This window comes from Nostoc sp. 106C (assembly GCF_002154725.1).
Taxonomy (GTDB): Bacteria; Cyanobacteriota; Cyanobacteriia; order Cyanobacteriales; family Nostocaceae; genus Aulosira.
The window spans coordinates 1-57,671 of sequence record NZ_MTAW01000240.1; the positions used below are offsets into that span (position 1 = coordinate 1).

The window sequence follows — 57,671 nt, forward strand, 5'->3', positions numbered from 1 at the left end:
TCTCCGTATTTACTTATCTTCACATAGTTTGGTTTTTTCGTGCCTACTTACTTACAGATATAGCAAATTCTTAATGAAAATTACAGAAAGAGATTTTTGCTGAAAATCTGTTATAAGCCTCTCCTGGAGCAAGCTACCCATGCTACTTATTACTACCCAGGGGAATCAGCGTATAAGCTATTGCCTTAAGTAGCTAAATTACTGACTTGCTCTCGTAGAATTGAGGCGAGTAAAATGTAACTGGCGTCAACAAACCATAGTCCTGCCTCATCCTTTCGTTCACCCTCAGCGATCTAAAGAAAATTCTAAATTTACAAAGATTACAGCGTCAGGACAGCAGTAAATTATTGCTAATTTATTAGCCTTATTTGATAGTAGGAAAAATTAAAAATTATTGGCAGTATACTAAAAAAATTTATTATGGAACATATTTCACAACTGACAGCAAATGTTAGAGACAAAACTGCCTTACCAGATATTCTAGTTATAACTCGTAGCTTCCTGCCAAAAGATGCTGTAATTAGTGAATATATATATAATCGTTGTCTCCAAGATCCAGAACGGGTAATTGTTCTAGCTGCTGGTTGCTCAGGTGATAAAGTATTTGATCAAGCTCAAAAATTTCCTATTTACCGCTGGCCAATTACTAGAAATTTGAGTTTTCTCAATCCTTTCCTCAATCTTATCTATTCATTTGCACTAGCAATCAAACTATATTTTCGCTATCACTATCGCTATATTGAATGGGGTCACGGCTACGACTTTCCATCACTTTTGCTCCTAAGTTTTTTCTTACCTATTCGCTTTTTTATCTATCTTCACGGTAATGATATTCTTTGTGGTTTACGCAATCCTTTATGGCGATCGCTATTTAAATTGACACTTAAACGTGCTGAAGGGATTGTTTGTAACAGTTCCTTTACACAAGATTACCTCAGAGCTAGGTTTCGATTGGATACCCCTACCCACGTTATTAACCCGATGGTCAGGCCAGAGAAATTTAGCCAAGTAACAAGTCAAGGTAATCTGGGCGATTTACGTACAAGTGTGCGCCAGATGTATAACATTCCAGAGACAGCAGTAGTTATTCTCTCGGTGGGACAGCTTGTCAAGCATAAAAGCTTTAACCGTGTAATTGATAACCTACCGCTACTATTAACTGTTGGAGTCGATGTTCACTACATAATCTGTGGACAAGGCCCTTGTGAATCGGAACTTAAATCTCTGGCACACCGCTTGCGAGTCGATCAAAGGGTACACTTTGCTGGATATATCCCCGATCGCGAATTAGCTGACTATTATGCAGCCTGCGATATATTTGCTATGCTCAATCTATTGGATACAAAAGCTAGCAGTATAGAGGGTTTTGGCATCGTTTACCTAGAGGCGAGTTACTTTGGTAAACCTGTAATTGCTTCTCGTTTAGGTAGTGTCATAGATGCAATTCAGCACGAAGAGAACGGCATACTGGTTAACCCTAATTCTGGCTATGAAGTTTTTCAAGCTTTTAATCGCTTGTGTAAAGACCAGCCGCTACGCGAACAACTTGGTCGTAAAGGTAAAGAATTAGCCAAACGCAAAACCTTTCACCGTTCTTTGTACAAGTCGGAATGAGGGAGTGTGGGGAGTGTGGGAGAGGGTGGGGAGAAATGGGACAAGGGAAAGGAGAAATAACTAATAAAACTTGCCCATTGCCTTTTGACAAATGACAAATGACCACTTTTCCCAGTCACGATAAACTGATTCACCCGCCACCAACAATTGTCACAACTTCTAAGCGATCGCCTTGTTGCACTTTTGTTTGAGTCCAAAATTGGCGGTGTAAAATTTCGCCATTATACTCCACTGCTACCAAGCGAGGATTAAAACCAAGTTGTTGGAGTAAGTCGGGTAAAGGAGTTTGGGATGAACAGTTATGGCTCTCCCCATTTACCTGAAGTGTAATCTGATTAGACATAAGCTGTCACAAATTCATTAAAAGCAATAGACAAGGTTGAGAAAATTCTGAGCAGCAAAACCTACTACTCAGAACTTTAGCGATTTTAAATTTTGAATTATTCAAGACTCTGGTTTGATGCGATTCATTTGCGAGAGCAAATATTGTGTCACTAGGGTGGGTTGTTCCGCTTGCATGAGCGATCGCACCACTGCTATACGGTCTGCACCAGCATCAATCACGTCATTAATATTATTTGCATCTATTCCTCCAATCGCAAACCAGGGAATAGGGCAATTTTTGGCAGCATAGCTAACATATTCTAAGCCTGCTGCTGGCTTACCTGCCTTTGTTGGCGTTTCATAAACTGGTCCCACACCAATATAATCAGCACCTTCCGTTATTGCTCCTTGCATTTCTTCAAAATTTGTGGTGGAACGTCCTATGAGGCGATGAGAACCAAGTAATTGTCTGGCGATATCAATGGGCATATCTTGCTGTCCTAGATGTACGCCATCCGCATCTACTGCCAAAGCTAAATCTACACGGTCATTGATAATGAAAAGAGCACCGTAGAGATGACATAGCTGTCGCAGTTTTTTCGCTTGTTCGAGACGGATAGCATCATCAGCGGTTTTGTCACGATATTGTAACAGAGTCAATCCACCTTTGAGTGCAGCTTCAACCGTTGTCAATAAATTTTCTGACGGTGAGGTAACTAAATATAGGCGCGATCGCCACAGCAGTTGATGGCGCTGATAACCCAATAAATTGCTTTCTAGATTATACACTTGATACCGCATTTGCTTAAATGCTTTACCCATCTCAGAATGATGAAGCTTGCCATATTCTTCCAGCACCCGCATTGCTTCTTGCACCCGACAAAAGTTAGCTTGCAATAAGGCTTTAATGCTAGTACGTTGCTCCTCTTGTGGATGCGTTAGCTCTGTCCCTGCATCCCCTGGTGTATCTCGCGCTGCTCTCAGTTCAGCTGTATGCCAGTGAGCTATCTCTTGTCGCAGACGCTTGCATTCCCCAGTCAACTGAGCATTATTTAACCCAAAGCGACACCATTCCTCGATAATTCGCAAACCCTCACGAGCGCGGTCTAAATTAGCATCTAAAATGCGGTAAACCACTTGCTGCATCTGCTCTGTTTGGCTGTATGGCTCGACCATTACAACAACCCCATTCCTGCTTTCATCAAAAGACGGAAAATCAATTATTCTAGTAATTGTCATTTATTAAATTGCTATATTTACTAGAAATTTACTATGCACTCAAAACGTAAGAGTAGCAAGGATTCTATCAAATTAGCAGATATACGTGTCGGTTCTGATAAAGGTAGTTTAAGGCTACAGTTCAGCACTCGCATTAGCCAGCAGTTCTATAGCAAGCGACAAGCTTATAGAGGGTTGGGGAGAAGTGACACCCCAGAAAATTACCAATGGGCAAATCAAATAGCAGCACGGATACAAGCTGACATTGATCATCCTGATGGCGGTTTCTTTGATCCAACACTAGCTAAGTATCTGGAAATCAAGCAATTAACCACAATTACCCAGTTACACAATCTTAAACAACCACCTAAGCTTGGGGAATTATGGCATGAGTTTGTTGGCTGGAAATTGCAAACAAAGCAGATCCAAAAAACTACCTACAAAAAAAATTTTATTGTTTATACCAACTTGATTAAGGACTTTTTAGACTATAGCCTAAATCTTGATACTGCCAACAACTTGATTAAATATTTATTAGAAAAAAAAAGTAACTGTCAACAAATTAAAAAGCTGTTTGGTTTGCTGAGTCATATGTGTCAACGTGCTATAAGTAATCAGCAATTAACGGTAGATTATTTCTTAGAAATTAAAAAGACTTATACTATACCGAAAAAGTCTCAACAGCTATTAGAATCAAAAGATTATAGGGCTTATACTGTCCAAGAAAGAGATTTAATCATTGCATCATTCAAAAATTCTGAGCAAGCCTCTATCAGACATGGTGCTGATTTAATCGAGTTTCTGTTTCTCACTGGTTGTAGACATGGTGAAGTGTTCGATTTGAAGTGGAAAAATCTTCAATTAGAGCAAGGTTGGATAATCTTTAAAGCATCCTTTGATAGCAGTGCTGGCATTACTAAAAATGCAAAAAATAATATTGAGAGGCTATTTAAAATGCAAGGCGTTAGTAGGCTTATTAATCTATTGAAAAGATTATATGGAAGTGGCAAGAGAGAAAATGAATTAGTTTTTAGAACTATCTCTGGCAAGCAATATTCAACTAATACACTTACGGATATATGGACAGGTAATACCGTCGAGGTTAGAGGTAAAGTCTACCACTATCCTGGTGTGGTAAAGAAATTAGCACAAGAGAAAAAATTAGAATATTTAAAACCATGTTCTACACGTCACACTTTTATCAGCATCCAAGCTAATAATGGAGTTGACTTGAAACTCCTCGCTAATAGCTGTGGTAATAGCGTAGAGCATATTATTAAACATTACCTACATTTTGATCGGAATGCCAGGTTGAAAGATATCTAAATAGATTTATTTATGGTGTATGATAACACTACAATAAGATTCCCAACTTCTCTAAAAACTTGGGAATCTTATTTTTTAAAAATCAATTAATTGGTTAGTAATGAAAATGGCTAAATTAACGTTGCCCACTTTGGATTTGGTCAAAAATTGCGCCATCATCGAAAAACTTCTTCTGGACACTATTCCAACCTCCTAGATCCCCAACCGTATACAGCCGTGAAATTTTGGGAAATTTGTTCTGTACTTCTTTGGACACAGTAGAGTTCACTGGACGAAACCCAACTTTGGCAAATTCACGTTGCGCTTCTGGAGTGAACAGAAATTTGACAAAAGCTTCAGCAACCGCTCGGTTACCGTGCTTATCCACATTCTTATCTACAACTGCTACTGGCGCATCTATAGAAATGTTAGTTGAGGGAACTTCGTAGGAAGTGTCTGTCTTACCTTGTTGTGCTGCTAAAATTACTTCGTTTTCGTAGTTGAGTAAAACATCCCCCTGACCTTTCTTATAAAAAGCATCGCTGGATTCCCGTGCATCTTTAGGTAAAACAACGACATTTTTAAAGACCTGGGTAACAAAATTCCGAGCTTGGGTTTCATTACCACTATTCTTAGCGATCGCTCCCCACAAAGCAAGGAAATTCCACCTAGCACCACCTGAAGTTTTGGGGTTAGCCGTCACAATCTTGACCCCTGGTTTGGCTAAATCAGACCAATTCTTGATCTTTTTCGGATTACCTGCACGGGTTTCTAGAGCAACTACAGAGTGAGTCACAATCGAGTTATTTGGATTCTCACGCTCCCAGCCAGGTTGAATTAAGCCTGCTTGCTCGATTTTTTTGGTATCCAGAGCCAATGCTAAAGCTACAACATCTGCTGGTAAACCATCAATTACAGCCCGAGTTTGTGAGCCAGAACCACCATAGCTTTCGCGAACAACTATATCCTGACCTTTTTCCCGCTTCCATTTAGCTACAAATTGGGGAATTATCTTGTCATAAGCAGCCTTGGTAACTGCATAGGAAACCAGAGTAATTTCAACTTTCTTACCATTTTGGCTGATTAGTTGTGTTTTCTGATTAATAGATGAAGTTTGAGAAGCAGTATTTGCTGCATAAACAGGAATAAGAGTACTAAAACCCAACCCTGCTGCTAGCACTAGCACAGAGGTTTTAACTGAAGGCCGCTTTAGGGATGGAAATAGTTGCTGGACTGTATCTAAAACTTGCAACTTTTGAGATGGCTTATGGGTCATGGGGTCGTTAACAGCTGGTATATCAAATTAAACATCTAAAAATCTATCGAGATATAGTAGATGCTTTTAAAAAAGAGAGTATCAGAATGAAACAAGAAATATCAAGGGGTTTTTCCTTAAAAAATACAGTTTCTTTACCAAGAAAGGTGTGTATTTTTTATTTGCTCAAAATTTATAAATTAGGGATGAAGAGTAATAGGTAACGAAGATGAATCTCAGCCTTACTAAGTAGGCAATACAAATCAATACCAATTCTTTGCATAGCAACAATCTTAGAGAAAAAACTCTCTTCCAAATCAGCTATTAACCTGATAGTTTCCTGTTGAAATCCATAAACCTAATTATGATGATGTGATAAAAATTTGGAAATTATTTTACTCAGAGTAGTTTGAATTACCCATCAAACTGTTAAAATCACCATATTCTCTATCGAGAATATGCAGTTTTCCTCTTGCCTTTGATCAGGAATACCTGCAATTATCTTATATACCATGTATGTATACGGTATTTCTATAGAATAACCGTAGATTTTGTAGAGGAGAATCTGGAATGAGTCTGTGGCCACGTCCCCTGAAGCGATCGCAACTGAGTATTGAGCGCATAATCACTCGATTCAGGCTAAATTCGCTTAAAGGCTTTGTATCGCTATTTTTGGCAGGGACATTATTGAGTGTAGCTCTTGCCGCCTGCTCTGGTGGAAATGCTAATAATTCTGCCAGTGAAACCCCTGCGGCTAGTCCTGTTGCCGCCAACAAACAAAATGTTGAGATAACGCTTGTTTCCTTTGCTGTTACTAAAGCTGCACACGAAGCGATTATTCCTAAATTTGTAGAGAAATGGAAGCAAGAACATAACCAAACTATCACTTTCAAGCAAAGCTATGGTGGGTCTGGTTCTCAGACTCGCGCTGTAATTGATGGTTTGGAAGCAGACGTTGTTCACTTAGCGCTGGCTGGAGATACCCAAAAGATTGAGAAAGCCGGACTAATTCAACCAGGATGGGAGAAAGAAGTTCCCAATGATGGCATTGTCTCCAAATCTGTAGCAGCATTAGTAACTCGTCCAGGCAATCCCAAAGGTATTAAGACTTGGGCTGATTTAGCAAAAGACGGTATAAAACTAATTACCGCCGATCCCAAAACCTCAGGAGTTGCGCGTTGGAATTTCCTTGCCTTGTGGAATTCTGTTATTAAAACTGGTGGAGACGATGCTAAAGCGCTTGACTTTGTAACTAAAGTCTATAAAAATGTACCAATTTTGACTAAAGATGCACGTGAAGCTACAGATGCTTTCTTTAAACAAGGTCAAGGTGATGCCTTAATCAATTACGAAAACGAAATTGTTCTAGCAGAACAAAAGGGTGAGAAAGTAACTGCTGTTGTCCCTGATGTGAACATCTCCATCGATAATCCGATCGCCGTTGTAGATAAAAACGTTGACAAACACGGTACTCGTGAGGTCGCTGAAGGTTTTGTGAAATACCTCTATACTCCAGAAGCACAACAAGAATTTGCAAAATTAGGATTTAGACCTGTAGATGAGACAGTAGCAAATACTAAAGAAGTTGCAGATAAATTTCCAAAAGTGAAAACTCTGGGTACAGTTAAAGACTTCGGTGGATGGGATGCCATTAATAAGAAGTTCTTTGCAGACGGCGCAGTTTTCGATCAAATTCAAGCTAAAAACAAACGTTAATAGTTATTTCGTCATTAGTTAGTAGCAAAGAATTCGTCTCTAACTAATGACTAACCATCAATACTCAGCAGTGCAATCACAGGAAACCTACCAAACTTGGGTTTTACAATTTTGAAATTTAACTTTTGCATTTTTGACTATGGCCATATCTCCTTCTTTTGAAGTTGACCGTAAAACTCCTGTCTGGAAGGCGTTCCTGCATCAGTTACGTCAAATTCCCTGGACCTGGCGCATTACTCTGGTATACCTAACAGTAATGTTGTTTGTCCCTATAGCAGCAATGTTTCTGAAAGCGAGTACAGAACCGCCAGCCAGATTCTGGGAAATAGCTACCAGTCCCTTAGCTCTAGCTACCTATAATGTCACCTTTGTCACCTCTTTATTAGCAGCTTTGCTCAATGGGGTATTTGGGACTCTAATTGCTTGGGTTTTGGTGCGCTACGACTTTCCCTTGAAACGCATCATTGATGCCACAGTAGATTTACCTTTTGCGTTGCCAACCTCGGTAGCAGGGTTAACTTTGGCGACAGTTTACAGCGATAATGGCTGGATTGGTTCGCTATTAGCACCGCTAGGGATTAAGGTATCTTTTACCCGTGCGGGGGTAGCAGTAGCAATGATCTTCATCTCGCTACCGTTTGTAGTCCGGACGGTGCAACCTGTGCTTCAAGAAATGGAACATGAAATTGAAGAAGCCGCTTGGTCTTTAGGTGCTTCTCAATGGCAAACTTTTTGGAAAGTCATTTTGCCACCATTATTTCCCACAATTTTGACTGGTATTGCTTTGGGTTTCTCTCGTGCAGTGGGAGAGTATGGCTCGACTGTAATTATCTCTTCCAATACACCCTACCAAGATTTGATTGCACCTGTATTGATTTTCCAGCGGCTAGAGCAGTATGACTATTCTGGTGCAACTGTGATCGGCGTAGTTTTACTGGGAATTTCCTTGGTGCTGCTTTTGGCAATTAATTTCTTACAAGCGTGGTCAAGAAGATATGACAGTAAATGAGCCAAGGTTTCACTCATCTACAGCTGAGAAAGATACAGCTAAGCTCAAAAAGCCTAACAGTTGGGTGCCAACACTTTTGATTGGGATTGCGATCGCCTATTTAGTCCTCGTTCAATATATCCCGGCAATCAACGTTTTTATCCAAGCCTTCAGCAAAGGAGTTGGTCCGTTCCTATCTAACTTGAGCCGTCCAGCCTTCCTCCATGCAGCTTGGCTAACCCTGTTGCTAGCGCTGATCGCTGTCCCCATTAATGCAATCTTTGGACTCTGTGCAGCTTGGGCGATCGCTCGTCATAATTTCCCTGGTAAGGCTATAGTCTTAAGTATTATTGACCTACCCTTTTCGATCTCGCCCGTAGTCGCTGGATTAATGATTGTGTTGCTATATGGGCGAAATGGGTGGTTTGGCCCTTGGCTACAAGGACATGATATCCAAATTATCTTTGCCTTTCCCGGCATGGTACTAGCTACCGCGTTCGTGAGTATGCCCTTTGTCGCCAGAGAAGTGATTCCTGTCTTAGAAGAGTTTGGCAAGGATCAAGAAGAAGCAGCAAGAACACTCGGCGCGAACGATTGGCAAACATTTTGGCGCGTTACCCTACCTAGTATTCGCTGGGGCTTACTCTACGGCTTAATTTTAACCAATGCTAGAGCAATGGGTGAATTTGGCGCGGTTTCAGTAGTATCTGGCAATATTGCTGATAAAACCCAGAGCTTACCACTATTTGTGGAAGATGCTTACAAACAGTATGAAACTGAAGCTGCATTTTCTGCCGCTGTACTGTTAGCGCTACTTGCAGTAGTCACTTTGGTGTTGAAGGAGATTTTAGAAAGGAAAACTCGAATTAAAGATGTTGAATAAGCAGGTAAGGGAGACAAACAATTCAAGATTCAAAATCATGACTGTTGACTCTTGAGCATTGACAAAGGACAAATGACCAATGACAAATAACAGTAAACGGATTAGGGTCAGAATTCCCAAGGAATATCACCAAGAACCTGTGATTTCTCGCCTAGTTTCTGACTACGGTGTAACTGTTAATATTACTGCGGCAATTTTGGGAGCTAATGCTGTTGGTGACGGTTGGTTTGACCTGGAACTACAAGGAACAAATGCACAAATTGAAAGTGCTGTGACCCATCTTAATGATTTAGCCTTGCAAGTATGGGATGACACAAACACAGCTAATTGGTAAGGTTTTTTGATGCTACTTTCTATCACCTCATCCTCCTCAATCATCAGGGGGATAATTTTTTAGTTTATATTCCTTACAAGATATTAGACATTTTGTATGAGTCGAAATTTTGGATATTAAACTACAGATGAACACCGATATTAATCTATGGTTCATTCTTATCTTATTTAATATTTTTGTAACAGGTCTAATGTTTTAGTCATTTTAGTAACTGGAACAATTATGCCTTTTCTTAAATGATGAGGTGCTCTTTTGATAATGGTAAAACCCAGCCGTGAATAAAATCCTTCAGCATACAGGCTAGCAGTTGTAATTACCTTATCTATACCTTGCTCACTTGCTTGATTGCAAAAATGTCTCACTAAAACTCGCCCTATGCCTTTTCTTTGGTATTTGGGATGCACATATAAAGCTATCAGTTCATCCACAATATAACTAGCAAACCCTGTAACTACATCATCTTCGACAGCAACCCAGAAATGTTCTGCTTTCATACTCTTCAAGATATTGGAACCATCAGGCTGATCGCGGTAGTTACGCCAAGCTAACAGTTCTTTATGGGTATAGAAGGTTGCTGGCAGCGCTTTGATAGCAGCAATATGAATTGCACTAATATCCCATGCATCTGTTTCTTGTGCAGGTCGCAGAACAATTTCGTTAGCACTCATATTTTTGTTTCAAGATATCAGTTTTTTATAAGAAATTTAACTGGCGATCGCAATATGTAAAAAATCTCAATTCTTAACTGTCTACAGCCCAGATCCCCGACTTCTTAAAGAAGTCGGGGATCTAACAAGTTATTGGTTGACTCTTGCCTTAAGATTGCTATACTACCTCTCCCAATCTCCTTATTTGGTATCAAGGAAATCAAATGTCAAATTTTGAGCTAGTACTAAAGCTGTTGCTGCAACTAACGGTAATTTTGGTAACTTGTCGGCTTGTGACTATTGTTGGGAAACGATATCTGGGACAAACTGATGTTGTTTGTGAAATGATTGCTGGTGTGATGTTAGGTCCATCTTTGCTTGGTTTAATCAACCCAGAAATACAGCAATGGCTATTTCCAAAAGCACCAATCTTGCTAGCGACGGGAGCAAAAATCCCCAATCCTTCAATGTCAATTCTCTTCGCTATCAGCCAGATTGGGCTAGTAATTTATATGTTTTTGATCGGTTTAGAGTTTAATACCGATTTAATTAAGCAGCGTCTCAAGAGTGCAGGTTTGGTGTCTGGTGCGGGTATAATTGCGCCTTTTTGTTTAGGTGCAGTTGCAGCCTTTTTTTTGTATGACAGAGGCGATCTCTTCAAAGCAGGAGTTACTCCTTGGGCTGCGGCTTTATATCTGGGTGCTTCTATGTCGATTACGGCATTTCCCATGTTAGCCCGGATGCTCTATGAACGTGGTATCGCCAAAACTACCTTTGGGACTTTAGCACTAGCAGCTGGTTCCATAGATGATGCAACTGCATGGTGTTTACTGGCTATTGTCCTAGCGAGTCTCAATGCCAATACAAGTATTGCGGCCTTTGCGATTGGTGGTGGGATTGGCTACGTACTATTAACAATTTTTGTTGGCAAACCGGCATTAACTATCTTTGCTCGAATTGCAGACAAAGATGGTGGTGTGACAATTTCGACTTTAACATTAGTGTTGATGGTGTTGATGACTTGTGCCTGGTTTACTGATGCCATCGGTATCTATGCAGTATTTGGTGCTTTTATTTTAGGTACAGCAATGCCACGCGGTGAATTTGCCGAACAAGTACGCGATCGCACAGAATTCTTGACAACAGCATTTTTACTGCCAATATTTTTTGTCTTTTCTGGACTCAACACTCAAATCGGATTAGTAAATACACCTACGTTGTGGGGAATTACGCTGTTAATTGTGGCGATCGCTATTTTGGGTAAAGGTATTGCTTGTATGCTAGCAGCAAAATTCGCTGGCGAAACTTGGCGAGAATCGGCAACTATTGGTGCTCTGATGAATGCTCGTGGTTTGATGGAGTTAATTATCCTCAATATTGGGCTAGAGCAAGGAGTAATTACCCCAACTTTATTTACTATTATGGTTATTATGGCCATTGTCACAACATTGATGGCATCACCACTAGTTGCCTATTTATTGCAAGGTACAATTTACGAAAAATACCCAGCTTAAGAATAATTAAGCCAAAATTTGAGTGTTAATTATCTATTCTGAAAATAGGGTAGGAGGCAGAAGGTTAAAGCTGTTCATGCTCTCGTTTTGGGAATTATCCATGATTGACTAGCTTGAAATTAGAAACTCAGGGTTAGGCAAGAAGGACTTAAGCAAAATATTTGAGGTAATAATTCCTGTAAATATTAACTCTTGACTTTTGACTGTTGACTGTTGACTGTAGATGTTGGATTCACCACACTTAATTACTAATTACCAGCCCAGTGTCGTAACAACAATTAACATCATAACCTGGCAAGATTCTACCTGTGGTGTGTATAAAAAGGTTGACATTTTCTATTGATTTAAAGAATTATCTAAGGGAAACCTGATAGCCACTTTCGAGGAAACTATGCACACAGTAATACTCGTTCTCTTTGAGGTGCTGATTGTTATCGGACTGTCACGGCTAGTAGGACTAGCATTTAAGTCCATTAAGCAACCGCTGGTAATTGGTGAGATTGTGGCCGGGATTATGCTCGGACCTTCTTTATTTGGTCTGATTGCACCAACAGCAGCAGCTACTTTGTTCCCACCTGAAGCAATTCCGTTTTTGAATGTGTTGTCACAGGTGGGGCTGATATTTTTTATGTTTCTCATTGGTTTGGAACTCAATCCAAAATACCTCAGCGGTCAGTTAGAAACAGCAATTTTGACTTCTCATGTCAGCATTTTGGTGCCATTTTCTTTAGGCACACTATTAGCAGTGTTGCTTTATCCTATGGTTTCCAATGCTAGTGTTTCCTTTACCGCCTTTGCCCTATTTTTGGGAGCGGCGATGTCAATTACCGCCTTTCCGGTACTGGCGCGAATTATTACAGAGAACAACTTGCAAGGAACGCGCTTAGGAACATTGGCGTTAACTTGCGCTGCTGTGGATGATGTGACGGCTTGGTGTTTGTTAGCAGTGGCGATCGCAGTAGCAAGAGGCGGTAGCATTGCTAGCGCATCCCCCACAATTATCGCCAGCATACTCTACATCGGTTTCATGGTTACAGTAGGACGTTGGTTCCTGCAACGCCTTGCTACCTACTACCAGCGCACCAGACGCTTGAGTCAATTGGTAGTAGCGTTGATTTATATGGGAGTCGTAGCTTCTGCTCTAATCACCGAACTAATTGGCATTCACCTCATTTTTGGGGCCTTTTTACTGGGTGCAGCTATGCCCAAGAATGCAGATTTAGTCAGGGAACTGGCAGAAAAAACCGAAGATTTTGTATTAGTATTTCTGCTACCAGTTTTCTTTGCCTTTAGTGGTTTGCGGACGCAAGTTGGCTTGCTCAACCGTCCGGAGTTGTGGTTGCTGTGTGCATTGGTGTTAGCAGTAGCGATCGCAGGTAAGTATGTTGGGACTTATGTCGCAGCTCGTGTCAGTGGTATTAATAAGCGGGAAGCATCAGCCCTTGGTTGGTTAATGAATACTCGCGGCTTGACTGAGTTAATCGTGCTCAATATTGGTCTAGATTTAGGCGTGATTTCCCCTATACTTTTTACTATGTTGGTGATTATGGCATTGGTCACGACATTTATGACCTCACCACTACTGGAATGGACATATCCAAAAAAACTGATCAAGTTAGATCGCTTAGAGCCAGAATTGGCAGCAGCCGAGAAGGAAACTACTGTTGGTAGCGAGTACCGAATTTTAGTACCAGTAGCTAATCCTAGTACCCAAAAAGGCTTATTGCAGTTAGCAGTAGCCATCGCCCTTAACTATCGCCAACCTGCTGTTGTTTATCCCCTCAGCTTGATTGAATTTGAAGAAGACTATGCTTTCGAGAGCACACCAGTTGAGGCTAATCGATTAATTGAGCAACGCCACAAACAGCTAGAAGAATTGATTAATACTCTAGAACCACCAACGACACGTTCTTATGTACAGCCTATCATCCGCTTATCGAGCAACGTTGCTAGAGAAACAGCAGAGATTGCCAAAATTGAGCAACCTAATTTGATTTTAGTAGGTTGGCACCGTCCTGCTTTTAGTAACAATCGCTTAGGAGGCAGAGTTGGTCAAATTTTGACTACTGCACCAGTGGATGTAGCAGTTTTTATTGACAGAGGAGGCGAGCGATTAGAAAGCTTGTTAGTTCCTTACTCTGCAAATATCCATGATGACTTGGCGCTAATACTGGCCTTGAGATTGCTCATCAACCGTGATACTTGTACATTGCAGATTTTACAAGTAGTTTCAGAAAATCAAGCCAACAACGAATTGAGTTACGAGCTACACACGATGATGGGACAAATGCCAGATAGTGTACGCGATCGCATTGAAATCAAGACGATTGAAGCCCCAGAACCAATACAAGCAGTAGTTGCAGCTTCCGAAACAGTTGACCTGACCATTGCTGGGACTAGCCGCGCTTGGGGTATCGAACGCCAAACTCTCGGAAGATATACAGATCAACTAGCGATCCAATGTCGTTCCTCGTTGCTGATAACCCGCCGCTATAGTCAAGTTACCTCTCATTTATCCTCAGTGTTATCTGAGGCTAGTAGTCAAGAATCGGTCGCTAGGAGCTGAAACAATGAATCATTTGAACTTAAAATCCTTAGCCTTTTATGGCATAGCCATCGGTGCAGTTCTCCTGCTGTTTAAAACTGTCAGTGCTTACGGGGAAACTAATCTTAAAGCGCCCCCTGCAATTAACAATCGCTATCGTCTGACTTTGGCGGAAGATATACCTAACTGTGAGAAACCAGATGCTTTGATACTCAACATTCAACAATCAGGTATTTACTTCAATGCCTCTTTCTTACCAGCAAATACTAATGCTGAAATTGCCACTAGCAATCCAAAAAATGATTCTCTCTCTGGCATATTGAGAAATAAAGAATTGAGTTTATCTGGCAAAATTGACAGATCTCTTTTGTGTAATATTGCTTCTACTCAAAATGCACCTGTTCACTTAGCTACAATGCAAATGCAATTGGTAGAGCAAGGAAATTTTACTGGTCAATTAACTTTAAGTGGTAGCACCAGAAATTTTAGATTTACAGCTGTACCACAAAAAGCTCAAGAAAAATCTCAACAGCTTAAAAAGCATTAAAAGAACAGCAGCGATGGAAAATAGAAAATTATTAGATAAAAATTATGGATCAACGTTTAAGGACGCAGCAATTTTTAAAATTTTGCAAGCAGCTATTTGGTATTAGCTTGTTTAGCGGCTACATAACAATTACTCTGGAAGCTGGTAGCAGTATTGCTAAACCAGTAGCTAAGCCGCCACAAGCTTCCAATTATCCAAATGTACCACTTGTATCCAATCCATTAGCCAGGCTGGATAATTGGCGCTTTTCTGTGGAGACTCTGCAACTAGAATTTGCTCTCTCAGCAGGTACAACACCTCACCACTTCTATCTTGCCCAACCTCCACGTATTGTTGTAGATTTACCCAATACCAAATTGGGGTATGTTGCTACACAACAAACTTATTCTGGAGCCATCCAAAGAGTTCGTGTTTCCCAATTGAACGCAGGCGTAACTCGGATTGTTTTAGATTTAGCACCAGGGAATTTTTTAGATCCTAATCAGGTAAAATTGCAACCTGTGTCTAAGAAAAACCCTACTCGCTGGGTTTTACGTCCTTTCAGTTCTGGTTATAGAAACTCCGCAAAACCAGGAAACTATCCGCAATTGCCTAGTAATGTACCGTTAAATCCTTATAACTACCCACAACAACCTAGTAGCTTACCCCAATTTCCATATAACTATCCGCAACAACCTATTAGCCAACCACTAACGACTAACCAACAATTACCCTTTTTTACTTTACCGCCACCATCTAACAACTTGCCTGCAATACCTACTAACCAACAACAACCCTTTGTCGTTGTACCACCCCTTACGCCTAACAGCCAATCTCAACTACCCAGTTCTACACTTCCTCCGGCTATTTTCCCAAATCAACCTGGTAACTTGAACAACCCTGCTGCTATTGCCAAACCTGATTTTCCCATCCCTACAGTTCCTCAATATCCATCTAATGTTCCTGAAACATCGGTGATTGAGTTTGGTCAACCTATTCCCAAAACAAAAAACTAATGACGATCAAAAGAAGCGAGGAGCTAGAGAGATGAGCATAAATTATAAATTAATTTTTCGCTAGCTTCCCCTATTTTTTATCTTTTTTAAATCTCAATTTTCATTGACAGACTATTAAAATCTATCCGTTTCTTGCGTTGGCGCAACTGCTCCTGGTTGAGACATGAAAAAGTTTTGAGCCGACTCATTCTGGTAAATACATCTAATATCAGGTTTATCAGTGTCCAAGTTACCTGTGAAACCAAAAGTGTTCAGGCGATTCTTACATTCTCTTACTTGTTCAGATGTTACTAGCTTTCGCTGCTCTAAAAGTGCCCAGTTATTTTGGCGGAGAACGCATCCAGGGCGCATACTAGGTTGAGCAACGTAGACATTGAAAGGATTGAGAGTTACAAAAAGTCTGGCGTCCATTACCATAGCGCTGGCTCCGTATTGCACACAAATCTCAGGGTTTGGTGCTTTAGTATCAATAAATTCACGGGAAGCCACATTTGATGGGGATAAAGTAGTTGTAGAGCTAAAGGCAATGCCAATTCCAATCCCTAACACAAGGACGCCCCCCAAAATCGCTATGGTAGTGAAGTTAAATATAGGAGATTGGAATGCAGAAGATTTAGAACTATTAGCCGATCTACTAGTGGTTGTACGTCTCATTGTCGCTGGTTTACCTTCGAGCCTCAGATAGCAGGGAGTTGTCTAAAATGCTCTCCCTCTTTAAGTATGCCGAGAATTAAGGAGAATTGCCCGCAAGTTTCTGGATTTTTGTTTAAGAACAAAATTAGCAAATTTTCTCGCTGTTTGAGAAGCATAGTAATCAGCTCCATTTTACGATGCACATCGTAGTTTAACTTGCTGCTAATGATTTTTCCCATACGACTGAGTATCGCCAGAACAAATGCTTTGTGATCTTTGCTCCAGTTAACGACTTCAGATATATTTGTTTTGCTTGCGATCGCGTGAGATATTTGTCTGTACTACCATGCTCTTGCCATACTGCAATCGCTTCTGGTGTCGGTCTGAGGCGTTTGTTTTTTAACAGTTGCAATGTCAAATGTAAGGGAACAGCGACCGCATCGCTCAGTATATCTTGTATCCCTTCTGATTTAACCAAGTCTAGAATTAAAAACTTACCACCAGGTTTAAGAGCAGTCTGAATTTTGGGCAATAATACTTCCAAGGGTAAATGATGAACTGTGGCAATCGATGCTATGGCATCAAAATACTCAACAGGAAATTGCCATTGCAATATATCAGCTACTTGGAAATCTATATTTGGATAACTTTGAGATTGTTGCTGCGCGACTTCGATCATTTTTGGAGATAAATCTACCGCAGTAACTTGATCGGCCCGTTGAGCTAACAGACGAGAAAAAACACCAGTGCCACAGCCGATATCTAAAATCTTCTCACAATGAGGTGGTAATTGCTTGAGTAAAAAACTATGGTAATGATTGTTATGGTTCCATTGTACAGGTTGAAGTAAGGCAATTCTGTCAAAATCCTGTTGAATTTTTTGTGTCAGTTGGTCACTCATATTGCCTGATCTTTGAGCGTCAATATTAAACCAAAGCGATCGCTGTTACTTCGGGAGGACAATACCAGCGTCCAGGCGGAAAAGTTCCCAAACCACGATTAACATAAAGCTTGTTTGTACCTACCCAATGTAAACCTTGGCTCCATTGCCAATTTTTCACGACTTTCGGCCATTTCCCTTTTAAAAAGGGTATCCAAGGCCAAAGGAATTCGGGAATTTTATGACGAGATGAATAAATCCAGTGAGGTACAGAACCAACTCCTGGAATCACTATTTGGCCCCCGTGAGTATGTCCTGAAAGTTGTAAATCCACGCGCCATTTTTGTAATGCTTCGGCGCTATCTGGATTGTGAGATAACACAATTCGAGGCGTGTTGACATCTATTTGCCGCATTACTGATGCAGGGTTAAACTCAGGTGACCAATAATCAGGAAGTCCTACTAATGCTAACTCAGGGCCTAGAGGATAGGCTACTTGATTCCAAAGAACTTGAATTCCCACAGCAGTTAAAGCACCAGTTATTTCTGCTTTAGAGGTAGGCAAATATAGGTCATGATTTCCTAAAACTGCATAAATACCAGCGCGACTTTCTAAGCTTTTCAACCGTTTTACTAGTTGATGTATTGGTTTGGGGCTATGAGTAACAAAGTCACCTGTAAGTACTACTAAATCAGGCTGAAGTTGATTGCTTGTATTTATTGCTTGTGCTAAAAGTTCTTCAGATAACAGCAGCCCATCATAATGTAAATCTGACATCTGTACTATCTTAGAATTCCGTAATGACTTAGATAGTCCCGAAATTTCTATATTTAAATATTCGGTACTTAAAGGCTCTGAAAGTAATTTCATTTTTTAAGTATTGAACTAAAGGTAGTTATAGCTGCCAACGAAAGAAAAGAGTTAGCCAACCTAACACTCGCTGCCAGATAGGCCTAGCTTTCCATTCTGTTATAGTTACGCGATCGCTTCTGCTAATTCCATAAGCAAAGAATTGCTCGACTAATTGCGCTAATTCTGGTTCAGATAAGGAAAGCTGAAGCTCATCATTGTGGAAAAGGCTGCGAGGGTCTAAGTTGGTACTGCCGGTACTGACAAAATTGTCATCGATCAGCAATACTTTGGCGTGCATCATACTAGGCTGGTGCTCATAAATTTCGATTCCTGCTGCTAGTAATTTGGCGTACCCTTCACGTACTGCATAGTAGATTAATTTTTTGTCGTTGTGGAATCCCATAGTTAAAATACGTACATCTATGCCTCTTTTCTTTGCTGCCAACAGCGCTTGACGAGCATTGTGATCTGGGAGAAAGTAAGGACTAGCCAGCCAAATCCGCTGTGTTGCTGCTAAAAAACTAGTGTAAAAAAGGGCACAAACAGTAGAACTAGCAGCCGGTGAGCTACTCGGTGTGACTAGGACAGTTGCACCACCCATAAAAGGTGATTTGAATAGTTTTGGCTTAAGACTAGCCACTCCTCCCTCGTAAAGCCAGTGTTGCATGAAGATCCCTTCTAGGGTAACGACGATTTGTCCAGTGAAGCAAACCTCCAAATCGAGCCAGGGATCTGTAACTTCTTTTTTTTGGACACCATCCCAGTGATCGGAAACTCCCATACCTCCGACAAATGCAACTTCCCCATCTATTAGTAGCAATTTGCGGTGGGTGCGGATGTTGTAAGTGAGAGGAGCTTTCCAAGTAAACTCATGAAAGAATCGCACAGCAACACCCGCAGCTTTGAGTTGTTGCCAGTAATCTTGAGATATTGTTGTTACCCCTAAGCTATCAGCGATAAATAGTACCTCAACTCCAGCCTGCGATCGCTCCGCCAACGCTGCTGCAAATTCGTCAGCGCGACGACCAGGAGTCATAAAAAATGTTTCAAAGTGAATTGTACTTTGGGCACGCTGAATTGCTTTTAACCTAGCTGTATAAATATCGTCAATCTCAAACCAAAAGTTTGTAAACTCCCCTTGCGTAATCAATGAGTTAGATACACTCATCATCGCCACAGGAAAGTCAGGTTCAGTTAATCCTGGAACATCTGTTATTCGATAGTTGATTTTTTTATGGAAAGCTCCTGTCAAGTAAAGGATAAATAAAACAATAAAAATTAATACTAGTAGTAACTCACTACTTAGCCAGGTTAAGCCACGCAAAAATTCTATATTCAAGATTTAAATTCAAAATTCTACTCATATCAATTCTACGTAAAGTTGTATACCTTAATCCTAGTTTTTTCGCTAATAGCTTTAGTGAAAAGCTGCTGTCTAAAAAATATTTGAGAAATAAATAAAATCATTCCTTAGATAGATACATATATGTGAGTATTTTCGCCCATTAGGTAGAACGCAGGAAGTTACTAGATTTTGGGAAACTAATTAGACAGAAAAAGTAATAGCAACCTCAGTACTCAAAACTAAAAGAACTTATCGCTTATGCTTGGTAATAGCACCATCGAAACAAAAATTGTGAGGTTAATAAGCATATATTTACAGTATAATTAATATTATTATATGTGTATTTAAAGCTACATAAAATGTTTATAAATTCAATTTGTTTCTAATAATACAAATTTATTTAATAATTTTCCTGTTCTTTAGATAGAGGCCTGCATATCTTTAGATAGAAGACATCAAAAATCAATTACGATAAATTTTGGAAATCTTTTCTCTTAAATTTAAAAATCACATTTTGGAGATTTGAAAATCGTCATATCAAGTCATGTTTAGATGTTTATAAATTAAGTTTCCAAAACCAAGATATAAAATTTATGAGGAGTGTCAAAGTAGCTACTGTTATTGTTACTTGGAACAAGCTACATCATATCTGCTTGCTGATTGAAGATATTAATAAACTGAATTCACAACATTTCCAACTAGATATCTATGTTGTAGATAACGGTTCAACGGATAGTACTCAAAATTACTTAGAGCAGCACTATTCTTCTTCGATCAAAGTTTTGCAAACAGGTAGCAATTTAGGCGGTTCTGGTGGATTTTCTTATGGTTTACAATTTGTTAGTCAGCTTGAATATGATTACATCTGGCTACTTGATAATGATGTTCGTCTAGATCCGTTAGCTCTAGAGACACTAGTTCAAACTTTACAAAACCATCCTGAAGTAGGATTAGTTGGTTCTCAAATTCGTAAGCTACAAGAACCAAATACAATTCAAGAAGTAGGCAGTTTTATTAACACAACAAAAGCACACCTGAAAACCAACTTCGGTAACTATAGTAACATTTCAAATGAGGAAATCCTCAAGGGTAGAGCTTACATTAATGTAGATGTTTGCGCAGCAGCATCGTTATTAGTGCGTAAAGAAATTGTCCAGCAAATAGGATTGTTTGAAGATTACTTTTTGCATTTTGATGATGTAGAGTGGTGCTTGCGAGCCAAGCAGGCTGGTTGGATTGTGGCAGTGAATCCAGATTCAATTGTTTGGCACCATTCACCTGATTTTAAATGCAGACCCTGGGTTAATTATTACGATGAGCGCAATCTTTGTTACTGTTGGCAAAAACATCGGCCTAGCTTGGTATTAAAAAGAGTCGTTGTGAGTTTGCCACGTCTAGTTTATTACGCTGCAACAGGGAGGTACTTTCTAGCTGAAGTTTCCCTTACAGGTTTTCAAGACTTTCTTGCAGGTATTCGAGGGAAGATGCCAAGATCACTAAACTATACTGAGTATTCTTTAGATGAAATTCTTAATCAGCCAGCTAAAGTTTTTGTACAATCTAACATTTATCAAGATGATTTACAAAGCCAAGTTTTAAACAAGATGCAGGTAGAGCACGAACTTACTTTGTGGCATCCACCTCAACAATTAGTTAAATATCTTTGGCTATGGTTACTCGCATTTTTTAAAAAGCCAATAGATATAGCTCTCATTAGCTATCAACAACCCAAACTTTACGTTCTTAATTTGGCAAAGCAAGTTTACTATTTTACAGGTAATGGTTACGTACCTGTGGCAATTAATCTTTTAGGTTTAATCCAGGCAGTTACTCAAACTATCAGCCAAATTTGGCAGATATACTGGCAAGTTCGCAAACTAACTTAAGTTATCACAAATGCCGAATATAGCACCTAATTTAGCATTTCCCTTAGTTTCAATTATAATTTGTACGAGCGATCGCCATCATTTTTTAGAGAAAGCACTTAAATCACTCGAACTCCTAAGCTACCCAGATTTTGAAGTCATTGTGATTGACTCTTCATCAACAACGCACACAAGTGAAATAGTCCATAGCATAACTAACAAAAATAGCTTAAGAGTAAAGTTATTAAAAGTTAAGCCTCTCAATCTTAGTTACTCCCGTAATAGAGGAATCAAATTAGCATCAGGCGCCATAATTGCTTTTTTTGATGATGATGCCATTCCGCCGTCGGAATGGTTAGAAAAATTGCTATTTAGCTATTCCCTACATGGAGACAATTGCGCTGCGGTTGGCGGTGCAGTTAGAGATTTAACTCGTCCCGGTCATCCTCTACAGTTTTGTCGTGGTATTACCAATCTTTTCAGCAAAACAATTACAATTCGTTCAGCTGATGCTGTGGATCATAACGAAGCAAACGGCTTTTGGTTTAACAGTTTAATGGGTACTAATTCATCTTTTAGGAAAGATTTACTGGAGGAAATCAACGGCTATGATGAATTTTTTGATTACTTTCTCGATGAAACTGATGTTTGTTTACGTCTAATTCAAGCTGGGTATGAGGTTCATTATGCTGATGTTACTGTAAATCACTATCCTCAACCTAGCCATAATCGCATCGACCAAAAGCATCTTACTTGTTGGTATTCCCTAGCTAAAAATACAACTTACTTTGCTTTTAAGCATGGGTTTAAAAAATTTCCATTTTTAATCTTTGTAACTCATTTAATATTACTCATAACCCATCGTTGTCTACTAAGAATACTGCGTCTAAAATTTACACACCATCTTCCAATTTCAACTTTAATAAAATACATTCAGCAAACTTTTCACGGAATTCGTATTGGCTGGAATGCTGGAATAAGCCTGAATAAAGTCAATTTTAGTGAAGAGACATGTTAGCTCTCCTAAAATTATCCTGTTTTTATTTCACTTGTGTATTTGTGGTGTGGGTAAAGTGAAGCTGTTGAAGCCTACTTAAAAACTACGATAATTACTGACACTTCTAATATTTTAATAATTTTCTATAAAATTCAGAAATTCTAAGATGGAGAAATTAAAAATGACCGAGGTTATTATCAACCCAAAAGTAGAATCGAAAAACGCTCTAACTGCTGTTAAACTGCAAAATATTGTCTTGCCAAATACAGATATTTGTACTACAGAAGAACTTTTTTTAAGAAGAAACTTTAAGTGTTTGCTGAATTATGAGCAAAATAGAATTGAGCTTAAGCAAGGTGGAATCATAAAATTTGATACTTATTTTAATAGTTTTTCTGCCCATAAATGGCAAGCATATACAAAGGTTAAAACAGTCAACATCAACTTAAGTTTGCAGGGAAAGTTTCAAATTAAGCTTTTACAAGCTGATTACTTTTCAAAATCGGTGAGCTTAGTTAATCAAGCAGTAATTACTAGTGGTAACTTAGATAACGTTGATGTATTCCATGATATAGAAATTAAAGCATATAAAGGATTGCTCTATCTTGAAATTGAAGCTTTAGAAGATAATTGTATTTTTACAGGTGGTTACTTTGATGCCAAAATTAATAATTTATCAGAGATAAATGAGAAAATTGCTATTGTTATATGTACATATAAAAGAGAAGAATATATTTATAAGAATATTCAATTATTAGAAAAATATCTATTTATTAATCCGGATTTAGCAAACAAATTTGAAATATTTGTGATTGATAATGGCAGAACATTAAATAATTTTCTAAATCCTAAGGTTCATTTAATACCTAATAAGAATACGGGGGGTAGTGGTGGTTATACTAGAGGGATTTTGGAAGTTTTAGAACATAAATCAGACTTTTCTTATATCATATTTATGGATGATGATGTTGTCGTAGCGCCGGAAGCTTTTGAAAGAATTTATAATTTTCAAAGAATTATTAACGATAAAAGCTTATGTATTGGTGGCAGCATGTTAAAGCTGGACAATAAATATGTTCAGCATGAAAATGGAGCAATCTGGGATGATGAAATTGTGAGAATCAAGCCTGATATTGATCTTAGAATCTTAAAAAACGTATTATTCAATGAGGTTGAAGAGCACATTAATTATAATGGCTGGTGGTTATTTTGCTTTCCTACAAAAATTATAGATAATTTTAATCTGCCATATCCATTTTTTGTGAGAGGTGATGACATAGAATTAGCAATCAGATTAAAACAGAGGATTGTAACTTTAAATGGTATATGTGTATGGCATGAATCATTTGAAAATAAGTCTTCTCCTGCATCACAGCATTACTATTCTATCAAGAATGAAATGATTTTAAGTATTATTTACTCTGATAAATTCAGTAAAATTAGTGCAATTAAAAAAATTTTTAAATTTAGTCTTAAGGAAGCTTTTTGTTATAAATATAAAACTGCAAATTTAATTCTACAGGCAGCCTCAGATCTTTTAAATGGTCCTTACTATTTAAAAACAATCAATCCTGAAGATAAAAACTTAGAAGTTTTACGTATGACAGAGAAAGCTGTTAAAAAACCAGAGCTACCTTTTGTTTATGGTAAGTATGAAAAAAGCATTGAGGAGAGAGAGGATAGTTTGCATCGTTGGCTAAGGCTAATAACATTAAACGGTCATCTTTTGCCTTATTTTTTATTTCATAAACAAAATAAGTTATCTGAGAAGGGATATACAATTGTTCCGACATATGGATATAGACCTATTAATTTTTTTAGAGCTAGGAAAGGTTTGTACTATAACATAAATACCCATGAAGGTTTTGTAGTAATAATCTCTCGAGTAGAATTTTTTAGAATTCTTGTTAAAACAATAAGAATATGTTTACAAATGGCAGTTAAATTTTCTCGATTGAAGCAACTTTATAGACAAACATTACCTGAACTTACTAATAAAGCTTTTTGGGAAAGCTATTTAGGGATTAATAAATCTTCTGACGAGCGTTGTTAGTTTATTTTTAAATAATCCAAGTTCCACATTAATTTTGTAACAATTTTTCAAGTACACAACTCCTATTTAATTTTTGAAGAAAGCTACGAAACAACACGGTAAGGCGAACAAGCCTAATAGGAATGATAAGCCGGAATTTACTAACTGGCACATTTCTAGTCGGAGTGTGTCAGTAATAGTCAAAAGAGGAAATAGCACTTCATATCAAGTTGTGTTTGATCGTATTATTTCCTCGTAAGCCATTGTAGTAGCGACCTTAGCTCCAAAGACTAACTTTGGCAACTTAGTATCATGCTTCCAAATGGCGCATGAGTAAGGAATGAATATATCTAACTCTCAAATACAAGTCTGTGGCTCCTAGCCTCATATTCAAAAGATGCTTAGACCTGTTACAGCTTCTCGCATATTAGGACACAAAGAATTAAAGGAAAAACTTTGGTGTAGCCTCGTAAAGAAATAGTATTACCTTTATAGATATAGCTAATCGAACAATAATTATTTATTTGTGTCAATAAAATTTATATGAAACAAACTAACCATTTGGATACGCTACTAGCTCTACGGGGTTTTGCTTGTTTAATGGTAGTTATTCTTCATTGTAATCCTCCTAGAAATTCAATTATTTATCAGAACTATGATTTTAGTTGGATTATTTTAAGTCATGGATTTGTAGCAGTTTGGATTTTTTTTGTTCTATCTGGTTATCTTATGGGTAAAGCATTTTATGCCGAGCGCTACACATTTGATTTGCCTGGTGTGATTAACTTTTGGCGGAATCGTATCCTGAGAATTCTTCCGCTTTATTATTTTGTTATATTAATCTGTATTTTATTTGTTTATCCTAATTTATTAAAAATTGAAAATTGGGGTAATTTAGTTAGATTATGTACTTTTACATATAATTCTTCCCTAGAATTAAAATCTGATTTAGCTTTTAATGGAGTTATTTGGTCACTGTCAACCGAGGTACAATTTTATATACTAGTTCCGTTTATATACAGTTATTTTAAGAATTGTCTATGGAAAAAAAAACAAGTATTGTTAGCCCTGCTTTCAATATTTACTTTGACATTTTTTATTCGTTGTATATTCTGGATTAGCATAAAGCATGAAATTACTGATAAATTTACATATATGTTTAAATACTGGTATGCGCCACTAATTACAAATTTAGATTTGTTTATTTGTGGTTTTTTGATAAATGCTTGGATAAAAAATCAGCCATCCACAAAATCTCCATCTCAACTTAAATGCTTAATTAAGCAAGCATTTAAGTTGAGTAAATTATCTAAGAAAACTCTTTCTATAATCTTTTTATTTTTTTTATATTTATTTACAGCCTACCATTTATATTATCAAGAATTATGGAATTTACCTGAGCACTTAGGTAAAGGAATTAGAACTACTACAACATTTTTTATTTTACAACCTTTAACTGCATTGGTTGTGTCTTTTTTTATATTAGCGTTTGAATCAGAAACTTATAATTCTTTTATTAAAAATGAAAAACTGTCATTTGCTACAATCTTGAGAAATCCACTAAGAATTATGGAAGTGTTTGGCAATCTATCTTATGGAGTTTATGTATGGCATTGGCCGATATTACACAATATTTCACCAATATTTACATCAACCATACCTATAGAGGCATTTTATGCCAGATTGACGGCAGCACTAATTTTATCAATTGTCCTAGCAACAATAACTTATTACTTAGTTGAATTGCCGTTTGGCAAACGAAAAATTTATCAACAGCCAGGCAATTAAACTATAAAATATAAAAGGAAATAGACTCTCATTTTGGCGTAATTATAAAGAAGAAATGCAATTTAAAAAGTATTAATTAAGCTTTAAAGATGCTTTATAGAGTTAAGCTTAAATTGTAGGGTGCATCAAGATTTTAAGCTTCAGTTAAATACCCCCTAAATAATAATGAACTCATACTTTAGATAGGTACATATTTGAAAATGTCGCACCATTAGTAAGAGGGCAGAAAGTTTTGAGCTTTTTAAAATCGGGTCAGAAGAGAAAAATACTAGCAACAACTCATTACTCATGCTATTCCAAGACCGAACTTCGGCAGGTCAGTTGTTAGCTCAAGATTTGGCAACCTATGCTAACCGCCCAGATGTGCTGGTACTAGCTCTACCAAGAGGTGGCGTACCAATTGCCTTTGAAATTGCCAAAGCATTAAATGTGGTATTAGATGTTTTGTTAGTACGCAAACTGGGTGTACCAAGTCAACAAGAATTGGCAATGGGAGCGATCGCTTCTGGTGATGTTCAAATAGTCAATCAAGATATTGTTCGCGATTTCAATCTCTCAGAGCAAACAATTGCCAAAGTTGCGACGCAAGAATTCCAAGAACTAAAGCGACGAGAACAGCTTTATCGTGGGAATCGTCCTTTTCCAGAACTGCAAGGAAAGACAGTAATTTTGGTAGATGACGGTTTAGCAACAGGTGCAACCATGTTGGCTGCAATTATCGCAGTACAAAAACAGCAACCTGCTCGGATTGTAGTTGCAGTACCCGTTGCCGCATCACCAGCCTACGAACAATTGGCAGACAAAGTAGACGAAATGGTTTGTCTATCGACACCCACACCTTTCTACAGCGTTGGTCAGTGGTATGAACGCTTTGGGCAAACTACAGATGATGAAGTTCGCGACTTGCTAAGAAAAGCTACAAATCGCCATCAACCCCTATCCCTTGGGACTCTTAGTTAAATACCCTCACTTGCATCAGCTATTTGGCAGATTAATTCCCAAGCTTGCTTTACATTCAACATTTCGGTTGTTGCTTGTCCAATTGACATTCGTAAAGTGACTTTTTGCTCAAGCTTGGTGGAAATCAGGTAACTTTTACCGGAAGAGTTGAGATTGTTGACGATCGCTTGATTGATTTTGTCACCGCCTTTGTGCCGAAAACACACCAAATTTAGCGGCGGATTTACAGCCAACTCAAAGCGCGAATCTGATTTTACCCACTCAGCAAACTCTTGGGCTAAGGCTATATGCTTACGGACATAGTGTTGTAAGCCTTCAATTCCGTAATGGCGAATCACAAACCAAAGCTTGAGGCTGCGGAATCTTCGCCCTAAGGGAATTTGCCAGTCTCGATAGTCAATTACCGCGCCTGATTCGCTAGCTTGATTTTTCAGGTATTCGGGCATGATGGAGAGAGATTGAATCAGCTTGGCGCGATCGCGCACGTAAAAGCAAGTGCAATCAAAGTTAGTCATCATCCATTTATGAGGGTTGAAGCAATAGCTATCAGCTAACTCCAACCCCTGATGAATCCATCGAAACTCAGGACATAATGCGGCTGTACCACTCATTGCCCCATCAACATGAAACCAGATATTGTATTTTTGAGCGATCGCTCCCAACTGCGGTAGAGGATCAATCGCATTAGATGAAGTTGTCCCGACAGTAGCAGCTAGATAAAACGGAGTTAACCCAGCTTGAAGATCTTTTTCTATGCACTGCTGTAGTGCTTCTGGATTCATCGCATAATCTGCATCAACTTCTATGTAGCGCAAATTTTCCTTGCTGATTCCGGCAATCTTTGCTCCTTTCTCAACTGAAGAATGCGCCTGCGTAGAAGTGTAAGCAACTAATTTACTAATATCTGCTTTTGCTTGTTCTCTGGCTGCTACCAAAGCCACAAGAGTTGCACTGCTAGCTGAATCTTGAATTACTCCTCCCCCTGTTTGAGTAGATTTGAAATGCAAGGGTAACTTCAGCATATCGACTAGCCAATCGAGAACATGAGTTTCTAATTCAGTACAAGCTGGCGAAGTAGCCCACAACATTCCCTGCACACCCATTCCTGCACTTAATAATTCTCCCAAAATTGAAGGTGCAGAAATTCCAGAAGGAAAGAAAGCAAAGAAGTTAGGAGACTGCCAATTTGTCAATCCTGGGACTATGATTTCATCAATATCTTTTAAGATATCTGCAAAAGATTCGCCCTGCACAGGTGCAGTATTTGGTAACTTTGCTCTGGTATCGCCAGGTTCAACTTGCGAAAGAACAGGCAGTTTTTCAACGTTCTCTAAATAATCGGCTATCCAATCAATGGTTTTATATCCCCAATGGCGAAATTCTTCTGGAGACATGTGGTAGTTCGGCTGTTCCATACTTTTTATAGCAATCCTATTTGAATTATGAGATTTTTGGCGTTGCTGAATCAGAAGATGAAATCCCAAAATTACGTTTCTTTTTCTTTGTACCTTTGCGTCTTTGTTTGAGACTAAATACAGCTTTGCATTAATTCGTAGAGTTTTTAAATGCAGAGTCACGCGGAGTCAGCGCAGCGAAAAGTTCCTCGAAGCCGGGTTTCCCGGCGTAGGAAACTTTTCAAGACAAAGGGACGCGGAGCATTTCTCAGATTAATTTGTTACGAACTTGTGTAATCCTGTATTCAGGGCTTTCTTTTTACAGCGTCGCCGACAGGAGAAGCTTATTCAGACTCCCCAATTAGTGTAAAGGCTGCCCAGGCAATGGGATTTGGATACTGCTTTTTGACGATCAACATAGCTTGTCGCAAAGCTTGTGCTTTATCTGGATTTGTTTTCAAGTGTTGATAAAATGCCATCATTAAATCTGCTGTAGGGGCATCTGGTACTGACCAGAGTGAGACAATCACACTCGGTACTCCAGCGGAAATTAGCGATCGCGATAGTCCAATTACGCCATCGCCTGTAACTCTCCCTCTCCCCGTATCGCAGGCACTCAGGACTACTAATTCTGCCTGCAACTTCAGATCTAAAATTTCATCTGCTGTTAGCAAGCCGTTATCTTTGCCAGCAGGTGCTAAAGCGATCGCTCCCGGTACGCCTAACCCATTAAAGTCATTTAATAAGCCGTGAGTGGCTAGGTGAACCATGCGAGCCGTACTCATGCGTTGCAACACTGTAGCTTTTGTTGCCCGATCCCCAGTAAGAAAATCAGTATGGAAGAGTTGGGCGATCGCACTTGCTTCTGATTCTGCTCCAGGTAATGAAGGTAACGGTTCTGCGGATTTCCCTGGTTCTTGTACAATACTGGGCATCGTAGGATTACCAACAATTAGGGTATTGCCTTCAGAATTTGCAGAATCCTGCTTGTGTTCTTGCTTGCGCGTCAACTCGAGTACTTGAATTGAAGGTGCTGTTAATATCGTGTGCTGCTCTACTAAATACTGATTATTTGCATCAAGCAAGGCAGGAAAGGGCACTAAAAACAACGGGCCTTGAGGCAGGAAAATTACCCGTTGATTTGGATTGGTAGGTAACAGGTTGGCGATGGGTGCGATGAGTTGTTCGTGTAACTGCCGCAGTTGTAATTTCATCCGCACTGGGTCGGCAGCGAAAGCTAGATGACTAGTTGATGGGGAGGAATCAGCAGGCTGGGCATCAACACCGCCTCTACGGATGGTTGCCAGAAGATTATTAACGGGTTCGACAAAACCGCCACGGGTTGCTTGAGCGATCGCTTGAGTGGGTTGACTAGGCTCTGAGGTTGCCAAATTTACTTTACGGAAGGTAATATTACCACTTGGTTGGACAACCCAGATATATAGGGTTTGCTCGTTAATGATGGAATACTCTACCAAAGTTGCGTTTTCAGCTTTAGCAATCTCCCGAATTTGAGCAAGGTTAAGAGCATGGATTTCTGCGGTGTCAGTATTTTTACTGTCAGCAGAAGTTAAGCGTTTAGATAGTAATTCTACAAAAGCACGTGCCCGTCCCCGTTCGGCAGCTTCTAAAGCAGCATCGGTCTTATTTTGGGCAATGCGGCTTTGTTGCAGCAGGCGGTAGGTTTTGGTTTGAGTATCAAACAGGGAAACATTCTCGCGATCGCCCAAACCAGAACGCAAAACATCGAGAATTTCTACGGCGCTAGATAAAGCAGTTTCAGCGGCTTGGGGTTGCTTGTTTTTTAATAACACTTCTCCTAGTTCGCTCAGGGTGATACCTTCCTGTTCGCGATCGCTTACAGACCGATGAATCTCTAAGGCTTGCTGTAAGGTTTCTATGGCTTGCGGCAGTTTATCCTGGGCTGCATAGGCTAACCCCAATTCCCGGAGCGTTATTCCTTGGTCGGGACGCACGCCGATTGACGTTTGAATCAGGAGTGCTTGCTGAAAGGAATCCATTGCCTGGGTAAACTGTCCTTGCTGCACTCGATCACTGCCGATACTCGTTAGAGTTTTGCTTACGGATAGCAACTCACCCATTTCCTGCTGCATTGCCAGAGCTTGCTGATGGTTCTCCATTGCCTCGGCGTAGCGTTTTTGTTCGTGGTAGATATTGCCAATTTGCGTAAGTGCATTTGCCTGTGGACGACGACTACCTATTTCTTGACCGAGTTTACGTGCTTGTTGCAGTATTTCCAGAGCGCGATCATACTGTCCTAAAGTTCTATAAGACCGACCCAGCCATACTAAAACTTCCGCTTCATCGGGACGAGCGCCCATTTCTTCATATATTTTTTGCGCCTGCTGCCGTTTTTCTAAGGATAGAGCATAGCGCCCTTGCGACCAGTCAACATTTGCTAACTTGCCTAGCAGAACTGCTTCGTTTTTGCGATCGCCGTTTTCTTTTGCTAAGGCTAGCGCTCGTTGGTAATGCTCCAGCGCTTTCGCAAAGTCTCCCTGATTCTCATAGAAAAAGCCAATATTGCCTAGTTCGTTAATTGGCTTAATTCCAAGAGATTCAGAGATTTTCAGAGCTTGCTGAAAGTATTCTAAGGCTCGCCGATGGTCGCCTTGATAACCATAGATAACACCGATGTTATCAAGAGTTGTAGCTTCTGCACCTCTAGCATTAATCTGTTGAGCAATCTTCAAAGCTTTTTGGCGATATTCCAGCGACTTGTTATAGTCCCCTTGCTCTTGATAAGCATAGCCGATGTTATTGAGCGTCAAACTTTGTTGAAAGCGATTACCCAATACAGTCAAAATCTCAAGTACCTGCTGAAAACTGCTCAGTGCTTTGGCATAATCGCCAGTGTTAAGGTAAACAAAGCCAATATTATTGAGTGTAGCTACTTCACGTTCGCGATCGCCTAAGCTTCGAGCAATGGCTAAAGCTTCCTGGTGCTGCTTCATCGCTTCAGCATAGCGTCCCACATGGCTATAGCTGCCGCCAACGTTATTAAGAGCCGTCGCTTTGGCAGTACGAGCGCTTTGCAAACACATATCTCGCTCATACTGAGAGTAGCTATTTGCAGAAATGCCAGGAAGATAACTACAAAATCGCTGCATTGCTTTGTTATCTTGTGCTTCGATGCCATGCAATGCCTCGTCCACAATAGCTAACGCCTGTTGGCGGTATTCCAGTGCCCGAAGATACTGCCCTTGTTGAGCGTAAATATCGCCGAGATTGCCTAAAAACGCTGATTCCATGTTGGCATCACCGATGTGTTTAGCGATCGCCAAACCCTGTTCATACTGCTGTACAGCAGTTGCAAACTTTCCTAGGTCACTATAAATAATTCCCAGCAAAGGCATTAGCCTAGCCTCTTGTGCAGGGTTTTTAAGTTGCTGCCGCACAATGGCGAGTGCTTGCTGCGCTGACTCCAAGGCTTGAGAATACTCACTGCGCGTCTCATATATTCCTGCGAGCAGTTGCAGAATCATCGCTTCTTCCGCAGGATTGTCCCCAAGCTGTCGTTGAATTGCTAAGGCCTCTCGGTAATTTGTAATTGCTTTCTCAGTCTGCCCTAAGTCATTGTAGTAACTGGCAATCTGTTGGAGCTTTCCTACTTCAAGCTTGAGGGGATTTTCGGTAGTCAGGCGATCGCGGTTCTCGCGTACTACTGCTAGTGCTTGCTGTTCTGCCTTTAGTGCTTCATTAGGTTGATTGAGTCTTCCCAAGGCAGTGCCGATATCGCCATATGCAAAGGAAATGTTAGAAATCGCTTGGCTTTCTAAATTAGCATCCTTGAGATTGCGTCCAATAATTTGGGCTTGTTGTAAAGGTTCTAGAGATTGCTGGCTAACCTTCAGTGCGTCTTGATAAGCTCCTGCATCGATCAGCGTTTCTGCCTGGAACAAGTAATTTAGCCCAATTGCCTCCATTGCCCAGCCTTCTGCTTGACGGTCTTGTATTTGCTGGGCAAGGCGATATGCTTGTTGCCTTGCTTCTAGCGATTTTTTAAAGGCTGCTAATGCGTCTTTATTAGCTCCTGCTTCCCTTCTGTCGGAGCCAAGCAGCTGATAGCTGTACCCCAAACGGTTGAATGCTCTAATTTGGGCTTTTGGATCGTGTAAATTTCTGGCGATCGCTAATGCCTGCTGAAAAGCATCAACTGCCTGAGGATACTGCTTTTTGGTAATGTATGTATTGCCGATATCAATTAAATGTTGAAATTGTTGTTTTTGATTGTCAGCTGGTGCGCTATTTTCTGAGCGATCGCTCTTAGGTATTCTCCGATCTAAGGTGGTTTGAGCCACACTAGAACGATCGTTAGCTGCAAAAAACAGACAAGCAAATAAGCACAAAGACAAAGGCAGTAGCCGCAGCGATTGTATCCTGAGTAGGAAATTCTTTCTCTCTGAGGGGATCAAACTTGTTCTCCGATCGCAGAATGAGGAATAGGAAATTGGGAACTTTTGCTGATTGCTTGTTCCCATTTCTTTATTCCTCAATTTTAAGACTTGTATTTACACATCATTCCTACCCCATAGTCCCACAAGTGCAGCAAAACCCAAGGCAGCAAATGCTAAAGCGCCCCATTTCAGCGGGGGATTTTTATCCAAATTATCTAAGACACTTGGGATTGCTAATTGTCTGAAGTCACCTTCAACTTTGTCATAGCCTTCAATTGGCTCAAAAACATTGTTTGGCGCATCTTCTGATTTTGGCTCATTGGTACGCTGTCCTTTAAAAGCGATCGCCAATAATAAAGAATCAGCTAAGGGTGGTGAAATGCGTTGCACAAAGTCTAATATCTTGCCCGCGTCCCCAACCACAAAATCACGGGTGGGATGTTCAGCTGCATAGAGAATGGCATCAGCAACCAAACTAGGTTGGTAATATGGGGGAACTCCCGTCGGCTTTACCCCCAATTTAGAGCCAACTTTATTGTAGAAAGGTGTGTTGATTGTCGCAGGCAGGATTGAAGTAACGCTAATCGGCCATTTCTCGTGTTGTAACTCAACACGCAAAGCATCAAGGAATCCTTCCAAACCATGCTTTGCAGCAGAGTAAGGGCTTTGTAGAGGCAAACTCCGCCTACCTTCCATTGAAGAAATATGAATTAACGCCCCCCGCCCCTCTTGCTTGAGATAAGGTAGTGCTGCCATTGCCCCATATACCTGTCCCATCAAGGTGACATCAACAACTCTGGCAAACTCCTCTGGTGTAATTTTCTCGAAAGGAGCAATGATACCTGTAGCGGCAGCATGAACCCAAGTATCGATTCTGCCGTATTCTGCTACAGTTTTATCCGCGATCGCCTTTACCTGCTGAAAGTCACTCACATCTGCAACTACATAGGTTGCTGTACCGCCCAAATTCCGAATCTCATCTACCAAAGACTGAAGCCCTGGTTCGCTACGGGCAGAAACTACAACCTTTGCACCGCGTTCGGCAAACTTCACCGCTGCATCACGCCCGATCCCACTAGAAGCCCCAACGATGGCTACCACTTGCTGATTAATTGGTTTTAATTGCATGGTTAATCATTCTTAATCTTTCCCTTCTATGAATAGATGTGATTTGTGCTTGCTACATCTCTCGCCAGGCTTACGCCAGAGGGGATGAGGGACTGTGGGAGATAAGGGAGAATAATTTGGACAAATGACAAACGACTAATTTCGCCACAAAGCAATCCCACCCAATAAACCAGTGATATTAGGGATGAGTTTGACATTTAAGGGTAGCTGAAGATTTACCTTGACAGCTTCACCACCGCCAATGTAGAGGCAATCGTAATTGAATAGATGTTGCAAAGATGCGATCGCTTTTTCTAAACGTCTATTCCATTTTTTCTCACCAATTTTTTCTAAAGCCGCCCGTCCCAACTGTTCTTCGTAAGTCTCACCTTTGCGAAACTGATGATGACCCATTTCCATATTCGGCACCAGCTTACCATCGATAAATAAAGCTGAACCAAATCCTGTACCTAAGGTAATCACTAATTCCAAACCTTTACCAGATATAGCCCCAAGCCCCTGCATATCTGCATCATTAATTACTCGTACAGGCTTGTTTAACTGCTTTGCTAAGGCTGTTTGTAAATCAAAACCGATCCATTCCTTGTCTAAGTTTACCGCCGTCTCTGTCACTCCATAGCGCACTACACCAGGAAAACCTACCGACACGCGATGAAATTCACCTTGAGAAGCAGCTAAGACTACAATCGCATTAATGACCGTCTCTGGTTTAGCAGGTTGGGGTGTATCTAAACGCGCTCTCTCCGTTAAAGGATGTCCGGTAATATCCAGTACCATAACTTTGACACCGCTACCGCCAATATCAACCGATAGAGTGCGAATTGAGCCATTATCTTCAACCATTGATTTTTCTCCTCGCCAATATGCGCTACATGGTTATTATGCTCTGCCAGATCTGCTTAGGGTGCAGATGTTTTGAGAGTCTTCACAAGTTCAAAAATTTTGGGTGAGGAGTGATACCAATTCAAAATTCAAAATTCAAAATTAAGAAAGTGAGACTCAGTATAGGTTTTAGAGTTTAAATCTGTATCAGATTTTTAGTGAAATGGTATGACCTACTATAGCTACTACTCCACCCGATTGATTTTGACAGGTTACGATTGTTCAGATCCCCGACTTTTTCAAAAAGTCGGGGATCTATGACCTCTCATAATTTGTTTGGCGGACTATTTGTTTATTATGTCAACAACGGGCAAAGTTTCTTTGGCAATGTTGCTAAGGGACTTCCAGAAAATAAATTATCCAATTTACTTCAGATAATATTTTTCTTTCTCCCCCTGCTCCCTGACACCTGCCCCCTGCTGCCAATCTTAAAGTGAAACGGTATTAGTTGAACTGTGCTGTGGCAGAGCATAGTCTTTTGCCTTCAAGAATCATCCCAAGGCGGTGAAATTTTTGCGTTGATAGGTAGAAGGCAGCAACGATTTTAAGATTTAAACTAAACTTTGGGTGTGAGTAAGAAGATTAGAGATTTTTCTTGCTAAGAACATTACTAAATACGCCCTTTTCTCTCATATTTTAGTTACTTTGAGCAAAAAAAATTATGGCAACCGAACAAGAGCTTCAATCTCTTTTTAATACCTTGGATACAGATCGAGATGGCAAAGTTTCCATAAACGAGCTTTTTTTAAGCCCTGGCTTAAGTGCAATCATCTCAGCAGAAACAGGCGTCAGTAGCCCCCAGGAGTTGTTAAGTATGTATGGCGATCAAGACGGTAGTATCACCTTTGAACAGTTAAAGACAGTTGTTGAGTCAGCTGGAAATTTGAACTAACAGTCAAAAACAAGGGTATCCTTCCCCACTCCATTCCGACCCCCAAAAAATCGCGCCCTATCTCCATATAGAAGGCGCGGTTTTTGGGTTATTGAGCTATCAACTGAACCGTATTGGCTAATGACCCACTGGTGCTTTTGCACCTGCTCCACCTTTACCCAAAAATAGCAACAAAGGCAACGAGCAAAGAAACGCTACTCCCACTACGCGAAATATATCTGCAAAAGACAAAACTGCTGCTTGGACATCTACTGTTTGACTGAGTATAGCCAGTGCTTGTTGTTGTGCGGTGGTTGCATCCATACCTTGGCTTTGCATCGCCCCAGTCAGTAAGTCAAGACGCTGATTTGTTTCTGGACTATAAGGGCTAAGGTTTGCTAATAAGATGGCTCGATGAAAAGCTTCGCGTTTGTCCAGTAAGGTAGTGAGAATCGCAATGCCAACGCTACCACCCAGCTGTCGCGTGAGGTTGTAAAAGCCCGATCCTGCTGAAACATCTTTTTTGGGAAGCGGGCCTAAAGTCGCCAAACTCAAAGGCAAAAACATGAGTACGGTAAAAGCTCCACGCCATACCAAAGGCCAAAATAAATCATCGGCTCCAGTTTGGGAAGTGAGTTTTGACAAATCAAACATCACCATAGCTGTGCCCACACCACCGATCGCAATTAAAATTCTGGCGTCGATTTTGGTAGATAATTTACCTAACATCACCATGACGATCGCAGATGCTAAAGCACCAGGAGCCAATAAAAGTCCTGTCTGAGTAGCGGTAAATTGCAGAATACTCTGAGCAAAAATCGGCACGGCAAATAGTGCACCATACAATCCCATCCCTACAACCGCAGATAAAACACTCCCCGCTGCTAAGGAACGGTGATGTAGCACTCTTAAATCGACAGCAGGATGAGGCGTTCTGAGTTCTTGCCAAATAAATAGTGCCAATCCCACAACGCTGGTAATAGCCAAGCTGGTGATGAAGCTGGAGGAAAACCAGTCATCACTCTCTCCTTCTTCTAAGAAGGTTTGTAAACAGCCAATCGCAAGTACTAAAAACCCGATCCCCAACCAATCGACGGCTTGGCTTTGTGCCTGACTATTGTCTTTATCTTTGGGTAAGAACATCCAACACATCGCCACAGCCAAGATGCCAAAGGGAATATTCACAAAGAAAATCCAGCGCCAACCTAAACCATCGGTGAGGTAGCCTCCTAAAGTCGGGCCAATGGCTGGGCCAGAAATCACTCCTACCCCAAAGACTGCTTGGGCTAAACCTTGTTCAGCGGGAGGAAATGTTTCAAATAAGATAGCTTGGGCTTTTGCTAGCAATCCCCCACCAAATAATCCTTGGGCAATCCGAGAGACAACAAGCATGGGGAGATTAATCGCTAGCCCACAGACAACTGAGGCGATGGTGAAGCCAATCAGCGAAAAAATAAAGTAGTTTTTTTTGCCAAAGTAATCTCCCAACCAAGCAGATAAGGGAATCATGACGACGTTGGCGATCGCATATCCGCTGACTACCCAGCCAATTTCACTCACAGTTGCCCCGAGGCTGGCTTGCATTGAGGTCAGAGCCACGTTGACAATGCTGGTATCAATCACTTCTAAAATTGCACCAAGGGCAGCAGAAAAGGCGATCGCCCACTTTAAGGGCCCCTGGATATAACCAGCTTGGTTAACATTGGAACGATTAATGTTTGTAGCCATATTTAGCTGGGGTAGTATTTACTGTCACCTTGACACTTAGCCCTGCCCGCAACTTATGTTGGGGATCGGCATCAGGATTAAAATTTAAACGTACTGGTAGCCACTGCACTACTTTGTTGAAGTTACCTGTGGCATTATCTGGCGGTAGAAGAGCGAAACTAGCTCCTGTAGCTGGGCTAATCCCCGCAACCGTAGCCCGAAAAACTTCACCTGGATAAGCATCAACTTCAATGTCTGCTGGCTCTCCGATATACAAGTTTTTTAGGGTTGTCTCTCTAAAATTCGCATCTACATAAATTTGCTCAGTGTCTAACGGCACTATCGAGAGTAAAGGCTGACCTGTGTCAACTTTTTGTCCGACTTGCGCTGTCAGCTTTCCCACATAGCCACTGAGAGGAGCTTGAATAACAGTGTATTTAATTTGTTGTCGAGCTAACGCCAAAGCGGCTGCGGCTTGTGCAACCTGTGCCTGCGCCTGCTTGGTTTGGCTCTTTTGCACTACAACTTTCTGCCCGGAAACCCGAGTTTCTGCCACCTGTCCTCTGGCAGCTTCAGCTTGAGCTAAGGCTTTTTGCAACTGAGCTTGAGCATTATTCACCTGAGCTTGGGCTTGAGCCACAGTTTGCTTGGCTGCGCTGAGGCTGGCTTGAGCATTCTCCCATGCTGCCCGCGCTGTATCGCGTTGCTGGGCGGCAATAGCTCCTTGTGCATATAAGGTTTCATAGCGCCGGAAGTCAGCTTGGGTTTTATTTACCTCGGTTTGCGCTTGCACCACCTTTGCCCGATTAGTATCTACCACCGCTTGAGCTTGGGTAACTTCGGCTTTGGCTGCGCTGACTGCCGACTGACTTGCAGTTAAGTTCGCTTGCGCCTGCTGTATTTGGGCGATGTTTGTTTGGCTAGTTAAGGGTACGGTATCCGCTGCACTTTGCAATTGAGCTTGGGCTGCGGCTAAATTCGCTTCTGCTTGTTGAACATTCAGATTTAGGTCTTCGTTTTCTAAGATAATTAGCGGCTGTCCGGCTTTGACATAATCACCTTCCTTCACCTGAATTTTCTGCACAGTTGCAGAGATTTTGGCGGCAATGGGAGAAACATGACCTTGAATCTGAGCATTATCTGTACTGATATGACTGTGTTGGAATTGCCACCACCGCCAACCGATGACTGTTGCTACTCCTAGGGTAATTACTCCCAGCACGAGTAACCAAGCGCGCCGTTGCCACAAATTAGAATTTTGCACGGGATCAGCAACAGATGGTGGGGGATCAAGCTCAACATCAGTCTCAAAGCTAGAGTTTTGAGTATCGTCTTGCTCTACATAGATATCGTTGACAGCATTAGTAGGAGGATCGAGATCGACATCAAGTTTGGCGGATTGATACTTATTCATTAATATTTATGCCGTCCTTTATCTATTCCCAGGAGGTAGCTTTCGCCATCAGGACATCAGAGCGATCGCTAGATTTAAAAGTAATTTTTTATCTATACGCTACGGTAGCGTATCGTATATAATTGGTCAAGGGAGCTGGAGATTGAGAAAATTTGCGCTAAATTGCTAAGATGTCCTAGCTTAGGGATGATGTGTTCATGAGTAAGCAGATTAATACCCCTACTGGACGCCCACGTAGCACCCATGCCGACCAAGCTATTATCAAAGCGACCTTGGATCTACTGGCTGAGGTAGGATATCAAAGCATGAGTATAGAAGCGATCGCTTCCCGCGCTGGCGTTGGCAAAACGACAATCTATCGGCGTTACACTTCCAAAGAAGAACTAGTTGCAGATGCAATTGAAAGTCTTAGGGCAGATTTAACGATTCCAGATACAGGTAGTTTCTGGGGAGATATGGATATTGCGATCAAGAATGCGGCGAAAAAAATCCTGAGTCCTCTTGGTCGTCAGACACTTGCCTTAATTATCAGTACCGCATCTAGCAATCCTCAATTTGCCCAAGTCTATTGGACAAAATACACCATGCCCCGTCGCGAAGCCTTTGCCAAAGTTCTGCAACGGGCAAAGTCTAGGGGTGAAATCGACGAAAATGCCGATGTCGATCTCATCTTTGATCTGCTGAGTGGGTCATTATATTACGCAATCATCTTTAAACCCACAGCCGAGCCAGTAGAAACTTATATGCACCGGACAATAAATCTTCTGCTTCAAGGTATTGGAACTGGGCAATTAACCAAATTTAGCTAACCTAAAATTTCACCCCACTCCTATTTAAGTGGTGAACCTTCTCGTAAACACAGGGAAAAAGAAGGGTGATATGGGGTAGCTCGTTTTTTCCCAAATCAAACCAGATTCATATATACTTTTTACAGAGAAAAATCTTATCTTCCTTTGGCAATATTTTCGCATAAGGTTTTGGAATATCTTAAAAGCTTTACTGATAAGAATTCCGGATTTTTATCATCAGGAAATGATATGAGATTCAGGAAAACTTTCCCGCATTTTTGCCAAAGGCGTGACAGAATCTCATTGCTCAGTCTGGATATTAACTGATTGTAGAACTTGTTGCCAAAATAGCTGTCAACAATCAGTTTTAGGTGGGATGATAAAGAAACAGAGAAAAGGGAATTAAGAATTATTGTTCCCCTGTATCTTCTGGTCGCAGGATAGCATCACAATATCGGATAAGAGTGGTCAAGCGATCGCTAATTATTTGCAGCCTCGCTTGTACAGTAGATTCTTGCCTTGCACCTTGGAAAAACATGATGTCAATTTCCAACAGGCGCAGCTGTTTGCTCATCTCTGTTAGATAAGACTGCTCTCTTGCGAAGTTCCAATCGGAGGAAGCCTCCGCTCGGACTTCGCGCTCCCGCGAGTCGACCTCGCTCAAAGGTACAATCTGCTGCACAAAAAATTGGTTTAAGGAGGCTAAACGCTGTCGGAGTTCGCTTGCATTGAGTTGAGTGTTTGAGACATCAGAGCGTAATTGCTCTAGCAAGCTCGCCAATACCTGATAATGATCTTTATTTAGAGACATCCAGTGCTAGTTAAGATAGTATTAATGTCAAGTAATTTTTCTTCTACAATAAACTTTCTTAAGCTCTTTTTAGAACTAGAAGCCTCAAATCCTGCTTTGAGGCTTCATTTGCCAGCACTATATTTTCGCAATGATGAAGCTAGAATTTCGCACTGGATGATTACCATAGACAATTAAGGAATCATCCTTACATGACTTTATCTAGGGTCTTTGGGCATGAGCATTTTCTACCGACGATGCTGTTAGTTTTGTCCTTCTTTGAACTTATCAACAGATCACCTCTAGTCCCCTTTGTATGAGCACTATAGTTCTCAATTCCTCAGTTGATGTTCCTCTTCCGGAGTGGCTCAAGAAATGCTTCATCCAGTCATCAGGAAGTAGTGGCGATGATGCGGAAAATCTCCGAAGGTATAATGATGCAACTTTAATATGTCGGGCATTTGAATTTGCTTATAAACTGCATCAGGGACAATACCGCAAATCTGGCGAACCCTACATTTGTCATCCCGTGGCTGTAGCTGGATTACTGCGTGACTTAGGAGGTAGTCCTGCTATGATAGCAGCTGGATTTCTCCATGATGTAGTCGAAGATACAGATATCACAATTGAACAAATAGAAGAGCTTTTTGGCGCAGAAGTAAGGCAATTAGTCGAAGGTGTCACGAAACTTTCTAAAATAAATTTCAAAAGCAAAAAAGAAAGTCAAGCAGAAAACTTTCGGCGGATGTTTTTGGCAATGGCACAAGATATCCGAGTCATCGTGGTGAAGTTGGCAGACCGTCTGCATAATATGCGAACTTTACAATTTATGCCAGATGAAAAACGCCGTCGCATTGCTCAAGAAACACGAGATATCTTTGCTCCCTTAGCTAATCGTTTGGGGATCTGGCATTTGAAATGGGAATTAGAAGATTTATCGTTTAAATATTTAGAACCGGATGCTTTTCGTCAAATTCAAGAGCATGTTTCCGAAAAACGAACATCACGGGAAGAGAAATTAGCAAAGGCTACGGCAATTTTGCGCGATCGCTTGCAACAAACTGGAATTAAATGCCTCGATATCAGCGGCCGTCCGAAGCACCTTTATAGTATTTACCAAAAGATGCAACGACAGCAAAAAGAATTTCATGAAATTTATGATTTAGCAGCGTTGCGGATTATTGTTGAGACCAATGAGGAATGCTACCGTGCTTTAGCGGTGGTTCATGATGCCTTTCGCCCAATTCCTGGTAGATTTAAAGATTATATTGGACTACCAAAACCGAACCGTTACCAGTCTTTGCATACTGGCGTAATTGGATTGACTGGTCGTCCTTTAGAAGTGCAAATCCGCACAATGGAAATGCACCATATTGCTGAGTATGGAATTGCAGCTCATTGGAAATATAAGGAAACTGGTAGTTCTAACAACAGCCATTTAACTGCAACAGATGAAAAGTTTACTTGGTTGCGGCAATTGTTGGAATGGCAAAGTGATTTAAAGGATGCTCAAGAGTATCTAGATAGCGTCAAAGATAATTTATTTGAAGATGATGTTTATGTCTTTACCCCCAAGGGTGATGTTGTACCTTTAAGTCCTGGTTCTACTAGTGTAGATTTTGCTTATCGCATTCATACAGAAGTGGGGAACCACTGTGCAGGAACCAAGGTAAATGGGCGGATGGTGCCACTGTCAACACGATTGCACAATGGCGATATTGTGGAAATCATGACCCACAAGAACAGCCACCCTAGTTTAGATTGGTTGAACTTTGTCAGAACTTCCGCAGCCAAATATCGAATTAAACAATGGTACAAGCGATCGCGCCGGGAAGAGAATGTTGCCCGTGGTCGAGAATTATTAGAAAAAGAACTTGGTAAAACAGGTTTTGACAGTCTGCTGAAATCAGATGCAATGCAAAGCGTCGCAGAAAAATGTAACTACCACAGCGTAGAAGATTTACTCGCAGGTTTAGGTTACGGTGAAATTACCCTGAATCTGGTGCTGAACCGTTGGCGAGAGGTAGTGAAAGCACAACAACCTATGGTTGTTGCACCTCCATATCTGCCAAAAGAGTCAACAGCAACAGCAAAAGCTTTGCGAGACGCACCTGCAAATTATTCACGCTCCACTGATTCGCCAATTCTTGGGGTAGAAGGTTTGGTGTATCATCTGGCTGGGTGTTGTACTCCAATTCCTGGCGAACCGATTATTGGTGTAGTCACACGAGGCAAGGGAATTTCAATTCATCGCCAAGGGTGTCATAATGTCGAAAGCGTGGAATATGAACGCCTAGTACCAGTAGCCTGGAACGCCGCAGCAGAAAATAGCTCTCGTCCTCATTCTTACCCAGTGAATATTCAGATTGAAGCACTTGATCGTGTGGGCGTTTTAAAAGATATTTTGTCTCGTTTAAGCGACCAAGGAATCAATGTCCGCTATGCTCAGGTAAAAACTGCAATCGGACAACCAGCTTTAATGGACTTGGGTATAGATATACGCGATCGCCCACAACTGGAACAAGTATTTACCCAAATTAAAAAAATGAGCGACATTCTCAATATACGTCGCGTTGGTCAGATTGACGAGTAGTAGGGGCGCTGATGCCCCTACATTATTCAGTGGGTGCGTTAACGTCGAGTAACGCACCAATTAAAGTGGCAATAGACTGTTTAACTGAAGTTAAAAAACTTATAGAAGGGTGTATTATGCCAAAGGCTAACGCACCTTAAATTGTAAGAAGTAGAAATCCTTTCAATTCCATTGTTATCCTACTTCTAGACCATTAAAGAAACATATCAATGTTAAAATTTTTTGCTGACCGGGGTGGTACATTCACAGATATTGTCGCTGTTACTAATAATCAAGGAATTATAGAAAGAATTTCAAAGCATCCCGAACGTTTTTTAATTGTGCCTCTGCCTAATCAGGAATGGATTATAGTTTATAAATTACTTTCAGAAAATCCCGAACAATATCAAGATGCAGCAATCCAAGGAATTCGGGATATTCTCGGTCTTGGTAGCAATGAACTTATTGCTACTGAAGTAATAGAAGTCGTGAAAATGGGGACAACAGTAGCTACAAATGCACTGTTAGAAAGAAAAGGGGATAGAGTAGCACTTTTGATCACCAAAGGGTTTAAAGATGCATTGCGAATTGGCTACCAAAACCGTCCTGATATCTTTGCGCGTCAGATCATTTTACCGACAATGCTTTATGAACAGGTAATTGAGATAGACGAACGCTATGATGCTGACGGTAAAGAATTAATGCCTGTAAACATTGAACAAGTCAAACAAGACTTGCAAGCAGTTTATAACACAGGAATTCGTAGTTGTGCCATTGTTTTTATGCACAGCGATCGCTATCATCACCACGAACAACAAGTTGATCAACTTGCTCAAGAAATTGGATTTACGCAAATATCTGTATCCCACCAAGTTAGCCCATTAATGAAATTAGTGAGCCGTGGCGATACAACAGTTGTTGATGCTTATTTAACTCCAATTTTGCGGCGCTATGTCAACCAAGTAGCTAGTCAATTACCTGGGGTCAGATTGATGTTTATGAAATCTGACGGCGGTTTAGTTGCAGCCGAACAATTTCAAGGCAAAGATAGCATTTTAAGCGGCCCGGCTGGGGGGATTGTTGGTGCAGTTCAAACTAGTAAAAGAGCAGGTTTTGAGTTAGTAATTACCTTTGATATGGGCGGAACGAGTACAGATGTTGCCCATTTTAAAGGTGAGTATGAAAGACAATTAGAATCAGAAATTGCTGGTGCTAGAATGCGAGTCCCCGTATTAGCAATCAATACTATTGCGGCTGGTGGCGGTTCCATTTTATTTTTTGATAGTTCTAGTTATCGCGTCGGGCCAGAATCCGCTGGTTCAAATCCTGGCCCTGCTTGTTATCGACGTGGCGGACCATTAGCGGTGACTGATGCTAATGTCATGTTAGGTAAAATTCACCCGCAATATTTCCCTTCTGTCTTTGGTATTGATGGCAATTTACTTTTAGATAAAGATATTGTCGTTCAGAAATTTACACAATTATCCCAAGATATTGCAACAGTCACAGGAAACACTCGAACCCCCGAACAAGTAGCCGCTGGATTTATTGCGATCGCTGTTGAAAATATGGCAAATGCCATTAAAAAAATCAGTCTACAACGGGGTTATGATGTCACTCAATATGTCCTTTGTTGTTTTGGCGGTGCTGGCGGACAAGTTGCTTGTTTAATTGCCAATACTTTAGGGATGAAAAAGATATTTCTTCACCCTTATGCTGGAGTTCTCTCTGCTTATGGAATGGGATTAGCTGATGTCAGAGCACTTAGAGAAAAAGGAGTAGAACAGCCTTTAACTTCAGCATTAATTCCGCAATTGCAACAGGTAATGGAGAGTTTAGTAACTCAAGCGAGAACTGAACTCAGCCACTATGAAGATAGTAGTGAACAACAAGTAATCCGAAAATTAAATCTAAAATATGAGGGTACTAACTCAATATTGACCGTTGATTTCACATCGAATGTAACAGTCATGCGAGAAAATTTTGAGACTGAACATAAATATCGCTACGGTTTTATTCAATTAGAAAAAAGCTTAATTGTTGAATCTGCATCAGTGGAAGTAATCCAAAAAATGGATACTCCTGAAGAATCCTTAATTACTCGTACCCGTCCGTTAGATGAACTTCCTAAATCTGTTGAAATAGTCAGAATGTTTGCTGCCGAGCAATGGCATGATACACCAGTATATCGACGGGAAGATTTACAGCCAGAAGATACTATTAGCGGTCCTGCGATTATTGTTGAAAAAATCAGCACAATTGTAGTTGAACCTGACTGGAAAGCAAGATTAACTGAACGGAATCATTTAATTTTGCAGTTTAAAAATTGATTAATTTATGAAGTTTTAGCAAAAATTTTAGCGTATAACTTTTAAAGTAGGGTGTGTTGTCGCGCAGCGCAACGCACCATCAATAATCAAGGTGCTTTAGCCTAAGGCATAACACACGCTACAAAGCAAGATAATTAACAATATCCATCAGTTTTTTGTAATCAACTTCAATAATGCCACCTTACATTTACCCAGTTATTGAAACCGCAGAAATAGAAAATACATTCTTAGAATTAGCAGAACAATGGCGACGTGAAACAGGAATGCTCTCTGTTATTGCCAAAATATCAATGCATCCCGCTTATCAAAGAATCATCGGCATGGGACAACCTGTTGTACCTTTAATTCTACGGGAACTTGAGCGTGAGCCAGATCATTGGTTTGTGGCTCTAAGTGCAATTACAGGAGCGAATCCAGTTCAACCAGAACAGCGCGGTAGACTTCAGCAAATGGCTGAAGCTTGGATTGAATGGGGAAGAGCTAATGGCTACAGATGGTAGGTTGGAAAGCTATAAAGAAACAAGTTTCCCAACTTACCGCACACTGAATATTTCGTAACTAGCAAGCAAAGTACATCATATAATTGTTTTGCTTGGGCTGCGGGAGAGGATGATCGTTGGTGGAGTCCAATAGATCCAGATAATATGTATTACTGGGTAAAAGGCGTAACAGCAGAGTTAACTATGTCAGCTTTTATCCAAGCATACCAAAGCTTAAGGTTTGAACTTTGCGATAATTCTGAGCTTGAAGTCGGTTTTGAGAAGATAGCAATCTACGCTACAGAGGATGGCGAACCCACTCACGCTGCTAGACAATTACCAAATGGAAAATGGACAAGTAAACTTGGGCGGTGGGAAGATATAGAGCATGAACTTGAAGGTTTGGTAGGTGAAATGTATGGTTCTGTACAGCAAATTTTAAAACGTCCAATCTCTTAAAATGTTAAATCAAGCGACAGGAAGATTTACAAAAACCAGGACGGGATCGAATAAGAACAGCCAATTTTGTATCTATCGATGTAAGGCGATCGCGTGCTAATATCTATGGCAACGGATTTGATGTCTGCGGCATGGTTTCCCGCAATCTCTCATGCTAATTCAAGTTATTCATGTAGCAGGCCAAGAGCTTCTGCTAAAGGAGGATGGCTGGTGTTAAAAGTTCCAGCCATGAACGGTTAGACGTTGAGGCTACCCTAACCGAGGTTGAAAAGCTCCAATTTGACCGCGCACATCGCAACGCCTCAGGATTGTTTTACATCGAGGGTGTGCGTAACTTTGTAAAAGCAATTGACAACGGTTTCGATATTTCCGCGATCGTGTTTAGTGAAAAACTGCTCACAGCACCTCTAGCAAGAAAGCTAGTTCGCAGATCTCGTCGTGCTGGAGTTCCTTGTATCAGCGTTACACCAGAACAATTTCGCCGTGTATCCCAGACTGAACGCGCTTCTGGTATTGGTGCGATCACTCATCAGCGTTGGTTCAATTTGCACGATATCTCACCGCAAAGTGGCTTGTGCTGGGTAGCTCTGCAAACTGTTCGCTCACCAGGAAATCTCGGAACCTTGATTCGCACATCAGACGCGGTGGGGGGTGCTGGGTTCATCTTCATTGGAGGAAGCGTAGATCCTTTTGATCCCGACGTTGTGCGAGCATCTATGGGTTCACTCTTTCACCAGAAGTTTGTTCGCACAAGCTTGTCAGCACTGCGCCATTGGGTACGTCATCACCAATGTTCTACCATTGGTGCGTCACCAGATGGGATAGCTGACTTTCATCAGTTTAATTATCCCCAATCTACTCTTCTTTTCCTCGGCGAGGAACGCCAAGGTTTGACTTCACAACAGCGAGACTTATGTCACCATCTGGTGCGGATTCCGATGGTAGGTGCGGTTGACTCTCTCAATCTTGCTGTAGCAGGAAGCCTGTTGATGTATGAGATTTACAAGTCGAGAACATCATCTATTCCGATACACTCGTGAGTGCGATTAGTTAATCATAATTGTAGGCTGGGTAGAGCAACAGCGAAACCCAGCAAAATTACAATAATAGGAGTCAAAAATGTACACAACATCTAAACCCGACCCAGTTCGCTTAGAAATCTTCAAGAATCTTTATCAATTTATTGCTGAACAAATGGGGATTATTCTGCAAAACACAGCAGCATCGGTGAATATCAAAGAACGTTTAGATTTCTCTTGCGCTATCTTTGATGCTTCTGGATTATTAGTAGCTAATGCCCCTCATATTCCTGTACATTTAGGCTCAATGAGTGAAAGTGTTCGCAGTCTAATTAATGATAAAAGCGACACTATAAAACAAGGAAATGTATATTTATCTAATAATCCTTATAACGGTGGAACACACCTTCCTGATGTAACTGCAATTACCCCAATTTTTAACGAAGATGGAACCCAAATAATTTTCTATGTTGCTTCTCGCGGTCACCAAGCTGATATTGGCGGTATTACTCCCGGCTCAATGCCTCCCCACAGTAAAACAGTAGAAGAAGAAGGAATTTTATTTGATAATTTTCTCTTAGTTGAACAAGATAATTTTAGGGAAAAAGCAGTACGAGAGCTACTTTTAAATCATCGTTATCCTGCGCGTAATCCTGACCAAAATATTGCTGACTTCAAAGCACAAATTGCTGCGAATGAAAGAGGACTACAAGAACTGGGCAAAATGGTTGAGCAATATGGAATTAATACAGTTCAAGCTTACATAAAATTTGTTCAAGTTAATGCTGAGGAAGCAGTGCGAAGAGCTATTGAAGTTCTCAAGGATGGTTCATTTATTTATGAAATGGATAGCGGTGCGAAAATTCACGTTAAAGTAACCATTAACCGAGAAAATCGCACTGCGATTATTGACTTTACTGGCACATCTGCGCAATTGAACAGTAACTTTAATGCTCCCAAAGCTGTCACGCAAGCAGCAGTTTTATACGTCTTTCGTACTTTAGTTGATGATAGTATTCCCCTGAATGCTGGCTGTCTTAAACCTTTAGAAATTATCATTCCTGAAGGTTGTATGCTTAATCCAACTTATCCGGCAGCAGTAGTAGCGGGTAATGTAGAGACATCCCAAACGATTGTCGATGCTTTATATGGTGCCTTAGGTGCGATCGCAGCTTCTCAAGGAACCATGAATAATTTTACTTTTGGTAATCAGCGTTATCAATATTATGAGACTATCTGCGGCGGTTCGGGAGCAGGAGCTAACTTTGATGGTACTGATGCAGTCCACACTCACATGACTAACTCCCGCTTAACCGACCCAGAGGTTTTAGAAACCCGCTATCCTGTGATGGTAGAAAGCTTTAGTTTGTGTCCTGATAGCGGTGGTAAGGGAAAATATTCTGGCGGTAACGGGGTGATTCGCCGCATCAAGTTTCTCGAACCCATGACAGCTAATATTCTCTCTAATCATCGCCGTGTCCCTCCTTTTGGATTAAATGGTGGAGAAGCAGGACAAGTCGGACGCAACTGGATACAGCGCCAGGATGGAACCCAAGAGAATTTAGACAGTACTGCAACTGTAGAAATGCAACCTGGAGATGTTTTTGCGATAGAAACACCTGGGGGTGGAGGTTTTGGTAAGAGGTGAGTGCGAATTTAAATCGAACCGCAGAGGCGCAGAGGACGCAGAGAGAGGAGCGCTTATACAGTGATTTTACTGTTTGCATTGTCTTTTTTGTTAAGCCAGGATCTACGCAGTGGATTTAGAATGGCGCGGAGCATAAGACGATGGTTGCTGAGGTGCTGAAGCCAAATGTGCAAGAATTGCAACAAGATGTAATCGACCTGCTAGAGCAAATCAGTTTGTTGATGAACCGTGCTAGTACAGCACTCAGTTCTGATAGTGCTGGTAAAAAATATGCAGAATTTGAGCAGCAAGTTAGACAAGAAGTTGAAAAGGTAAAAAATCTTGAGTTAAGAATGGCAATTGTTGCACCGATGAAGGCTGGTAAGTCAACTATCACGAACGCCATCATTGGACAGGAGATTTTGCCAAGTCGTAACGCTGCGATGACGACGCTTCCCACTGAAATTATTTTTGATGCTGAGTTGACTGAACCAGTTTTATATTTGAGTGCAGAAGTTTTAGCAGTTTTTCAAGAAACACTCTTGCTATTGCAGAACCGAATTAATGAAATGGGGATTGAACAAGCACAAGAAAAGCTTGCTCAGTATCCTCATTTGCAACATATGCCAAAATTGATTCAAGAAGTGGGACTAAAGTCAATTCCTGAAAAGTCGGAAGGACGTAAGGATATTATCCTCACTTTAACTAGCTTGAATGATATTGTCAGACTTTGCAGCATTCTAGAACCTCAAGCAGACCCCCTGCAATCTGTGATGGATGCTCCTAAAATCTACACTCCATTTTGGCGTTCATCTCAAGGTAATCAGCAATCAGAAAATTTAGGTAAATTAGTAATTGTAGATACACCAGGGCCAAATGAAGCAGGAGAGAATTTGCGGCTTCGGGGTGTAGTTGAAGAACAGCTGACCAAAAGTTCGATAGTTTTAATAGTTTTAGATTTTACCCAACTAAAAACAGAAGCCGCAGAAAAAGTCAAAAAAGATGTTGATAAAGTTATAAAACTGCGAGGCAAAGATAATTTGTACGTGTTGATTAACAAGGTTGATCAGCGTCAAGATTGTGATATGAGTCCAGAACAGGTGCAGCAGTTTGTTGCTGCTCAATTTGGTATCGGTGAGTCTGGTGATACTGCTAGAGTATTTGAAATATCAGCTAGAAGAGCGTTCAATTCTGCTAACTTTTTAATGGAATTACAGCAGAATCCAGGTATTACAATTGCTGAAATGAAGACAGCAAAAGTACTTGCTCCAGATGTATTTGGTATGGACTGGGAAGATGAATTAGAAGAAACAACAGTAGAAAAATTACAAGGTAAAGCGGAAAAACTGTGGAAAAAGTCAGGCTTTGACCCTTTTCTAAACGGTGCAATTACAGCACTCATAGAAAAAGCTGCACCTCGTTGTATGGAATCTGCAATCAAACTTGCTTCTGGTCGCCTCTTAGAATTGAATAATGATGTTCAACTTCGCAGCAGCGCTATTAATAAAGATGAAGCAAAGCTTAGACAAGAAGTTGGTGCTTTAGAAAAAGACCTGCACTCTATAGAAGAATGTCGAAATCAGTTACAAGAAGTAGATATAATCAAAGCGAGCCTTTACCAAGAACTTAATGAGATACTTGAAAAAATACAGCAAAAAGCTCAAGATAATTTATCGGAATATTTTACAGCAAAAGAAGCTCAAATTACAGCACAAGAATACCAACGTGCAGATATTGTCCAAAAAGGGGGTATGCTAACTCAAAATTTTTTTAAATGGGTTTCTAAACAATTTAGTTATGTTCAAGTAAATACTGAAAATAGTAATATAATTGAATTCACAAGTTTTAAAGAAGCAGAATACTTTGCAGAACAAGCAATAGCTTCTGCAAAAGTTAATGTCATAGAGCCTTTGCTAGAAAGTGTTCGTAAACAAGCTAAAATAAAAATTGAACAGGCACGTCAAAAAATTACAAAGTCTTTGGATACTAAAACTCAACCGATTATTGAACGTGCGCGTCAGCGATTAAACGAAAATTTTAATGTTAATTTATCTTTACCAACACCTAGTTTGGATAATGAGACTGTAGGTACTGTTAAAGTAAGTATCAGTCAGAAAACGAAAATGGTAGACCAAGGTTATGAAACAAAAGAGGTAGAATACCGGGTTTTTTGGCATTGGTGTTGGCTAGTCAAGAAGAAAGAAACAATTCGTGTCAAACGACCAGACAAAAAAGAAGAATACTACATTGTCTCTCTACAAGAAATAGTCAATCAATCTAATAATTTAATTGAAGACACCATTACAAATATAAAACAAGAAATCAACAACTATTTAGACGAAGATTTCAAACAAAGAGTTGATAGCTTCTTTGCGCAACTTGATAGTTATTTGAATAATTACCGTAATACTTTAATACAAGCACAGAAAGACCAGAAAATACAGGCTGAAGCAAAAGAGCAATTAGTTACAGAGCTTAATTCATTGAAAAATGAAGCTAGTAAACAAATCCAAAAAGCACAAGGTTATTGGGAATATACAGTAGAATTAATGAGAATTAAGGGATGAGCAATCTTTTCTATCCTCAAAATTCAGATATTATAAAGGCAGGCAAGTTGCCAAGCCCACAAGACAAAAATTTTAGTGTTGCTAGCCTTTACACTCTCAGTCTTGACGAACTCCAAAGAAGGGTTCCCCTTGTTGGGGATAAAGCCCTAATTGACCTCATCAATGGAATTCACGTCAGCAAAGATATTATCCGCTATCGCAAGAATCGGGGATTTTTTGGACAGCTAATTGACAAACTTGATGGGAAAGATAACAAACGGCAACTACTTCTCGATGGCAACTTAATTGCAGGACAAGAAGCACTTTTTAATTGGGTTTTAGAACTCACTGACTCACTTCGTATAAGTCAAGTTGCTCTAGAAGTTACACAAAACTCATTACTAGAAGCACGTGATGCTATTCGCAACCAAAAACAAAGGTTGCAAAAGCAAGAAGACGCAATAATTCAACTCAGTGAGCAACTTAATCAATTAGCTCAACAAGTTGCCATAAGACTTAATAATCTTGAGGCGCGAGTGCGTCAGCTAGAAGTGCGGGTTGCTGCTAATGAAGATTTAGACCAAATTATTACAGCTTGGGCTGCTGGGCAAACTTATACAAAGTTACCTTGGGCTGTACAAGTTGCTTTATTAGCGCGGGAAGTGTTCAGCAGTTCAGTAATTATGTATGAACTGGAAACAGGTGATAAAGAACGTTTCCGTCAGTTGCTAGTTAATAAAATTCTTGCCATAAGTAAACAGTTACCTAACAGTTTCTTTGGGCTTGCTGATTTGTTAGATCAATCTTGGGCAACAATGGCAAAAGATGACCGAGAATTAACTGCTGGCTTGCTGGAAATTCGCTCAGTTCCATTCATGCGTTTGGCAAATACACCGCACCTATTTGTAATTGGTACAACTTTGGAACTGGCCACACTTCCAGAAGAAGCTAGGCCTATTAAACCAGCTCAAAGTGCGATCGCACTTTGTCGCGCCCAAATAGATAATATTTCCCGCACTACCGACGCACGGGAATTTATCACTGCTGTTGTTGAAGAAACTGCCAATGATTGCATAGCGATGCTGCGATGAAACTTAGTAATCCTACATTTGGGCTTGTACTCACTGGCGGTGGTGCTAAAGGAGCCTATCAAGCTGGTGCGTTGAAATATATTGCTGAATTGGGTCTAGTTCCACAAATCATTGCTGGAACTAGCATTGGTGCTCTCAATGGTGCTGTCTTGTCATCCTCTCATTCCTTTCCACAAGCAGTGCAGCACCTCAATCAACTTTGGGATCAACTTGGTCAATCAGATATTTTACGCCCCAATACAGGCACAGTTAGCCGCACACTAAGTTATGCTGCTCAGACTTTTGTACCAACACTGCGGCTATGGATGCTCGATTTCCTTGTAAAACAAGGGTTATTAAAAGACTCAACTGCTATTTTTGATCCTGCTCCCATTGAGCAGATGTTACGGCAAGCAGTCAACCCAATCGAAATGCGGCGAGGGATTGAGTTATGGGTTACAGTTTTTCCTTCATTAAAAATTCCTGGTTTGGGCTATGACTGGCTGATTGATTTTGTTCGCGCTAGAACTGGAACAGATGCTCACTGGCTATGTGTACAGGACTTTGCAGATGATGAAACAGTCTACAATCTACTGTTAGCCAGTGCAGCCCTTCCTTTAGCATTTCCTAGCCGAGAGATAAATGGTCAGTTCTATATAGATGGGGGTTTAGCAGATAATATCCCTCTAAGGGCTTTGGCAGCACGCGGATGTACTTATGCAATCATCATCCATCTGCAAAATGGAGTTGTGTGGAACCGCCACGATTTTTCACAACAAACGATTATTGAAGTTAGACCAGAACAACTTATCAATAAGTCTAATAAGCCACTCATCGGATCAATTGATAGTCTACTTGACTTCAGTGCTGAAAGGATCGCGGAACTAAAAAGCCGTGGATACGAAGATGCGAAGCGTTGTCTACTTCCGATTATCCAGACATTTACCACTGTTAAAGCCCAGCGTCAGTCTCATAACAGGTTAATTAATTCAACACACCATCTCTTAAATGATCTTCCTTTGTGAATAGGCATATGACAACTAACGCCAAAGAGGTGCGATCGCCAATATACGATTGCGGTGTAGTCGATTGATTGTAATTGCGTTTATTTAGCTAAATAAAAGTGTTGTCGATATAGCACCAACGCCAATCTTCGCCTGGTTCAAACGATCGCACGATTGGATGTCCTGTTGTCTGAAAATGTTTAGTTGCGTGCTTGTTTTTAGAAGAGTCACAGCAGCCAATATGACCGCAGATTAGGCATTCGCGTAAATGTACCCAGCGATCGCCCATTGCTAAACATTCCTCACATCCAGTTGCGCTTGGTGTTACTGTTTGAATTTGATTGACATGGGTACAATGTTTACTCATATCTGCCTCCAGGTAAGATTTTTTTAAAGCTGAGTCTCAATAATCTCCGCATCTTCCGCAACTAACTGTGCTGTTTTGCGAGCGCGAAGAATTCCCAAGCTGACTTTACTGACCAACATTGCCACCAAACAACCTTCTAATACAAGTGGTGGTAGCGAGCCGCCGATTATGGCTAATCCAAGTGAGATGGCAATCATGCTCACGGAAAGCCATTTAACTCGACGGTGACATCCCAAAACCCAAACTACAATAATCGCAAACACATACAGAGCAAGCCCCCCACAAAGTGTCCAGCGAGTTGCAACCGAGAGCGCATGATGATTGGCTTCCGAGATAGTATGCTCGATGCCGACAGCCACCAAGGTTAGTCCCATGAGAATCGGCAGATGTCCATAGTTGTAGATATGAACCGAACGGATATCGCGGATAATTACTGAGTTTTCTAGAAAGTTGAAATAAAGCCACCATAAGCAAGCGGCGATCGCAAACCCACCGACTGCCGCCATAATTGAAGGAAGTCGCCAGTCTATATTCGTTGTTGCCGTTGCTACTGATACAATCGCCTCACCCAGCACAATCAGCGTGAACAGTCCGAACCGTTCCGGTAAATGGGAAGGATGGGAGGGAGTTCCAGCCAGTATCCGCGATCCAACGATCGGGATGGACAACTCAATGGCGATCGCAATCACCCACAAACCGTAACGCAATGGCTCTGGAACAAAGATCGAAATTAACCAGAGACAAGTGCTAGGAATATAGGATGCAAGATAGAGTTTGACGCTGGCACGGGCAACCGGAACATGGCGAGATGCTCTGTAGTAGAGTGCCAGTACGACTGAACGCGCCAATACATAGGCAAGTGTAAAGCCTGCGGAACCCTCTCCAAAGGCATTGTGAACATTGGCTCCTAAAAATAGAATTGTCAGCATCCCAGTGAGCATTAGCAAGCGGTGGATGGAATCATCCGTATCGAAGCGATCGCTGTAAAACGTAAACAGCACCCATGCCCACCAACTCGGAACAAACAGCAAGACAAATTGCAGAAAACCAATAACTGTCAAATGCTCTTCCAAGTAATGACTTAATTCTGCGATCGCAACCACAAACACCAGATCGAAGAACAGTTCAATCCAAGTTGCGTGTTGTTCGCGCTCAAGATTGCGTAGCCCCGGTCCAAGTTGCGGCAGATGGGGCGATTTGTTGTTTGAGGGTTGCAGTTGAGGCATAGGAATTCCAAAAGCTGGGACTGAATGAGCTATTGTTGAGAGTCATACTTTACTCAGGTAGCGGTGTACAAACTGCACACACACGCTGCCTTCTCCGACACCAGAAGCTACCCGCTTCACCGATGCATAGCGCACATCACCTGCTACAAAAATACCAGGCACGCTGGTTTCCAGTAGATAGGGGTCTCGCTCCAAAGTCCATCCTTTTGGGCGGCGTTTGTCTCGGATTAAATCACCACCCGCCAGAATAAAACCGTTTTCATCGCGTTCGACGATGCCATCCAGCCAATCAGTCTGGGGACGCGCACCAATGAAAATAAACAATGACTTTGCAGGTAGAGTTTCAATTGCTCCCGTTTGGTCATCCTTGAGTACGATCGCCTCTAAATTTTGCTCCCCCTTTACTTCCACAACTTTGGTTTGAGTGCGGACGGTAATGTTCTCTGTGGCTGCAATTTGGTCAATCAGGTATTGTGACATACTCTTGCCCAGCGAATCAGCCCGTATTAGCATTGTCACCGAGCGGGCATACTTAGAAAAATGCATCGCCGCTTGTCCAGCAGAGTTTGCGCCGCCAATGATAAACACTTCTTCACCTTGACAGGCGATCGCTTCGGTCATTGCCGCACCATAATATACACCCGCACCACAAAGCCGCTCTTCATCTGGAATATCGAGCTTGCGATATGATACGCCCGTTGCAATCAAAAGTGCATGACAACTGATCTCACTGCCATCTGCCAATGAAATCACCCGATAGGGGTCTTGAATCCGAACTCCTGTTACTGTTTGCGGTGTCAAAATCTCCACACCAAACCGTTTTGCCTGGGTCACTGCCCGACGCGCCAAATCTGCACCACTCAAACCCACAGGAAAGCCCAGATAATTTTCAATGCGAGAACTCGATCCTGCCTGTCCTCCTGGTGCTTCTCGCTCAATCATCACGGTGCTGAGTCCTTCGGATGCCCCATAAACAGCAGCAGCCAGTCCAGCTGGGCCGCCGCCGACAATTGCCAAATCATAAAATGGTCGTTCCGCCTGAGTTCGCAATCCAATCTGTTCAGCAATTTGCAGATTTGTCGGTTGCACGAGCCGAGAACCGTCTGGGAACAGTACTAGGGGTAAGCGTTGCACTCCATCGGGTTCGCTATAAGTCAGCAATTGAGCTGCTTCTTTTTCCAACTCCACATCCAGCCATTGATAGGGAATTTGATTGCGTGCCAGAAAATCTTTTACCTGGTGCGACTGTGGCGACCAGCGGTTTCCCACTACCCGAATGCCTTCAAACGGTGGACGATAATCTGCTAACCAATCATCAATCAAATCATCCAGCACCGGATACAACCGTTCCTCTGGTGGGTCCCAAGGTTTGAGTAAGTAATAGTCGAGTTTAGCGTTATTAATGGCACGAATAGCAGCATCAGTATCTGCGTAAGCAGTGAGCAACACCCGCTTGGCGTCAGGAAACAGCGCGATCGCCTGCTCCAAAAATTCCACCCCACTCATCTGCGGCATCCGTTGATCCACAAGAAATGTAGCAACGGTTTCATTGCGAATCTTCAGTTGGTTTAAAGCATCTAATGCAGTTGCTCCGGAGTCTGCCCGCACGACCCGAAAGCGATCGCCATATTCTTTTCGCAGGTCTCGCGCTACCGCTTGCAGCACATCGGGATCATCATCAACGGTGAGAATGACTGGTTTTGCCACGCGCCTGCTCTCCAAATTTAACAAGCTCCGCTCTCAGGCTAGAGCCAGATGCCAAAAAAGCGATTCTATCTAAAGAGTGAGTTTCAAATGCAACTTAGTCAGCTTTGATAAGGACAAGCATTACTATGCTGTCTGAGCAGACGAGGAAATTATGCTTTGTCTTGAAGAACTGCTGACTCTGGAATTATTCCAAGCCTTGCCACGCAACCGCCTCGACTGGATCTGCGATCGCGCCCAAACGATTGACTTGAAAACTGATGAAGTACTGATACACGAAGGCGATCCGCCGCGTGGCTTTTTCATTCTGTTATGTGGTCGCATGGGATTAACCCGGCGAAGCGATGGACTGGAAATGCCGATTGGACAGCATGAAGCTCCTGGCTTTTTCGGTGAAATTCCAGTTTTGACTGGCGAACCTGCCCCAGTGACTGCGCGGGCGATTACAGACTGTCATTTGTATGAGCTATCAAGTGAGGATTTCCTGACATTGCTGCATGAGTGCCGCACTTTTGAGCAGATGATATTTAAAATTGTGGCAAAGCGATCGCGTGGATTAGAGTCTTTTATCCGCAACCGCGAAAAAATGGCAGCCTTGGGCACCCTAGCAGCCGGACTAGCCCACGAACTCAACAACC

At 41.1% G+C, this 57,671-nt stretch carries 45 protein-coding genes (1 of these 45 running past the window's edge); 27 read left to right on the forward strand and 18 right to left on the reverse strand.

What is annotated here, in order from left to right; translation table 11 throughout:
- The first annotated feature begins 420 nt into the window (after positions 1-420).
- A complete protein-coding gene (locus tag BV375_RS35360) occupies positions 421-1,614 on the forward strand; it encodes a glycosyltransferase family 4 protein (RefSeq protein WP_086769304.1) in 1,194 nt (397 codons plus the stop codon).
- A 130-nt stretch (positions 1,615-1,744) separates the two neighbouring features.
- On the opposite strand, the gene thiS is transcribed toward BV375_RS35360, so the two are convergent.
- Together thiS and BV375_RS35370 are read right to left on the reverse strand one after the other, a co-directional pair.
- A complete protein-coding gene (thiS, locus tag BV375_RS35365) occupies positions 1,745-1,957 on the reverse strand; it encodes a sulfur carrier protein ThiS (RefSeq protein WP_086769306.1) in 213 nt (70 codons plus the stop codon).
- A 101-nt stretch (positions 1,958-2,058) separates the two neighbouring features.
- A complete protein-coding gene (locus tag BV375_RS35370; protein WP_086769308.1) occupies positions 2,059-3,177 on the reverse strand; it encodes a thiamine phosphate synthase in 1,119 nt (372 codons plus the stop codon).
- 33 nt (positions 3,178-3,210) lie between these two features.
- Here BV375_RS35370 and BV375_RS35375 point away from each other — a divergent pair, with 33 nt between their 5' ends.
- On the forward strand, positions 3,211-4,482 hold the full coding sequence (locus BV375_RS35375; RefSeq protein WP_086769309.1) for a tyrosine-type recombinase/integrase: 1,272 nt from the start codon (positions 3,211-3,213) through the stop codon (positions 4,480-4,482).
- A gap of 115 nt (positions 4,483-4,597) precedes the next feature.
- On the opposite strand, the gene BV375_RS35380 is transcribed toward BV375_RS35375, so the two are convergent.
- The gene (locus BV375_RS35380) at positions 4,598-5,737 is read right to left on the reverse strand and encodes a sulfate ABC transporter substrate-binding protein (protein ID WP_086769311.1); all 1,140 of its coding nucleotides are present in this window, start codon (positions 5,735-5,737) and stop codon (positions 4,598-4,600) included.
- A 549-nt stretch (positions 5,738-6,286) separates the two neighbouring features.
- Between BV375_RS35380 and BV375_RS35385 the strand changes: the two genes are divergently transcribed.
- The 4 genes from BV375_RS35385 to BV375_RS35400 all read left to right on the forward strand — a co-directional run bounded on the left by BV375_RS35385 (position 6,287) and on the right by BV375_RS35400 (position 9,637).
- Positions 6,287-7,432 (forward strand): sulfate ABC transporter substrate-binding protein, encoded by a 1,146-nt coding sequence (locus BV375_RS35385; protein WP_086769313.1) that lies wholly within the window; start codon positions 6,287-6,289, stop codon positions 7,430-7,432.
- 139 nt (positions 7,433-7,571) lie between these two features.
- Positions 7,572-8,441, forward strand: a complete 870-nt coding sequence (gene cysT, locus BV375_RS35390; protein WP_086769315.1) for a sulfate ABC transporter permease subunit CysT — start codon at positions 7,572-7,574, stop codon at positions 8,439-8,441.
- On the forward strand, positions 8,428-9,303 hold the full coding sequence (cysW, locus tag BV375_RS35395; RefSeq protein WP_086769317.1) for a sulfate ABC transporter permease subunit CysW: 876 nt from the start codon (positions 8,428-8,430) through the stop codon (positions 9,301-9,303). Before cysT ends, cysW begins: the two co-directional genes overlap by 14 nt.
- A gap of 79 nt (positions 9,304-9,382) precedes the next feature.
- Complete coding sequence (locus BV375_RS35400) at positions 9,383-9,637, forward strand: NIL domain-containing protein (protein ID WP_086769319.1); 255 nt, start codon at positions 9,383-9,385, stop codon at positions 9,635-9,637.
- Between the two features lie 167 nt (positions 9,638-9,804).
- Here the strand turns inward: BV375_RS35400 and BV375_RS35405 are convergent, their stop codons facing one another.
- Positions 9,805-10,305 (reverse strand): GNAT family N-acetyltransferase, encoded by a 501-nt coding sequence (locus BV375_RS35405; protein WP_086769321.1) that lies wholly within the window; start codon positions 10,303-10,305, stop codon positions 9,805-9,807.
- A gap of 203 nt (positions 10,306-10,508) precedes the next feature.
- Between BV375_RS35405 and BV375_RS35410 the strand changes: the two genes are divergently transcribed.
- The 4 genes from BV375_RS35410 (at position 10,509) to BV375_RS35425 (ending at position 15,885) form a co-directional block, all read left to right on the forward strand.
- The gene (locus BV375_RS35410) at positions 10,509-11,798 is read left to right on the forward strand and encodes a cation:proton antiporter (protein WP_086769323.1); all 1,290 of its coding nucleotides are present in this window, start codon (positions 10,509-10,511) and stop codon (positions 11,796-11,798) included.
- 391 nt (positions 11,799-12,189) lie between these two features.
- A complete protein-coding gene (locus tag BV375_RS35415; protein WP_086769325.1) occupies positions 12,190-14,364 on the forward strand; it encodes a cation:proton antiporter in 2,175 nt (724 codons plus the stop codon).
- A 4-nt stretch (positions 14,365-14,368) separates the two neighbouring features.
- Entirely contained in the window at positions 14,369-14,890 is a 522-nt protein-coding gene (locus BV375_RS35420; protein ID WP_086769328.1) for a hypothetical protein, read from the forward strand.
- A 44-nt stretch (positions 14,891-14,934) separates the two neighbouring features.
- The gene (locus BV375_RS35425; protein ID WP_086769330.1) at positions 14,935-15,885 is read left to right on the forward strand and encodes an AMIN domain-containing protein; all 951 of its coding nucleotides are present in this window, start codon (positions 14,935-14,937) and stop codon (positions 15,883-15,885) included.
- A gap of 114 nt (positions 15,886-15,999) precedes the next feature.
- On the opposite strand, the gene BV375_RS35430 is transcribed toward BV375_RS35425, so the two are convergent.
- From BV375_RS35430 to BV375_RS35445, 4 genes are all read right to left on the reverse strand, one after another.
- Complete coding sequence (locus tag BV375_RS35430; RefSeq protein WP_086769332.1) at positions 16,000-16,539, reverse strand: DUF3172 domain-containing protein; 540 nt, start codon at positions 16,537-16,539, stop codon at positions 16,000-16,002.
- Between the two features lie 190 nt (positions 16,540-16,729).
- Positions 16,730-17,419 carry a class I SAM-dependent methyltransferase gene (locus tag BV375_RS35435; RefSeq protein WP_086769334.1) on the reverse strand — a complete coding sequence of 230 codons (690 nt, stop codon included), beginning with the start codon at positions 17,417-17,419 and terminating at the stop codon, positions 16,730-16,732.
- A 25-nt stretch (positions 17,420-17,444) separates the two neighbouring features.
- Complete coding sequence (locus BV375_RS35440; RefSeq protein WP_086769336.1) at positions 17,445-18,269, reverse strand: metallophosphoesterase; 825 nt, start codon at positions 18,267-18,269, stop codon at positions 17,445-17,447.
- A gap of 25 nt (positions 18,270-18,294) precedes the next feature.
- Entirely contained in the window at positions 18,295-19,590 is a 1,296-nt protein-coding gene (locus BV375_RS35445; RefSeq protein WP_243714150.1) for a phospholipase D-like domain-containing protein, read from the reverse strand.
- Between the two features lie 599 nt (positions 19,591-20,189).
- On the opposite strand from BV375_RS35445, the gene BV375_RS35450 reads away from it, so the two are divergent.
- The 5 genes from BV375_RS35450 (at position 20,190) to BV375_RS35470 (ending at position 27,238) form a co-directional block, all read left to right on the forward strand.
- The gene (locus BV375_RS35450) at positions 20,190-21,482 is read left to right on the forward strand and encodes a glycosyltransferase family 2 protein (protein WP_086769339.1); all 1,293 of its coding nucleotides are present in this window, start codon (positions 20,190-20,192) and stop codon (positions 21,480-21,482) included.
- Between the two features lie 10 nt (positions 21,483-21,492).
- Positions 21,493-22,479, forward strand: coding sequence for a glycosyltransferase family 2 protein (locus tag BV375_RS35455; RefSeq protein ID WP_086769341.1), 987 nt, complete (start codon positions 21,493-21,495; stop codon positions 22,477-22,479).
- Between the two features lie 160 nt (positions 22,480-22,639).
- Positions 22,640-24,511 (forward strand): glycosyltransferase, encoded by a 1,872-nt coding sequence (locus BV375_RS35460; protein ID WP_086769398.1) that lies wholly within the window; start codon positions 22,640-22,642, stop codon positions 24,509-24,511.
- 522 nt (positions 24,512-25,033) lie between these two features.
- Complete coding sequence (locus tag BV375_RS35465; protein ID WP_086769343.1) at positions 25,034-26,278, forward strand: acyltransferase; 1,245 nt, start codon at positions 25,034-25,036, stop codon at positions 26,276-26,278.
- A gap of 288 nt (positions 26,279-26,566) precedes the next feature.
- Positions 26,567-27,238 carry a phosphoribosyltransferase gene (locus BV375_RS35470; protein WP_086769345.1) on the forward strand — a complete coding sequence of 224 codons (672 nt, stop codon included), beginning with the start codon at positions 26,567-26,569 and terminating at the stop codon, positions 27,236-27,238.
- On the opposite strand, the gene BV375_RS35475 is transcribed toward BV375_RS35470, so the two are convergent.
- From BV375_RS35475 to BV375_RS35490, 4 genes are all read right to left on the reverse strand, one after another.
- Positions 27,235-28,653, reverse strand: a complete 1,419-nt coding sequence (locus BV375_RS35475) for a pyridoxal-dependent decarboxylase (protein WP_208099242.1) — start codon at positions 28,651-28,653, stop codon at positions 27,235-27,237. The two genes, BV375_RS35470 and BV375_RS35475, sit on opposite strands and share 4 nt — an antisense overlap.
- Positions 28,654-28,976: 323 nt before the next feature.
- Positions 28,977-33,134, reverse strand: a complete 4,158-nt coding sequence (locus BV375_RS35480) for a CHAT domain-containing protein (RefSeq protein ID WP_086769349.1) — start codon at positions 33,132-33,134, stop codon at positions 28,977-28,979.
- 30 nt (positions 33,135-33,164) lie between these two features.
- Positions 33,165-34,178: an SDR family oxidoreductase gene (locus tag BV375_RS35485; RefSeq protein ID WP_086769351.1), complete on the reverse strand. Its 1,014-nt coding sequence runs from the start codon at positions 34,176-34,178 to the stop codon at positions 33,165-33,167.
- 135 nt (positions 34,179-34,313) lie between these two features.
- On the reverse strand, positions 34,314-35,021 hold the full coding sequence (locus tag BV375_RS35490) for an ROK family protein (protein ID WP_086769354.1): 708 nt from the start codon (positions 35,019-35,021) through the stop codon (positions 34,314-34,316).
- Between the two features lie 700 nt (positions 35,022-35,721).
- On the opposite strand from BV375_RS35490, the gene BV375_RS35495 reads away from it, so the two are divergent.
- The gene (locus BV375_RS35495) at positions 35,722-35,952 is read left to right on the forward strand and encodes an EF-hand domain-containing protein (protein WP_086769356.1); all 231 of its coding nucleotides are present in this window, start codon (positions 35,722-35,724) and stop codon (positions 35,950-35,952) included.
- Positions 35,953-36,069: 117 nt separating this feature from the next.
- Here the strand turns inward: BV375_RS35495 and BV375_RS35500 are convergent, their stop codons facing one another.
- Both BV375_RS35500 and BV375_RS35505 read right to left on the reverse strand, forming a co-directional pair.
- Positions 36,070-37,659 carry a DHA2 family efflux MFS transporter permease subunit gene (locus BV375_RS35500; RefSeq protein ID WP_086769358.1) on the reverse strand — a complete coding sequence of 530 codons (1,590 nt, stop codon included), beginning with the start codon at positions 37,657-37,659 and terminating at the stop codon, positions 36,070-36,072.
- On the reverse strand, positions 37,643-39,052 hold the full coding sequence (locus BV375_RS35505; RefSeq protein WP_086769360.1) for an HlyD family secretion protein: 1,410 nt from the start codon (positions 39,050-39,052) through the stop codon (positions 37,643-37,645). Before BV375_RS35505 ends, BV375_RS35500 begins: the two co-directional genes overlap by 17 nt.
- 197 nt (positions 39,053-39,249) lie before the next feature.
- On the opposite strand from BV375_RS35505, the gene BV375_RS35510 reads away from it, so the two are divergent.
- Positions 39,250-39,861, forward strand: a complete 612-nt coding sequence (locus BV375_RS35510; protein WP_086769362.1) for a TetR/AcrR family transcriptional regulator — start codon at positions 39,250-39,252, stop codon at positions 39,859-39,861.
- A gap of 388 nt (positions 39,862-40,249) precedes the next feature.
- On the opposite strand, the gene patD is transcribed toward BV375_RS35510, so the two are convergent.
- Positions 40,250-40,651, reverse strand: coding sequence for a heterocyst frequency control protein PatD (gene patD, locus BV375_RS35515; RefSeq protein WP_086769364.1), 402 nt, complete (start codon positions 40,649-40,651; stop codon positions 40,250-40,252).
- 295 nt (positions 40,652-40,946) lie between these two features.
- Between patD and BV375_RS35520 the strand changes: the two genes are divergently transcribed.
- The 9 genes from BV375_RS35520 (at position 40,947) to BV375_RS35560 (ending at position 53,757) form a co-directional block, all read left to right on the forward strand.
- A complete protein-coding gene (locus BV375_RS35520; protein ID WP_086769366.1) occupies positions 40,947-43,223 on the forward strand; it encodes a bifunctional (p)ppGpp synthetase/guanosine-3',5'-bis(diphosphate) 3'-pyrophosphohydrolase in 2,277 nt (758 codons plus the stop codon).
- A 209-nt stretch (positions 43,224-43,432) separates the two neighbouring features.
- A complete protein-coding gene (locus BV375_RS35525; protein WP_086769369.1) occupies positions 43,433-45,532 on the forward strand; it encodes a hydantoinase/oxoprolinase family protein in 2,100 nt (699 codons plus the stop codon).
- Between the two features lie 173 nt (positions 45,533-45,705).
- The gene (locus BV375_RS35530; protein WP_086769371.1) at positions 45,706-46,032 is read left to right on the forward strand and encodes a hypothetical protein; all 327 of its coding nucleotides are present in this window, start codon (positions 45,706-45,708) and stop codon (positions 46,030-46,032) included.
- A gap of 144 nt (positions 46,033-46,176) precedes the next feature.
- Positions 46,177-46,470, forward strand: coding sequence for a hypothetical protein (locus BV375_RS35535; protein ID WP_208099243.1), 294 nt, complete (start codon positions 46,177-46,179; stop codon positions 46,468-46,470).
- Between the two features lie 203 nt (positions 46,471-46,673).
- The gene (locus BV375_RS35540; RefSeq protein WP_086769373.1) at positions 46,674-47,510 is read left to right on the forward strand and encodes an RNA methyltransferase; all 837 of its coding nucleotides are present in this window, start codon (positions 46,674-46,676) and stop codon (positions 47,508-47,510) included.
- A 79-nt stretch (positions 47,511-47,589) separates the two neighbouring features.
- On the forward strand, positions 47,590-49,137 hold the full coding sequence (locus tag BV375_RS35545; protein WP_086769375.1) for a hydantoinase B/oxoprolinase family protein: 1,548 nt from the start codon (positions 47,590-47,592) through the stop codon (positions 49,135-49,137).
- A gap of 140 nt (positions 49,138-49,277) precedes the next feature.
- The gene (locus BV375_RS35550; protein WP_086769377.1) at positions 49,278-51,683 is read left to right on the forward strand and encodes a dynamin family protein; all 2,406 of its coding nucleotides are present in this window, start codon (positions 49,278-49,280) and stop codon (positions 51,681-51,683) included.
- Positions 51,680-52,753: a diguanylate cyclase regulator RdcB family protein gene (locus BV375_RS38535; RefSeq protein WP_086769379.1), complete on the forward strand. Its 1,074-nt coding sequence runs from the start codon at positions 51,680-51,682 to the stop codon at positions 52,751-52,753. Before BV375_RS35550 ends, BV375_RS38535 begins: the two co-directional genes overlap by 4 nt.
- Positions 52,750-53,757, forward strand: coding sequence for a patatin-like phospholipase family protein (locus BV375_RS35560; RefSeq protein ID WP_086769381.1), 1,008 nt, complete (start codon positions 52,750-52,752; stop codon positions 53,755-53,757). Before BV375_RS38535 ends, BV375_RS35560 begins: the two co-directional genes overlap by 4 nt.
- Positions 53,758-53,845: 88 nt before the next feature.
- Here BV375_RS35560 and BV375_RS35565 read toward each other — a convergent pair whose 3' ends face one another.
- Genes BV375_RS35565 through BV375_RS35575 form a run of 3 tightly spaced genes read right to left on the reverse strand, consistent with a single transcriptional unit; the run spans position 53,846 to position 57,036 of the window.
- The gene (locus tag BV375_RS35565) at positions 53,846-54,103 is read right to left on the reverse strand and encodes a UBP-type zinc finger domain-containing protein (protein ID WP_086769382.1); all 258 of its coding nucleotides are present in this window, start codon (positions 54,101-54,103) and stop codon (positions 53,846-53,848) included.
- A 23-nt stretch (positions 54,104-54,126) separates the two neighbouring features.
- A complete protein-coding gene (locus BV375_RS35570; RefSeq protein ID WP_086769384.1) occupies positions 54,127-55,329 on the reverse strand; it encodes a low temperature requirement protein A in 1,203 nt (400 codons plus the stop codon).
- 42 nt (positions 55,330-55,371) lie between these two features.
- Positions 55,372-57,036, reverse strand: a complete 1,665-nt coding sequence (locus BV375_RS35575; RefSeq protein WP_086769386.1) for a response regulator — start codon at positions 57,034-57,036, stop codon at positions 55,372-55,374.
- Between the two features lie 151 nt (positions 57,037-57,187).
- Here BV375_RS35575 and BV375_RS35580 point away from each other — a divergent pair, with 151 nt between their 5' ends.
- On the forward strand, positions 57,188-57,671 hold the start of the coding sequence (locus tag BV375_RS35580) for an ATP-binding protein (protein WP_086769388.1). It continues 920 nt past the right edge of the window; the window shows 484 of its 1,404 coding nt (coding positions 1-484); it begins with the start codon at positions 57,188-57,190; the stop codon falls past the right edge of the window.

Bases quoted from the DNA above. Each gene is read 5' to 3' on its own strand.
- BV375_RS35360 (WP_086769304.1), top strand. From the start codon at position 421: ATGGAACATATTTCACAACTGACAGCAAATGTTAGAGACAAAACTGCC.
- thiS (WP_086769306.1), bottom strand. From the start codon at position 1,957: ATGTCTAATCAGATTACACTTCAGGTAAATGGGGAGAGCCATAACTGT.
- BV375_RS35370 (WP_086769308.1), bottom strand. From the start codon at position 3,177: ATGACAATTACTAGAATAATTGATTTTCCGTCTTTTGATGAAAGCAGG.
- BV375_RS35375 (WP_086769309.1), top strand. From the start codon at position 3,211: ATGCACTCAAAACGTAAGAGTAGCAAGGATTCTATCAAATTAGCAGAT.
- BV375_RS35380 (WP_086769311.1), bottom strand. From the start codon at position 5,737: ATGACCCATAAGCCATCTCAAAAGTTGCAAGTTTTAGATACAGTCCAG.
- BV375_RS35385 (WP_086769313.1), top strand. From the start codon at position 6,287: ATGAGTCTGTGGCCACGTCCCCTGAAGCGATCGCAACTGAGTATTGAG.
- cysT (WP_086769315.1), top strand. From the start codon at position 7,572: ATGGCCATATCTCCTTCTTTTGAAGTTGACCGTAAAACTCCTGTCTGG.
- cysW (WP_086769317.1), top strand. From the start codon at position 8,428: ATGACAGTAAATGAGCCAAGGTTTCACTCATCTACAGCTGAGAAAGAT.
- BV375_RS35400 (WP_086769319.1), top strand. From the start codon at position 9,383: ATGACAAATAACAGTAAACGGATTAGGGTCAGAATTCCCAAGGAATAT.
- BV375_RS35405 (WP_086769321.1), bottom strand. From the start codon at position 10,305: ATGAGTGCTAACGAAATTGTTCTGCGACCTGCACAAGAAACAGATGCA.
- BV375_RS35410 (WP_086769323.1), top strand. From the start codon at position 10,509: ATGTCAAATTTTGAGCTAGTACTAAAGCTGTTGCTGCAACTAACGGTA.
- BV375_RS35415 (WP_086769325.1), top strand. From the start codon at position 12,190: ATGCACACAGTAATACTCGTTCTCTTTGAGGTGCTGATTGTTATCGGA.
- BV375_RS35420 (WP_086769328.1), top strand. From the start codon at position 14,369: ATGAATCATTTGAACTTAAAATCCTTAGCCTTTTATGGCATAGCCATC.
- BV375_RS35425 (WP_086769330.1), top strand. From the start codon at position 14,935: ATGGATCAACGTTTAAGGACGCAGCAATTTTTAAAATTTTGCAAGCAG.
- BV375_RS35430 (WP_086769332.1), bottom strand. From the start codon at position 16,539: ATGAGACGTACAACCACTAGTAGATCGGCTAATAGTTCTAAATCTTCT.
- BV375_RS35435 (WP_086769334.1), bottom strand. From the start codon at position 17,419: ATGAGTGACCAACTGACACAAAAAATTCAACAGGATTTTGACAGAATT.
- BV375_RS35440 (WP_086769336.1), bottom strand. From the start codon at position 18,269: ATGAAATTACTTTCAGAGCCTTTAAGTACCGAATATTTAAATATAGAA.
- BV375_RS35450 (WP_086769339.1), top strand. From the start codon at position 20,190: ATGAGGAGTGTCAAAGTAGCTACTGTTATTGTTACTTGGAACAAGCTA.
- BV375_RS35455 (WP_086769341.1), top strand. From the start codon at position 21,493: ATGCCGAATATAGCACCTAATTTAGCATTTCCCTTAGTTTCAATTATA.
- BV375_RS35460 (WP_086769398.1), top strand. From the start codon at position 22,640: ATGACCGAGGTTATTATCAACCCAAAAGTAGAATCGAAAAACGCTCTA.
- BV375_RS35465 (WP_086769343.1), top strand. From the start codon at position 25,034: ATGAAACAAACTAACCATTTGGATACGCTACTAGCTCTACGGGGTTTT.
- BV375_RS35470 (WP_086769345.1), top strand. From the start codon at position 26,567: ATGCTATTCCAAGACCGAACTTCGGCAGGTCAGTTGTTAGCTCAAGAT.
- BV375_RS35475 (WP_208099242.1), bottom strand. From the start codon at position 28,653: ATGGAACAGCCGAACTACCACATGTCTCCAGAAGAATTTCGCCATTGG.
- BV375_RS35480 (WP_086769349.1), bottom strand. From the start codon at position 33,134: ATGGGAACAAGCAATCAGCAAAAGTTCCCAATTTCCTATTCCTCATTC.
- BV375_RS35485 (WP_086769351.1), bottom strand. From the start codon at position 34,178: ATGCAATTAAAACCAATTAATCAGCAAGTGGTAGCCATCGTTGGGGCT.
- BV375_RS35490 (WP_086769354.1), bottom strand. From the start codon at position 35,021: ATGGTTGAAGATAATGGCTCAATTCGCACTCTATCGGTTGATATTGGC.
- BV375_RS35495 (WP_086769356.1), top strand. From the start codon at position 35,722: ATGGCAACCGAACAAGAGCTTCAATCTCTTTTTAATACCTTGGATACA.
- BV375_RS35500 (WP_086769358.1), bottom strand. From the start codon at position 37,659: ATGGCTACAAACATTAATCGTTCCAATGTTAACCAAGCTGGTTATATC.
- BV375_RS35505 (WP_086769360.1), bottom strand. From the start codon at position 39,052: ATGAATAAGTATCAATCCGCCAAACTTGATGTCGATCTCGATCCTCCT.
- BV375_RS35510 (WP_086769362.1), top strand. From the start codon at position 39,250: ATGAGTAAGCAGATTAATACCCCTACTGGACGCCCACGTAGCACCCAT.
- patD (WP_086769364.1), bottom strand. From the start codon at position 40,651: ATGTCTCTAAATAAAGATCATTATCAGGTATTGGCGAGCTTGCTAGAG.
- BV375_RS35520 (WP_086769366.1), top strand. From the start codon at position 40,947: ATGAGCACTATAGTTCTCAATTCCTCAGTTGATGTTCCTCTTCCGGAG.
- BV375_RS35525 (WP_086769369.1), top strand. From the start codon at position 43,433: ATGTTAAAATTTTTTGCTGACCGGGGTGGTACATTCACAGATATTGTC.
- BV375_RS35530 (WP_086769371.1), top strand. From the start codon at position 45,706: ATGCCACCTTACATTTACCCAGTTATTGAAACCGCAGAAATAGAAAAT.
- BV375_RS35535 (WP_208099243.1), top strand. From the start codon at position 46,177: ATGTATTACTGGGTAAAAGGCGTAACAGCAGAGTTAACTATGTCAGCT.
- BV375_RS35540 (WP_086769373.1), top strand. From the start codon at position 46,674: ATGGCTGGTGTTAAAAGTTCCAGCCATGAACGGTTAGACGTTGAGGCT.
- BV375_RS35545 (WP_086769375.1), top strand. From the start codon at position 47,590: ATGTACACAACATCTAAACCCGACCCAGTTCGCTTAGAAATCTTCAAG.
- BV375_RS35550 (WP_086769377.1), top strand. From the start codon at position 49,278: ATGGTTGCTGAGGTGCTGAAGCCAAATGTGCAAGAATTGCAACAAGAT.
- BV375_RS38535 (WP_086769379.1), top strand. From the start codon at position 51,680: ATGAGCAATCTTTTCTATCCTCAAAATTCAGATATTATAAAGGCAGGC.
- BV375_RS35560 (WP_086769381.1), top strand. From the start codon at position 52,750: ATGAAACTTAGTAATCCTACATTTGGGCTTGTACTCACTGGCGGTGGT.
- BV375_RS35565 (WP_086769382.1), bottom strand. From the start codon at position 54,103: ATGAGTAAACATTGTACCCATGTCAATCAAATTCAAACAGTAACACCA.
- BV375_RS35570 (WP_086769384.1), bottom strand. From the start codon at position 55,329: ATGCCTCAACTGCAACCCTCAAACAACAAATCGCCCCATCTGCCGCAA.